Source organism: Streptomyces sp. SID5464 (assembly GCF_009862985.1).
In the GTDB taxonomy this organism is placed as follows: Bacteria; Actinomycetota; Actinomycetes; order Streptomycetales; family Streptomycetaceae; genus Streptomyces; species Streptomyces chartreusis_D.
Genome location: NZ_WWIQ01000009.1, coordinates 1 through 48,438 on the forward strand (window position 1 = coordinate 1; position 48,438 = coordinate 48,438).

The window sequence follows — 48,438 nt, forward strand, 5'->3', positions numbered from 1 at the left end:
GGGCCCTGGGTGACCGAGCCGCGGTGGACCGGGCCGTGGCAGACCGGGCCCCGGGTGACCGGGCCGTGGCCGACCGGACCGTAGCGGAACGAGCCGCGGGCGACCGGGTCGTGGCGGACCGAGTCCTGGGTGACCAGGTCGCGGCGGACCTGGCCGCGGGTGACCGGGCAGTAGCGGAACGAGCCATGGGCGATCGGGCCGTGGTCGCTCTGGACGGTCGTAACCGCCTGATCAGCGACTCCGCGCAGCGGTTGCTGACGCCCGAGCTGCTGGGGGCGCTGGAGCGTACGGCGGTGAGCGCGCGGCAGGCGGATGCCGTGGGTGAGGCCGGTCAGTCCGAGGACACGGGACCGGCCGAGCTGTCCGAGATGCGTGAACTGCCCCAGTCGGCCGAGGCGTCCGCGCTGCACGAGGGCGCTGGATGCGTCGTGCGGATCGATCCCGTACGGCTGGACGGCGCGGTCATCGGGATCGTCGCCGTCCTGGAGCCGCTCGCCGGTCCGGGGCCGTCCGTGCCGGTGCCTGCCCTGCCGCGCCCGTCCTGCTCGCTCACCGGTTCGTCGGTCCCCTGGCGGCACGCCGTCGGCCGTGCCGCCGAACTGGCCCGCTCGCCGGAGCCGTTGCTGCTGACCGGTGAGCGCGGAACGGGCAAGGCCGCTCTGGCTCTGGACCTGCTCGGCAGTGCGGCAGGGACGGCCGTCGAGATCGCCGACGCGGCGCTGGACGCCGGGCTCGAAAGGGCCTTGCCCACCTGGCCGGCCGATCGCCCGCTGCTGCTCCGGCACGCCGAGCGCCTCGCACAGCCCGGCGTGGCCGCGCTCAACTCCCTGCTCGACACGCACCCGGACACCCGGCTGCTGGTCACCTACACGCCCGGCGCGCCGGTGGGCCCCTGCCTCCAGCGTCTGCTGGACAAACTGTCCGCCCGCTCGCTGACCCTGCCCCCGCTGCGGGAACGCACCGAGGACATACGGGAGCTACTGCCGGCCCTGGCACCACGACCGGCCCCCGGACAACCGCCGCTGACCTGGACACTGGACGCCCTGCGCGCGCTCGAACGGTACCCGTGGCCCGGGAACGTCACCGAGCTGGCCCACGTCGTCCGGGCCCTCGCGGAGCACCGCCGGATGTCGGGGCCGGTCCGCCGGGCGGAGCTGCCGGACGCCGTGCGGGAAGGACCGGCCGCGCGGCCGCTCAGCCCGATGGAGCACGCCGAGCGCGCCGCGATCCTGGAGGCACTGCGCCGTCACGGCGGCAACAAGGCGCGCGCGGCGGCCGCGCTGGGAATCGGCCGGGCGACGCTGTACCGCAAGCTGCGGGGCTACCGAGGCTGAGGGCCGCACCGGCACGGCTCCCGCGCGGCCCGGCACTGCCCGGCACCCCTTCACCTCCCCCCTCAGCCTCCCAGTTCCTGCCGCAGCAGGACGCAATTGGCAGCGATCACTCCCCCGGTCACCACCACGGCCGCGGCAGTGGTGAGACGACGGTTCACGCAGCTCCCCATCACCGTGGTCCTGCTCGTCAGCCACACGAGGGGCACGAGGGTGAACGGCAGACCGAGAGACAGGGCGGCCTGGGACCAGAGCAGCGCGGTCGTCGCGTCGATCTGGAAGCCCAGCACCAGCAGGGCCGGTGCCACGGTGCAGAGGCGGCGGACCGTGGCCGGCACCGAGCGGCGGAGGAAACCGGCCATCGCCACCTGCCCCGCGTACGTGCCGACGGAGGACGACGCGAGGCCCGAGACGAGCAGGGCGAAGGCGAAGAGGAGCGCCACATGGCCGCCCAGAGCCTCCCCGAGCCCGGCGTGCACGCCCTCCAGGCCCTCGGGGCCCGTGCCGTCGCGCTCGAAAACACGCGCGGCCACCAGCAGCATCGACGCGTTGACCAGACCGGCCACACCCAGCGCGGCCCAGACGTCGGTGCGAACCCGGCGCAGCATCGGCCGCGCCGCCGCCCGCCCCCCGGGACGCGACAGAGCCTCGTCGACGACGGGCGCGGCTCGACGGTGACGAGACGTCAGGTCGGAGTGCACGTAGACGGCGTGCGGCATGACCGTGGCTCCGATGATCCCGGCGGCGAGCATCGCGCTCTCCCCGTCGGGCGCGGTGAACGTGAGTCCGGGCGCGTACGCCCCGGACTGTACGCCCGTCCACAGGAAGGAAGCCACGATCAGTGCGAGGAGCAGGGCGATCGTGCCCTCGAACGCACGCCGGTGGCGGGTCTCGAGTGCGAGAATCGCGAACGAGAGCACCGCAGTGATGATCCCGCCCGCCAGGAGCGGCAGGCCGAAGAGCAGGTTCAGGGCGATCGCGCCGCCCACGATCTCGGCCAGGTCGGTGGCGATCGCCACCAGCTCCGCCTGCACCCACAGAGGCATGACGACGTACCGAGGACAGTGCTCGCGGCAGAGCTGCGCCAGGTTGCGTCCCGAGGCCAGACCCGCCTTCGCGGACAGGTACTGGACGAGGATCCCCACGAGGTTGGCGGTGAGCAGGACCCACAGCAGGCCGGTTCCGTAGCCCGCGCCGGCGGAGAAGTTCGTCGCGAAGTTCCCCGGGTCGACGTAGGCGACGGCGGCGACGAACCCCGGCCCGATCAGCGCCGCTCCGAGCCTTCCGGGGCGTACGACGACGGGCGGCCGGGCGGAAGTCCCCTCCCTCATGCCGAATGGCGCAGGAGCTCACCGGGCCGGTGGCCCGCCCGTGCCCGCGGCAGTCTCTCCGTGAGTATCGCCTCGTGCAGCCCCCGGAGTTCCGCCGACGGTTCGAGGCCGACCTGGTCCACCATCACCGAGTGCAGGTCCCGGTAGACCTCCAGGGCCCGGGTGCGGTACCCCGAGTTGACGAGGGCGCGGATGTAGTTGGAGTTGAAGCCCTCGTGGAGGGGGTAGCGCGTCACCAGCGTGGACAGCTCTCCCAGCACCTTCCGGTCCCTGCCGAGTGCCAGTTCGGCCTCGATCTTCGCCTCGATCAGCGACAACCGTGCCTGCTCCAGGCCATGAATCTCGGCCTGGATGTACTGGCCGGCCTGCACGTCCATCAATGCCTGTCCGTGCCACAGGGACAGCGCGCTCTCCGCGGACCGCACGGCCCCCTCGTAGTCCTTCCTGTCCATCTCCTTGTGCGCCCGTCGTTCGAAATCCCGGAATTCTGTTACATCGAGATCCACCTGCGAGGCCGCGAGAATGTATCCGCCCGATCGATGCACCAGGTATTCTTTTGCCACCGTCCTGGCTGACACCCCGATCGATTCCGCCAGGAATCTACGAAGGTGCAGGATGTAAGTCTGCAGCGTTGTCATCGCACTCTTGGGCGGATTCTCCGTCCAGAGCTCGTCGATGATCTGGCCGGTAGACGTGACGTGGGGGAGATTGAGAAGCAGCAGCGCCAGAAGCTGTTTCTCCTTGTTGGACGACGGCGACGATTCCCGCTTGCTCGTGCTCACCGCCAGTGGCCCGAGAAGCCGAGCGAACAAGCTGCCCACCTACCTTGGTGAATGGCCACGCCGGCCGACGCCGGGTGACCGCGGTCCATGGCCCCGACCACGCTAGGTTTCGGACGTAAGATCTTTGCGCACGCCCCCACACACGAACGTAAGATCTTTGCGCACGTTCGCGAATATGACCGCTTATCGACGCATTGACGATCACCATGTTCGAAATTTCGCACGGCGCAAGAGAATGCGTGGTGTAGCGTGACCGCATTCCCCCGACGATTCGCTGCCGTGGAGGTGTGATCACGCAATGCGCGTTACGCTGACGACACTCGGAGCACGCGGCGACACTCAGCCGTTCGTGACGTTGGGACATGAATTGAGATCCCGTGGTCACGACGTTCGCATCGCCGCCCCGGCAGTGTATTCCGATGTCGTACACGAGGCCGGACTCGAATTGATACCGCTGCCCGGAGATCCTGGGGAATTCCTGCCCGGAAGGGCGTGGAAGTCCCTCGACGAGGACCGGCTCGCCGCCCGGGTGGGACGCACCACCTCCGCCGTCCGCCTGTCCCGTGCCCTGAGCGTGCTCCCCCAGCACACCCTGGAGGACCGCCGGGAGCTCGTCGAGCTCCTCGGCTCCGCGTGCAAGGGCGCCGACCTCGTCGTCAACTCCGTGCTCACCCGCCCGTACCACCTGCTCGTCGAGGACCCCACGCCCTGGGCCGCCGTATGCCTGATCCCCCAGTCGAGCACCGGTGCGTTCCCCGCCTTCGGCGCTCCCCCGCTTCCGCTCGGTTCCCCGTACAACCGGCTCACCCACCTGGCGCGCCGGCAGTGGGAGTGGCACTGCGCGCGCGGGCCCGTGAACAGGGTCCGGCGAGGCAGCGGGCACCGCCCGCTCGGCCTGCGGTCGCCGCTGCGGGCGATGGGCGAGAAGAACCCGATCCTGTATCCCTTCAGCCCCAGCCTCGTACCGCCGCCCGCCGACTGGCCGGCCAACTGCCACATGACCGGGTTCTGGTACTGGGACCGCACGACCTGGGAGCCCTCGGCCGACCTCCGCGCCTTCGTCGAGGAAGGGTCGCCGCCGGTGGTCTTCACCATGGGAAGCCTCTGGCCGCTGCACCGGAGGTACGGGATTTTCGCGATGGCGTGGGAAGCGGTGCGCAAGGCCGGCCGACGCATGGTCTTCGTCGGCGCCGACGACGGGGAGGAGTTGCCCCCCGGCGTCTTCCAGGTCACAGAGGCGGACCACCGCTGGCTCTTCCCCCGGGCCTCCTGCGTGATCCATCACGGCGGTCTGGGGACCATGTCGCAGGCCCTGCGCGCGGGCGTCCCGCAGATGTCCGTCCCAGCGCTGGTCGACCAGCCCTACTTCGCCGAGCGCCTGACGGAGTTGGGCGTGGCGTCGGCCCCGGTCCCCCTGGCCGGGCTCTCGGCCCCGAAGTTCGCGGCGTCCGTCGACGAGTGCCTGCGCAATCCGGATCTCGTGCGCCGGGCGGCCCAAGTGGCCCGCAGCGTACGGCAGGAGCCTGGTGTGACTCGGGCGGCGGAGGCCCTGGAGAGCTGGGTCGGCGCGGGCTGCCCCGGTATGTGACCGTCCCAGGGCCGGGGACGGCGGCGATCGCGAGGAGCGGCCCCGGGGAACGCAGTTCCCCGGGGCCCCTCGTCATCGCGTTCGGACTACGAACCGCCGTCCACGTGGACGTTCTCGCCGCAGATGTTGCCGTTGGCCGCGGAGGCGAGGTAGGCGATGCAGCGCGCCACCTCCTGCGGGGTGCTGAAGCGCCCCGACGCGATGCGCGACTGGAGGACCTCCAGTCTCTCCTTGGTCAGCACCCTCTCCAGTTGTTCGTTGAGGATGCCGCCCGGCGTCACCACGTTGGTCAGGACGCCCCGCCGCCCGTACTCCACGCCCAGACTCCTGGCGACGCCGAGCAGGGCCGCCTTGGTCGCACCGGCCGCCGTCTCGAACGGCGCGTCACCGGCCCACCCTCGTTCACAGCCCAGCGAGGACACCAGTACGACCCGTCCCCAGCCCGCCGACGCCATGAGGGGGATGACACGCTGAACGGTGAAAAGGGTCGACTCCAGATCGGTACGGACGCGCCGCCGGACGTCGTCCCTCGGCAGCGTGTCGAAAGGCGTCGTGGCCAAGGGCGCCGGCGGGGACATGGCGTTGGCCACCAGGATGTCCACCGAGCCCCAGGCCGACACGACGGCGTCGACGCACTCGTCGATCACGTCGGGCGACTCCAGGTCGTAGGCCACCGCCATGGCCCGCCCGCCCGCGCGTTCGATGTCGTGCACGAGGTTCTTCGCCGCAGCCTCGTTCGAACGGTAGGTGACGGCCACGCGGGCGCCCTCGGCGGCCAGCGTCCGGCAGGTGTGCGAACCGACACCGATGCCCGAACCGCCCGTGACCAGTGCCACCTTGTCCTTGATTCCGAGATCCATGCTTCCACCTTTCGGCTGTCGTTCGGCCTTTCGGCTGTCGCTCAGCGGACCACCGCGCCGCCGCTCACGTGCACGTCCTGTCCGTTCACGACCTGGTTGGCGGCCGAGCCGAGGACGACCACCATGGTGGCGACGTCGGCCGCCTCGACGAGGCGGCCCTGAGGGGACAGCGCGACGAACTCGTCCCGGTAGTCGGGGAACCACGGCTTGGTCACGTTGGTCTCGGTGCGGGTCAGACCGAGCACGACCACGTTGCACAGGATGTCGGCGTCACCCGCCGAGAACGCCAGTGACCGGTTGAACCCGTGCAGCGCGGCCTTGGCGGCGCCGTAGAACTCGAATCCCTTCTTGCCCTGGGAGACCAGGCTGCTGGACACCTGGACGATGCGTCCCCACCCCGTCTCCCGCATCTGCCCGAGCGCGGCCGACGAGAACTCGACAGCGGTCTCGACGTTCAGACGCAGCACCTCGCGCCAGGGCACGGCGTCGAGTTCCCCGATGTCGAGCGCCGGCGCCGCCGGCTGGAACAGGGCGTTGTTCACCAGCACCTGGACCGGCCCGGCCCACCGGTTCACCGACCGTACGACGTCGTGGACACCACCGTTCTCACCCATGCGGTGGGGCACCGCGAGGACGCGTCCGTCCCCCTCGCGTTCGAGATCCTCGGCGGTCTGCCGGTCGGAGTGGTAGGTGAAGGCCACCTTGGCGCCCTCGGCGGCGAACGCCCGTACGAGTTCGCGTCCGACGCCTCCGCTGCCGCCGGTGACCAGGACCGTCCGGTCCCGCAACGCCAGGTCCACGCTCACGCCCCGCCCGCCATGGCCAGCCGCCGGTAGTGATCGCGGGCGTTGCCGTGCAGCACCTGCTGCCGGTCCTCCTCGCCGAGCGTGCCGAGCAGGTGCCGGGCGGCGCTTTCGTACCGGTGCGGGAAATCGCTGCTGTACATCAGGACGCGCGGGGCCTCGCACAGGGCCGCTGCCTCCCGGAGCGCCTCGTCGTCCGGCGGCAGGTGAGCCGGCTCCAGGGTGAACCTGACGCGGTCACGGACGAGATACGAGGGTTCGCGGTCCAGCCACGGCACCTCCCGCCACAGGCTCTTCCAGTCCTTGTCCAGCCGCCACAGCAGCGGGGCCAGCCACGAGAAGCCGCATTCGGCGACCGTCAGGCGCAGCCCGTCGACGCGGGCCAGAACACCACTGGAGACGAGGCTCACGAGCTGGTTCTGCGCGGCGCGGTGCTGGTCGACGACCATGTCCTCCACGAAGCTGCCGTGGTATCCGGTCGGTGAGGCGCTCAGGCCGGTGCGGCCGCCGGAGTGCAGACAGACCACGAGGCCGGCCTCGGCTGCCGCCTCCAGGACAGGCCGGAACGACGGTTCCCCGTAGCGGAACTCGTTGCGCACCGGCAGGAGGATCCGCACGAAGCGAGGGTTTTCCGCGACGCGTTGGATCTCGGTCACGGCCTCCTCGACATCCAGCGTCGGTATCACGGCGCTGCCGAAGAGCCGCGGATCCTCGTCGAGCAGGACATCGGCCGTCCAGGAGTTGACCGCCCGGGCCCCGACCGCTTCGAACTGCGCGCTCCTGCTGAAGTCGAAGAGCACCGTACAGGTGAGGACGGCAGCCGCCACCGGGCCGTGCTCGTCCTGGTCCAGCGCTGCGAGCTCCGCGGCCCGGGCCGGAGTGCGGGCATCGCCCTGCGGAGCCTCGTCGGGGGGCGGGTAGTCGCCGCGCTGCCGGGCGGTCAGCCGCACCCCGCCTTCCTCGGCGTACCGCTGCCAGTACTGCGGCAGATAGGCCGCGAGCTCCGCGAAGTCCGAGGGTGCGACGTGCACGTCCGTGTCGATGAGCCCGTTGGTGGTCACGCCGCCACCTCCGCGGGGATGCGGTACAGCGACTCCGCGTTGGTGCGCAGCACCGCCTCACGGAGTTCCTTGGGCAGGTCCTTCAGGGCGTGGTCCGGGGCGTCGAAGTCCCAGTGCGGGTAGTCGGAGGCGAACAGCAACCGGTCCTCGATGTCCGCCTGCCGGATCGCCCGGGGCAGATCGCGCGCCCGGGGAGGCTCCTCGATGGGCTGGGTCGTCAGCCAGAAGTGTTCCCGGAAGTACTCCGAGGGCAGTTTGCGCAGGCCGGGCAGGTCGCTGTGCCAGGTGCGGTACAGCGCGTCCATGGACCATTGCAGCGGGCCGGCCCAGGCGATCCCGCCCTCCACCAGTACGACGCGGAGTTCGGGGAACCGCTCGAAGGTGCCGCCGAGGACGAGGCTCATGACCACCGACTGCATCTCCCCGCTGAACTCGCAGTGCTCTTCGAGGTAGTAGCTCGGTGGTCCGGTGAGCCGGTAGCTCGGCACGCCTCCGCTGTGCACCCCCAGAGGCAGCCCCGTCTCACAGGCGGCCTCAAGGACGGGCCAGTACTTCGGAGAGCCCATGGGGAGTTCGGTGTTGGCGGGGGCGAGCACCTGCTGGAACCTGGGGTCGGCCGCCCGGCGCCGTATCTCCTCGGCCGCCATGACCGGCGTCTCGAACGGGACGGACACGGAGCCGATGAAACGGCCGTCCTTCTCGAGGAACCGGTCCGTGAGCCAGTCGTTGAGGCCCCGGCACAGGGCATCGGAGAATTCGGCATGCTCGGCGCCGAAGCTGTGGGCGTGCAGAGGAATCAGCACGGCGGCGGCGAGGTCATAGAGATCGAGGAGTTGCTCCTTCATCAGATCGACGTCGTTCCCGGGAAAGGTGTCGGGCCAGGCGTCCCTTCGGTAACCGCCGTTGCGCATACGGGGATAGACACTTCCCGGCACCGGGGGCCTGATCCCGTACTTCTCGAACTTGGTCCGCCACACGGGTGGCAGATACGCACTCACCTCCCCGGGCATGACGAAGGGGTGGACATCGGCGTCCACTGCTTTGGTGAACTGTTTCCTCGACAGGGAAACCACTTCCTTCCCGGGGAATGTGCCGAACGACGTAGGGGACGGAATCACCGTGGCGGCCGGTCCGGCCGGCGGGAGGTGTCGACCACGACGTACCGGTCCTGGACGCGCACCTCGTAGGAATCCGCGACGAACGGTCCCGGGGACCGGCCCGGGGCCGGGGAGCCGGCCGGCTCCGCCGTGACGCTGACGTGGTAGCCGCGGGCCGGGGGATGGTCCGCCCCGAAGTAGGACTGTCCCGTCCGGATGTCGTACTCCCAGCCGTGCCAGGGGCACGCGACGAACCACGTCTCCTCGTCGACGTCGACCCGGCGGCCGTCCTGGGCCGACAGGTTGGGCAGTACCTTGCCCGCGCAGAGGGGAGCGCCCTGGTGCGGACAGTAGTTGCGCAGCGCGTAGTACTCATCGTTGATGCGGAACACGCCGACCGTTCTGTTCCCGATCTGGACGATCTTGGCGCGGCGTTCCTCGAATTCGGTGACCGTGCCCACGACGTACTGCATGCCGGGTGCGTTCCCTTCTCATGTCGCTGACTGCGGTCAGGGTGGCTCCCGGTACTCGCGAAATCCTCGACCATCGCTCAGCCGCGGGCGCGAGCCGATTTCGAGGCCCGCTCGAGCAAACCGGCAGACGATCGAGGAACAGCATCTACAGCTCAGGAGGCCGGCTGTGACACGAGTGGTGGTTACCGGGCTCGGTGTTCGCGCCCCAGGCGGGTCGGGGGTGAAGGAATTCTGGAGTCTGCTCAGTGAAGGACGCACCGCGACTCGGGGGATCACCTTTTTCGATTCTTCCCCCTTTCGTTCGCGCGTCGCCGGTGAGGTGGATTTCGACGGTGCCGCCGAGGGGCTGACCCCGCAGGAACTCAGGCGAATGGACCGGGCCACCCAGTTCGCGGTGGTGTGCGCACGGGAGGCTCTGGCCGACAGCGGTCTGCCCCTCGAGGCGCACGCCCCCGAACGACGCGGTGTCGTGCTGGGCAGCGCGGTCGCCGCCGCGACCAGCCTGGAGAACGAGTACCTGGTGCTGTCCGACTCCGGCCGCGACTGGCTGGTGGACCCGGCGCACCTGTCCCCCTACATGGGCGACTACCTGTCCCCGGGCGTCGCGCCCGCGGAGGTGGCCTGGACGGCCGGGGCGGAAGGGCCCGTGATCATGGTGTCGGACGGCTGCACGTCGGGGCTCGACGCCGTCGGCTACGGGGTCCAGCTCATCCAGGAGGGCAGTGCCGACGTGGTCGTCGCGGGAGCCACGGACACACCGATCACCCCCATCGTCGTGGCGTGCTTCGACGCCATCAAGGCGACGACCCCGCGCAACGACGAGCCCGCCCTGGCCTCGCGCCCCTTCGACGCCACCCGGAACGGCTTCGTCCTGGCGGAGGGCGCCGCGATGTTCGTCCTGGAGAGCCACGCCTCGGCGAGGGCACGGGGCGCCCATGTCTATGCCGAGATCGGCGGCTACGCCACGCGGTGCAACGCCTACCACATGACGGGGCTGAAGAAGGACGGCCGGGAAATGGCGGAGGCGATCAGGGTGGCGCTCGATCAGGCACGTCTGAACCCCACCGACATCGACTACGTCAACGCCCACGGTTCCGGCACCAAGCAGAACGACCGGCACGAGACCGCGGCCTTCAAGACCAGCCTGGGCCGGCACGCGTACGACGTGCCCGTCAGTTCCATCAAGTCGATGATCGGGCACTCGCTCGGCGCGATCGGCTCCCTCGAGATCGCCGCTTCGCTGCTGGCCATCGAGAACGACACCGTCCCGCCGACGGCGAACCTGCACCACCCCGACCCGGAATGCGATCTCGACTACGTGCCGCTCACCGCCCGGGAACAGCCCACGAACGCGGTGCTGACGGTGGGCAGCGGGTTCGGGGGCTTCCAGAGCGCGATGGTCCTGCACCGTCCGGAGGTGACGGCCGTATGAGCACCGCACGCACCGTCGTCACCGGGGTCGGCGTCGTGGCTCCCAACGGAGTGGGCGCCCGGGCCTACTGGGACGGGTTGCTGGCCGGCAAGAACGGCATATCCGAACTGACCCGCTTCGAGGCCTCGAGCTACCGGGCCCGCCTCGCCGGGCAGATCGACGACTTTCTGGCCACGGACCACATTCCCTCCCGGCTGATGCCCCAGACGGACGTCTCCACCCGCTACGCACTCACCGCGGCCGAGGAGGCCCTCAAGGACGCCGGCGTCGGGCCCGAGTGCGGCCTGGCGGACTACGACATGGGAGTCGTCACCTCCACCGCCCAGGGCGGATTCGACTTCACCCACCGTGAGTTCCGCAAGTTATGGAGCCGCGGACCTGAGTTCGTGAGTGTCTATGAGTCGTTCGCCTGGTTCTACGCCGTCAACACGGGCCAGATCTCCATCCGGCACGGGACCCGCGGCCCTTCGGCGGCGCTGGTGGCCGAGCAGGCGGGCGGCCTCGACGCGATCGGGCACGCACGTCGGACGGTGAACGCCGGTACCCCGCTGGTGCTGTGCGGCGGGGTCGACTCGGCGCTGGATCCATGGGGCTGGCTGTCCCAGCTCGCCGACCAGCGGGTGACCACCGCCACAGATCCCGAGCGCGCCTACCTCCCGTTCGACACCGAAGCCGCCGGTCATGTGCCCGGCGAGGGCGGTGCCATGCTGGTCGTCGAGGACGCGGAGTCCGCCGCGCGCCGCGGTGCCCCCCAGGTGTACGGGCAGATCGCGGGCTACGCGGCCACGTTCGACCCGGCGCCGGGAACGGGCCGTCCGCCGGCCCTGGCCAGGGCGGCCCGGCTGGCTCTGGAGCAGGCGGCACTCGACCGTTCCGACGTCGACGTCGTGTTCGCCGACGGTGCCGCGCGTCCCGACGCGGACCGAAGCGAGGCGGAGGCGATCCGTGAACTGTTCGGTCCGCACGGCGTTCCCGTCACCGTACCCAAGGCGCTCCTGGGCCGGATGTGCGCGGGCGGCGGCCCGGCCGACCTGGTCGCGGCCGTCCTGGCCCTGCGCGACGGCGTGGTTCCGGCGACCGCGCACACCTCCCAGGTGCCCGCCGCCTACGAACTCGACCTGGTGACCGGTGAGCCACGCGACATCCGCCCCCGCTCGGCCCTCGTCCTGGCCCGCGGCCGGCACGGCTTCAACACCGCGGTCGTCCTGACCGCCGGCGAGGACCGCTGACAAACCTCACGCAGACCCCTGAAGCGACACATCAATGGAGGAGCATCGTCATGGCTGAACTCACCCTCGACTCGTTGCGCCGGATCCTGGTGACATGCGCCGGCGAGAGCGACACGGACGGCATGGGGGACGAGACGCTGGACCTCAGCTTCCAGGACCTCGGCTACGACTCGCTGGCCCTGATGGAGGCGGCCGCGGTGATCGAGCGCGAGTACGGGGTCGCCCTGTCCGACGAGGTGGTGGCGACGGTTCCCACCCCCCGCGCGCTCCTCGACCTGGTCAACGAGTCCTCACAGAACGCCGCCTGACACCGACCGGTCCGCCAAGGAGGGCACCAGGATGAACGGCACCACACTGCATCGCACCGAGCACTCCCTGACCATCGCGGCTCCCGCCGACGAGCTGTACGCCGTGGTCGCGGACGTCACCCGATGGCCCGCCGTGTTCGAGCCGACCGTGGCCGTGCGCCACCTGGAACGGGTGGGGCGCACCGAGCGCTTCCAGATCTGGGCGGAGGTCAACGGCCGGGTGGTCACCTGGCGCTCCACCCGCGTCCTCGACGGTGACCGCCGAGTGATCATCTTCCATCAGGAGCACAGCGCTCCGCCGTTCGCGCGCATGTCGGGGGCCTGGTTCTTCCGCGCATCCGCCGACGGGAGCACGGAGGTGGTGCTGCGCCACCGGTTCGCCGTGGCCGACCCGGGCGCTCTGGCGGACGCCGAGCGGGCCCTGGAGGCCAACAGCACACGGGAGCTGAACGCCTTGGCGGGGGTGGTCGCATCCGGTCACCCGGTGGACGAGGTGACGTTCTCGTTCACCGACACGATGGTCCTCGAACGCCCGGTGGAGGAGACGTACGCCTTCGTCGAGCACGCCGAGCGATGGGAGCGGACTCTTCCGCACGTCACCCGTGTCGTCCTGGAGGAGCCGGCCCCTGGTGTGCAGCACCTGGAGATGGACACAGCGGTGGACGGCACGTCGCACACCACGCGGTCGGTGCGCATCTGCCGGCAGCCGGGGTGGATCGCCTACAAGCAGCGGGTCACTCCGCCGCTGCTGGCCGGGCACAGCGGGGAGTGGATCTTCGAGTCGCACCCCGAAGGAACCCTGGCGGTGGCGCGCCACACCGTGACCCTCCGCCCGGAGGCGATCCCGCGGCTGCTGGGTCCCGGTGCCTCGGTGGCCGACGCGCGCGCCCATGTGCGGGAGGCGCTGGGCCGCAACAGCCGGGCCACGCTGGGACATGCCGCGGCCGTGACGGCCGAGGCCAGGGCCTGAGGGTCGAAGGGCGACGGCCGCATGGCAACCGACTCGGACACCTTCCGCGCGTTCTTCGGCTCCGTCCCGACAGCCGTGGCGGTGGTGACCGCCGCGGCTCCCGGAGCAGGTCCGCAGGGATTCACCTGCAACTCCTTCACCGCCGTCTCGGCCGATCCGCCGCTGCTTCTGGTGTGCGCGGACCACCGCTCCCGCACGCTGCCCACGGTGCTCTCGGCCGAGGCGTTCGTCGTCCACCTGCTCGCCGAGAGCGGAGCGGACCTGGGGCGCCGCTTCGCGGGCAGCCTCGACGACAAGTTCACCGGCCTGCGCTGGCACCCGTCCTCGGCGGTCGGTGACGCTCCGGTCATCAAGGACGACGCGATCCTCGCCTGGGCGGAGTGTGCCCTGGCCGACGTGGTGCGCATGGGCGACCACAGCCTCCTGGTGGGCCGGATGGAGACCGCCGTGGTGCGACCGCGCCACCCCGTGCTCTACCAGCGGGGTGTGTTCAGCCCTTGGCTCGTCGCCTGCGAGGCGGTGCCTCAGGCGTGACAGGCCGGCAGCTTTCCGTGGAAGGCGACCATGTCGGCGAAGAGGGCGTTCATGTCCATCGGGCTGCCCGGTTCGGCCCCCTGCGCCTCGGCGCGGGCACGGTGCAGGTTGGGAACGAGGCGCTCGGAGTCCAGCCAGTCACCGAACCGGCCGAGGTCGGCCGACCGGGCGATGGCGAGGGGGTGCAGGCCGGCCGCGGCGCCCTCGGCGGCCAGCGACCGCAGGAGCCGGAGGTACTCGGCGGTGTCGTCCAGTACCTCCGGTCCACTGACCGGGCCGTGGCCGGGGACGATCACCCTGGCTTCCAGGCCGCGCAACGCGTCGAGTGCCGCCAGGCATCCGGACACCGACCCCATCGGCACGAACGGCGTCACGCCCGCCATGACGATGTCCCCGGTGAACAGCACCCGGCTGTCCGGGAGCCATACGACCACGTCGCCGCTGGTGTGGGCCGGCCCCAAGTGCAGCAGTTCCACGCGCCGCTCTGCGAGATGGAGTGTCAGGCGGTCCGGGAACACGATCCGCGGCGGGACCAGCTGCACGTCGCCCCAGTCGACGTCCGGCCACAGGCCGGTCAGGTGCAGCCGGGCCGCCAGCATCTCGTCGCGCGCTCGTTCATGGCCGATGACAGCGGCCTCCGGAAAGACGAAGTTACCGAAGGTGTGGTCCCCGTGGGAATGAGTGTTGACGATCGTGGTGGGGGCTGCCCCTGTCACGGAAGCCACCGCCTCACGCAGCCGCCGGGCGCGGGCCTCGGTCGCCGCGGTGTCGACGAGCATCGCCTGCCCGTCGGCGACGACCAGCCCCGCATTGTTCACGCACCAGCCCCCGTCGGGCTGGAGATAGGCGAAGACGCCGTCGGCGACCTGCTCGAGCCGGACCGCACGCAGGTTTCCTTCCTGCCTCATGTCGACCTCCTCAGACGAGTCCTGCAGCTCACGCATCATCAGCTGAGCGGCTATAGAGGCGGTTGAGTCGTGGACGGCTCAGGCGGTCGTGCGGTCGTGGGGCCCGTGCCGGTGGGTGTCCCGGGGCGCTGCGGCGCTCCCTGCTTCCCGGGCCCGTGACACGAGGAACGCGGCCAGCGTGGCCGGGGCCAGGAAGCCCGCCATCAGCCCGGCCATGGGCAGTGCGCTGTCGTCACCGAAGAGCCCCGCCAGGGGGGAGGCCACGGCGCCGAACGTGAACTGCACGCTGCCCAGCAGAGCGGAGGTCGCGCCGGGTGCGTCCCTGCCCCGGCTCTGGGCGACCGTCGTGACCGCCGGGAAGAAGACGCCGAACGCCGCGATCGACACGAAGAGGCAGATCCACGTCAGGGCGAGGCTGCCCATTCCGGCGGCTTCGGCGGCGACGAGGAGCGCGGCGGGAGTGAGGGTGAGCACCATGGACCCGCGCAGCAACTCCTCGGCGCTGCGGCGCCGCACGAGCCGGCCGTAGGAGATGCTGGCCGCCATGTTCCCGATCGCGTTCGCCCCGTACACCAGGCTGGTGAGGCCGGCCGACAGGTGGTAGACGTCCTGGAAGACGAAGCTCGTGCTGCCGATGTACACGAAGATCGCCGCTCCGCCGAAGCCCAGGCTCAGGACCGGCGCCAGTACCGAACGCCGTGCGCAGACACGCCTCATGGACCGGACGGTCCCGCTCACTCCCCCGGACACGCGGGCGGTCGCGGGCAGGGATTCCGGCACCCACAGTGCCAGGCACAGCGTCAGGGCGAGGCCAACGAGAGCCAGCAGCACGAAGAGCCATCGCCAGGACCCGACGGAGAGCACGGCTCCGCCGAGCAGGGGAGCCACGATGGGCGCCACGGCGGTCACCGCGGAGAGCGCCGCGAACGCTCCCCCGATCCGGTCGTCGTCGAAGAGGTCGGCCACCACCGCCCGGGCCACCACGATGCCGGCGGCCCCGGTCAGCCCCTGCCCCAAGCGGGCGGCGTTGAGAATCTCCAGGGTCGGCGCGAGCCCGCACAGGAGCGAGAAGCCGGCGAAGGCGGCGGACCCCCCGATCAGGACCGGCCGCCGCCCGAGGGAATCGCTGAGGGGGCCCCATAACAGCTGTCCGACGATGATGCCGATGAGGAAACCGGTCAGCGAGATCTGGGCCCCGGCCGTGTCGGTGTGCAGTGAGCGCGCCATCTGCGGCAGTCCGGGGACGTACATGTCGGTGGCCAGCGGGCTGACGGCGCTGACCCCTGCCAGGGTGAGCATGACCCGTCGGCGGGCCGGTGGTCCCTGCGTGCGGCGGCCGGTGGGCGACACCCCGGGGGAGTCGCGGCTCGTCTTCCTCATGACGCGGTTCCGTGTCCTTCCTCGTCGGCACCACCGGGGTGGGCGGTTGTCAGGGGGGCGGTCTCGGCCAGCCTCACCATCAGGCCGGCGGCCAGTTCGAGCACGCCGCGCTCGGTCGGGGTCAGGGTCGCCAGTGCCGAGGCGAGCCAGCGGTTGCCCTCCTGAACGTGCCCGTCGAGCGCTTGGACACCGAGGTCCGTGATGGCGATGTCCTGGCTGCGGCGGTCCTTGCGGTTGGTCGTCCGGACGATGCGGCCCCGTTCCTCCAGCTCGTTCAGGACGCGGGTCAGGGACTGCGGCTGGAGCCCTTCGACGGCGGCCAGCGCGGTGGGGGTCAGCGGACCGTCATGGCGCAGGTTGGCCAGCACGGAGGCGGCCATGCGGGTGAGCGCCTGGCCGCGTCCGGGGTGCTGTGCGCGCAGGCGCGTCGCCAGTCGTGACACGCCGAGCCGTAGCGTCTCGGCCGTACGAAGTTCGTCTCCAGCTTCCACATTTACCAAGCTAACACTTGGCATTCTCTCGGCGAACTGGCTGACAGTGCGGTTCAAGCCACGAATATAAGAAGCAGTGACTTGTTATCCACGAGTGAGAAGGCCAGGGTGGAACCTCCAGCCCCGCCCCACCTGGCGTGGTCGCCGTCCCCGGGAGGACCTCTTGCTCTTACACGCCGTCAGTCGCTCCATGCGGCGTCGACTCGGCCTGGTGGCCCTGCTCCAGACCGGGCAGATGCTCGCGATGCTCTGGCTTCCCGCGCTGAACGCGGACGTCATCGACGACGGCGTGCTCAGAGGCGACAGTGGCCATGTCGTCGAACTCGGCATGGTGATGCTGGCCGTGACCTGTGCTCAGGTGCTCTGCGCGGGCGGTGCGGCCTACCTGAGCGCCACCATCGCGCTGGCCTGGGGACGGGAGCTGCGCCAGGCCGTTTTCTCCCGGATCCTGGCGCTGTCGGCCCACGAGGTGAGCCGTATCGGCCGGGCCGGTCTCATCACGCGTGGCACCCAGGACGTGCAGCAGATCCAGCAACTCGCCCTCAACGCCCTGACGGTCATGGTGGTCGCCCCGCTCACCGCGGTGGGCAGCGCCGCACTGGCCCTGCGTCAGGACGCCCCGCTGGGGCTCGTCCTCTCGGTGGTCCTGCCGACGCTCACCGTGGCGCTCTGGCTGGTCCTGCGCCGGACGCTGCCGCTGTCCGCCGCCGTGCAGCAGCGCCTGGACCACATCAACCGGATCATGCGGGAACGCCTCGCGGGCATCCGCACCACCCGGTCGTTCGATCGCGACAGCCATGAGGAGGCCCGCTTCCGGATCGCCGACCGGGCGATGATGCGCACCGGTCTCGCCCTCGGCCGGGCCCAGGCCCTGATCATGCCGACGTTCACCGTCGTCATCGAGCTGTCCTCGATCGCGGTGCTGTGGTTCGGCGGTGTGCGCGTGGCCGCGGACGACATCGAGATGGGCACGGTCATCGCCTTCCTGCACTACCTGTCCCTGATGCTCCAGGCGGTCATGATGGCCATGGGCGTCTTCCTCCAGGCCTCGCGCGCCGGGGCCAGTGTCGGGCGGGTACAGGAGGTGCTCCGGACCGGGGCCACCGTCGACCTGCCACGGCAGAGCGTGGGCAGGCCCGTCCACCCGCCGGGGGTGCTGATCGAATCCGTGGGCTTCCGCTACCCGGGCGCTCAGGACGCCGCGCTGCACTCGGTCTCGCTGACCGTGGCTCCCGGTGAGACGGTCGTGCTGACCGGCGCGGTCGGCAGCGGCAAGACGACCCTGCTGCACCTGGTGGCCAGGCTGGGCGACCCGGACGGCGGCAGGATCGCCGTGGGCGGGCGGGACGTGCGCGCACTGGACCGCGACACGCTGGCCGAGGCGATCGGCCTCCTCACACAACGGCCGTACCTCTTCTCGGGCACCGTGGCCGAACACCTGCGCCGAGGCGCCCCCGAGGCCGACGACCGGGCGCTGTGGCGGGCCCTGGAGCTGGCACAGGCCCGGGACTTCGTCGAGGCGACCGGTCACGGACTGGACGCCCCCGTGAGCGCGGGCGGCGCCAACCTGTCCGGCGGGCAGCGGCAGCGCCTGGCCATCGCCCAACTGCTCCTCAAGCGGCCGTCGGTGTACCTCCTCGACGAGCCCTTCTCCGCCCTGGACGCCGGCACCGCCGCACGGTTGCGCGCCGTCCTCGACGACGAGACACGCACCGCCGCGCGCCTCGTCGTCTCCCAGCACATGGCGACGCTGCGGGCGGCGGACCGCGTGGTCGTGCTGGACCGGGGCCGCGTGGTCGGACAGGGCCCGCACGCCGACCTCCTGGCGGACAACACCGTCTACCGGGACATCGTGCTCGCGCGCGGCGGCCGAGTGGAGGCGTCGTGACTGTCGGGAAGGGCCGTGCCGACGAGCACGAGAAGGAGGGGCCCCAGGAGAAGGCGCCGTCCGCCCGGCCGGCGCTGCGTCTGGTGACCGCCGCGGCGCACGACCGCACGAGGCTGGTCGCCTGTCTCCTGCTCAGCGCCCTCAGCGTCGGGCTGTCCCTGGTCGTCCCCCGGCTGCTGGGCGCGGTCACCGACCTCGTGGTGGCCGGTGTGCGCGGTGCCGGCGGTGTCGACCTCACGGCGGCCGGCAGGCTCCTGGTCCTGGCCGCGGTGCTCGTCCTCGCCTCGGCGGCCGCCGCCTGGGGGCGTGGCCGGCTGGCCCAGAGCGTGGCGCAGGGCACGGCCTACCGGCTGCGGGAGGCGGTCTCGGCCAAACTGTCCCGGCTGCCGATGGCCTACCTCGACGGCAGGCCGCGCGGTGACGTCCTGTCGAGGATGACGAACGACATCGAGAACACGTCGATGACCCTCCAGCAGGCCCTCACCCAGATCACCGCCGCGCTGCTCACCCTGGCCGGACTGCTCGCCGCCATGCTGTGGCTGTCCCCGGCGCTCACGGTGGTGGCGGTGGGCATGCTGGTCTCTTCCGCACTCGTCACGCAAGCACTCGCCCGGCACTCGCGTCCGCAGTACGCGCGGCAGTGGGATGCCGTCGGCGAGGTGAACGCCTTCGTGGAGGAGGCCGTCACCGGGCACACCGAACTCGTCGCCGGGGGACGCACGGACAGGGCCGGGCAGGCGTTCGCCGAGCGGAACCGCCGGCTCTACCGGGCCGGTCTGCGCGCCCAGTTCCTCGCCGGGGTGATGAGCCCCGCGACGACGTTCATCGGCTACCTCGGCTACGTGCTCGTCGCGGTCCTGGGCGGTGTGCGCGCGGCGAGCGGCGAACTGTCCGTCGGCGACGTCCAGGCGTTCGTCACCTACACGCTCCAGCTCGGCGGCCCGGCATCGGCCGTGGCATCCGTCGTGGGTGTGCTCCAGTCGGGCCTGAGCTCGGCCCGGCGCGTCCTGGTTCTCCTCGACGCGCCGGAGACGCACGAGCCCGCCAGGACGACCGCGCGTCCGCACGACGTCTCCGGGCGGATCCGGTTCGACGACGTCACCTTCGGATACACACCCGACCGCGTGCTCTTCGAGGGCCTCTCGTTCGAAGCGGCCCCCGGGGAGACAGTGGCGATCGTCGGCCCCACGGGCGCGGGCAAGAGCACGGTCGTCAACCTGCTCCTCGGCTTCCACGCGCCCTGGTCCGGACGCGTCCTGCTCGACGGCACGGACATCGCCGAGCTGCCCCGCGACATCCTGCACCGACGGGTCCGTGCGGTGCTCCAGGACCCCTGGCTGTTCACCGGGACCATCGCCGAGAACATCGCCTACGGAGTCGACCACGCGAGCGAGGACGACATCCGTCGGGCGGCCCGGGCGGCCCGCGCCGACCACTTCGTCCGGGCCCTTCCCCACGGGTACGCCACCGTGGTGGGCGAGGACGGCGGTGGTCTCAGCACCGGCCAGATGCAGCTCATCGCCCTCGCCAGGGTCTTCCTCTGCGACCCGGAGGTACTGGTGCTGGACGAGGCGACGAGTGCGGTCGACGCCCGCACCGAACTGCTGATCCGCGAAGCCACCGCCCGCCTGCGCCGCGGACGGACCAGCATCGTGATCGCCCACCGGCTGTCCACGGTCAGGGACGCGGACACCATCCTCGTCATGGAGGACGGACGCGTCGTCGAGAGGGGCCGGCACGCCGAACTCGCGGCCCGCAGCGGCCGGTACGCCGCGCTCCACGCCCGACTCGACGGCGGCTGGTCCGACACGACCACGTGAGGCCCGTCGGCGAAGCCCGCCGTCACCCGGTTTATCAGCTCCCGACCACTCCTTGAGCCCCGGCCAGCACGATGAGGCCCGTCGGACCCGGTCGGCGCAGGCGACCGGCGCTGGGGCATCGAGGCTGGGGAGTGAGCATGCGAGACCACCGCGTCATCCTGGTGACCGGTGCGACCTCAGGCATCGGAAAGGCCGTCGCGACACTGGCGGCGGAGCGCGGCATGCGGGTGGTGCTGAACTCCGCGCGCTCCCCGGACGCGGGCACCGAGCTGGCCGCCTCCCTGCCGGGCGCCCACTACGTCCAGGCGGACGTGGGCGATCCCGCGCAGGTGCGCACCCTCGTCGAGCGTGTCGAGCAGGAGTGCGGACGTCTCGACGTGCTGGTCAACAACGCCGGGGTGACGCGCCGCATCGCACACCGGGCGGTCGACGAAGTCTCGTACGACGTCTGGCGCGAGATCCTCGACGTGAATCTCATCGGGACGTGGTCGACGACCCAGGCCTCCGTGGACATGCTGCGGCGCGCACGCGGCGTCGTGGTCAACGTGTCCTCCGTGGCGGGGGGTCGTCCGGTGGGCAGCTCCATCCCGTACGCGGTCAGCAAAGCGGCCGTCAACCACATGACGCGCCTGCTGGCGGCCGCACTCGGTCCGGAGATCCGCGTCAACGCGGTCGCTCCGGGACTGATCGACACCCCGTGGACCGCGGACTTCGGCGACATCAGGGAGCACGCGGAGTCGGTGACACCCCTCCGCCGCATCGGAACCCCCCAGGAGGTGGCGGAGTCCGTGCTCTGGCTGGCCGGCACCTCATACACCACCGGCGAGGTCCTGGGCGTCGACGGCGGCGCCCACCTGGTCTGAACGGAAGGGCTGGACGACGGCATGGAACTGGCAGTGAACATCGGCCTCGACGGCGCCCTCCCCCTCGCCCGAGCGGCGGAGGAACTCGGATACCGGACCGTACTGGCCTCCGACAACTTCCGCAGTGACGCGCTCACCGTGCTGTCCTGCGTCGCCTCGCACACCCGGCGCATCGGCCTCCTGCCCGGAGTGCTGCAACTCCCGGCCAGGAGCCCCGCCGCGACCGCCACCGCGGCCGCGTCGCTGCACGTTCTGTCGCAAGGTCGCTTCAGCCTGGGCCTGGGGGTCTCCAACCCGGACGTGTCGGAAGGGTGGCACGGGGTCGCGTTCGAGCACCCGCTGGGCCGGCTCAGGGAGTACGTCACCATCGTGCGCAGGGCTCTCGCCGGCGAGGAAGTGCGCTTCAGCGGTGAGCACTTCCGTCTTCCGGCAGGCGATCGGCACCGCAACACGCCCCTGCGGCTCGGCATGGCCCCCGGGGACGCCCGCGTTCCCGTCTACCTCGGGGCCTCGAGCCCGGGGACACGCCGGCTGGCCGGGGAGATCGCGGACGGGTGGATCGGCGCCTTCACCACCCCCGAGGACGTGGCCGACGCGGTGACGCAGATCGGCCGGGGCAGCGTGGGCGGTACCAAACGGCCCTTCGATGTCCTGCCCTGTGCGGCCACGTACATCGACGACAGCGTCGAGCGGGCCGCCGCTGCCTTGCGGACGCACTACGCGGGCCTACTCGGCGTCGGAGACCCCGCGACGAACTTCTTCTGCCGGCTCCTGCGCCGGTACGGCTTCGCCGACGCCCCCGAGGAGATCCACGCCAGGATGCGCGCCGGCGACCGGGCCGCGGCCGCCGCGGCCGTCCCCCTGGAATTCATCGACATGACCGCCCTCGTCGGACCGCCCCGCCGGGTGGCCGCTCGGATGCGCCGGTACGCCGACGCCGGTGCGAGCTGTCTGGGAATCATGATCACGGCGGCACAGGTGGAGACGCCGGAGAAGATCCGGCAGTTGAGCGAGGCCAAACGGGCCCACGCCCTGTTCATGGCGGAACGGGCCACGGCCTGCCCGCCGCCGGGCCGCCCGGTTCACCACCCCGCGTAGCGATCCCCGAACCGCCCTCCGGACGGAAGGAAACATCTCATGTCCCTGTGGGGAACTGCCGTCGAGCCACCCGCCGCCGTGGCCGACCTCGCCGCGACGGCGGCGAAGTACGCGGAACAGGCCGAGGAGCAGCGCAGACTGCCGCCGGACGTCGTGACGGGACTGCGCGGCGCCGGCTTCGCCCGGCACTTCGTGCCCACCGCCTTCGGCGGCTCCCAGGGCGGCTACGAAGAGCTCCTCGACCTGGTCGTCCCCGTGGCGGCCGCCTGTCCCTCGACGGGGTGGAGCGCGTCGATCGCCGCCCACACCGGACGCATGGCGGTCCATCTGCCGGAGCGGGGGCGGCGCGAGGTCTGGGGCGAGCATCCCGACGCCCTGATCGCCGGGGCGCTCGTGCCGTGCGGGACCGCCACGCGGGTGTCCGGCGGCTGGCGGGTCACGGGACGCTGGGCCTACGTCAGCGGAGCCGACTACTCCGACTGGGCCCTGATCTGCGCCCCGGGCGCCGTCGGCAGCGAGTCACAGCCCTGGTGCTTCGTCATTCCCCGGGAGCACTACGAAGTGGCGGACACCTGGTTCAGCGTCGGGATGCGGGCCACGGGCAGCAACACCGTGGTGGTACGGGAACTCTTCGTACCGGAGCACCGGTCCTTCACCCGGGCCGCCCTCGAAGCCGGACTCCGGGCCGGTGACGGGCCGGTGAGCTGCCGTGCGCCGCTCAAGGCGGTGAACGGCCTGTCCTTCGCTGGGCCTCTGTTGGGCGCCGCGCGGGGACTGGTGGAGCACTGGGTCGACTGGATCGGCCGCAAGGTCGACACGCACACCGGAGCTCCCGCCCGCGACCGTGTCTCGGTGCGCACCGTGCTCACCCGCAGCAGCGCCGAGGTCGAAGCCGCCGCTCTGCTCCTGCGCTCCATCGCCCGGGCGGCGGACTCGGGTTCCGATCTCCGCTCGGCCGTCCCCCGGCACCTGAGGAACTGGTCGTTCGCCACCGAGTTGCTGCGCGACGCGGCCGAGCGGATCTTCGTGGCGTCGGGCACCGCGGGGCAGGACGAGGGCGACCGGGCCCAGCGGTTCTGGCGGGACATCCATTCCGGCGCCAGCCATTTCGCCCTTCAACTGGAACAGGCGAGCGGCCCGTTCGCGCAGGCCGTCTTCGCCCCGTCGAGTCAGCACCCACCGACCGAAGCGAAGTGAGGACGACACCATGGACCACACCCCGCGGGATCAGGCCTCGTACGACAGCGACGGCGGCCACGTCCTGTTCATCCTGCTCGACACCCCCGGCCCGAAGGAACAGCGCGACCTCGCCGCGGCCGTGCAGGAACACATCGACACGTGGGTGCGCCACTGCCCCGGGTACGTCTCGACGCGACTGCACCTGGCGGCGGACGGCCGGACGGTCGTGAACCACGCGGAATGGACCGACGAGGACCACTACCAGCGCAACTTCCTCCAGGATCCGCGCAAGCGGGAGCTCGACGCCTCCATCGCCCGGCACGCGACCTCGGCGCCGAGGCCGATCCCCTGCCAGGTGTTCCGGCATGACTGACGACACGGCGGGCGCGCCGCGCGTCCGCCCGGCCGAACTGGTCGGGGTCTGGCAGCTGGTGGCGTTCCGTGAAGTCGACGACGAGGGCGGCGGCACGGTCGAAGGTCCGCTGGGAGCCGATCCCGGAGGCCTTCTCATCTACGAACCGAACGGCGCCATGTCCGTGTCGATGATGCGACGCGCCGGACAGCACGCCGAGGCCGCCGGACCGGCTGACGGGCGGCCGCGCACCACCGAGTACATGGGATACGCGGGCACCTGGCGGCTGGAGGGGACACGGCTAGTGCACCACGTGGAGGTCAGCACCCACACCTACCAGCTCGGGCAGGACCTCGAGCGCGAGGTACGCCTGCGGGGGGACCGGCTGGAGCTCATCGGCCGGGCACCGGTCGGGGGTCGCGTCCGGCAGCGTGTGCTGACCTGGCGACGCCGTACGTCGGACGGGGCCGACGGGGCGCCGGCCTCCGCCGGATACGCCAGGGGCCCGGGATGACGTCCGCGGAAGGGCTCAGCGGGAAGGTTGCAGTGGTCACGGGTGCCGGCCGGGGGATCGGCCGCGCCGTCTGCGAGGAGTTCCTCCTCGCCGGCGCGTGCGTGGTCGCGGGAAGCCGCACGGCCGGGGCGGACCTTGCCGACCTGCCCGTTGCGGATGCGGACCGGCTGTACGCCGTGGACGTCGACCTCGCCACCCCCGACGGCCCCGGTCGCCTGGTCGGCACGGCCGAACACCGCTTCGGCCGAGCGGACATCCTGGTGAACAACGTGGGCGGATTCCCCGGCGGGGAGCCTCGCTTCGGCGGCTTCCGGTCGGTCTCCGACGACGACTGGATGCACACGGTCGAGTTCAACCTGCTGACCACGGTGCGCGCGGTCCGGGCCGTCCTGCCCCTGATGCTGGAACACTCCGGCGGCTCGATCGTCAACGTCTCATCGGTCAACGCGCGGCTTCCCGCGCCCAACGTCGTCGACTACGCGGCCGCCAAGGCCGCCCTGAACAGCCTGTCGAAATCCCTGTCCGCCGAGTTCGCGGCAGAGGGCATCCGCGTCAATACGGTCTCACCGGGTCCCGTGCGCACGCCCCTGTGGACGGCTCCGGGCGGGCTGGCGGAGCAGGCGGCCGAGGCCATGGAGCTCACGGACGGCGAAGCGGCCATGAAGGCCATGGCCGACGGCATCGGCGGGATCCCGCTCGGCAGGTTCGCGGAGCCCGGCGAGGTCGCCCGCCTGGTGCGGTTCCTGGCGGGACCGGCCGCCGCCTACATCACGGGGAGCGAGGTCGTCATCGACGGCGGCCTGCTGAGAACCGTCTGACCGCCGTCGGCGGTTCCGAGTGCGTTCCCACCCGATTGAACACTCCACAACAGACGGAGGATCCATGAGTGCACAGCAGCGCGAGGTGGTCCTGGTGACCGGTGCCACCAGCGGCATCGGCATGGCCATCGCCCGGCAGTTCGGCCGGCGCGGCGCGAGCCTGTACATCTGCTCGCGTGACGAGGAGCGGCTGAACGCCACACTGAAGACCCTCCGCGACGAGGGAGCCGAGGTCGACGGCGAGACGTGTGATGTGGCCGAGCCCGAGGACGTGCGCCGGTTCGTCGCGTCGGCGGTACAGCGCTACGGGCCGGTGGACGTACTGGTGAACAACGCGGGGCGCAGCGGCGGCGGGGCCACGGCCGAACTCTCCGACGAGCTCTGGTACGACGTGATCAACACCAATCTGAACAGCGTGTTCCTCATGACCAAGGAAGTGCTGACCAAGGGGGGCATGCTGAAGAAGGAGTCCGGACGGATCATCAACATCGCTTCCACGGGCGGCAAGCAGGGCGTCGTCCACGCAGCCCCGTACTCCGCCTCGAAGCACGGAGTCGTCGGGCTCAGCAAGGCGCTCGGCCTGGAGCTGGCCCGCACCGGCATCACGGTCAACGCGGTCTGCCCCGGCTTCGTGGAGACGCCCATGGCGGAACGCGTGCGGGAGCACTACGCGGCGATCTGGGGGGTCTCGGAGGAGGAGGCCTTCGAGCGCATCACCAACAGGGTGCCGATCGGCCGGTACGTCACCCCTGAGGAAGTGGCCGCCATGGTCGAGTACCTCACCGGTCCGAGCGCCTCGGCGGTCACGGCCCAGGCCCTGAACGTGTGCGGCGGGCTGGGCAACTACTGAGCCCGACCGCCGGTGAGGCAGCACTGGGAAGGGACCACCATGGCCTTCAGCGGACCGCTCGAACCGATCGACCTGGACGACGACGTCCTGGCGGAGTACCTGCGCGAAGCGGATGTACCCGCCCTGTTGCTGACGCTGGTACAGCTCACCGGCGATCTCTCCCTGCTGCCCTCGGGCACGGCGGGGCGCGGCTGGCTGCACCAGGAGCAGGGCGGGCTGTCACCGGACCGGCAGGACGCCGTGCGGGCCAGGGCCCTGCGGGTGCTGCGCGATCTGCGGGACCGCCGCTTCCGGGCACCTCCTTCGGCACCGGACCCGGATCTGCTGCACACCGCCAGCTCATGGGTCATGGGCCGTGACACCACGGACCTCATGCCGCTGCTCAGGGAGCAGGTGCAGCCACCCGGCTCGGACACCGGCGCACCGGACTGGAAGCTCGACGAGACGGCCGCGCGGGACTTCCGGGTGGTCATTGTGGGAGCCGGACCCAGCGGACTGCTCGCGGCCCACCGGCTGTCCCAGGCGGGGGTTCCGTTCGTGGTGTACGAGAAGAACGCCGAGGTCGGCGGGACGTGGCTGGAGAACACCTACCCCGGGTGCCGGGTCGACGTCCCGAGCCATCTCTACACCTTCGCGTGCGCCACCCGGACCGACTGGCCCGAACACTTCTGTACCCAGGAGGAACTGCTGGGCTATTTCCGGACGTTCGCCACGGAGTTCGGGCTCTACGAGCACATCCGGTTCCGCAGCGAGGTGACGAGCGCCCAGTGGGACGAACAGCGGCGGGAGTGGTCCCTGGAGGTGACGACGGACCAGGGCCCGGTGCGGGACCGGGCCCGGGCCGTCATCAGCGCGGTGGGGCAGCTCAACCGGCCGCGGCTGCCGGACATCCCCGGGCGCGACACCTTCACCGGGCCGGCCTTCCACTCCGCGCGCTGGGACGCGTCGGTGGATCTCGCCGGCCGACGGGTCGCCGTGATCGGCACTGGGGCCAGTGCCTTCCAGTTCGTCCCGGAGATCGCCGAGGCGGCGCGCCACCTGCTGGTCTTCCAGCGCACCCCACCGTGGATGCGCCCCAGCCCGGACTACGGCAAGCCCCTGTCCGAGGGCGCCCTGTGGCTGTTCCGGCACGTTCCCCACTACGCCATGTGGTACCGCTTCGTGCTGGCGGCTCCCGGACTCCAGGGGGCGCCCTGGGTCGTCGACCCTCGGTACCCGGTGTCGGAGCGGGCCGTGTCGGCGGAGAACGAGCGGGTCCGAGCGGTGCTGGTCGCCGCCATGGAGGCCCAGTTGTCGGACGCCCCCGAGCTGCTGCCCCGGGTCATCCCCGGCTATCCCGTGGGCTCCAAGCGGGTGGTCAGGGACAACGGCCGGTGGTTCGCCACGCTGAAACGCGACGATGTCACCCTGGTCACCGAGCCCGTCACCGAGATCGACGCGGGCGGGTTGCGCACGGCTGACGGCGCCCGGTACGCGGCGGACGTCATCGTCTACGGCACCGGTTTCCAGGCCGACCGCTTCCTGGAGCCGATGTCCGTGACGGGCCGGGGCGGAGCCGATCTGCACAAGTCCTGGAACGGCGACGCCCGGGCCTATCTCGGCACGACCGTTCCCGGCTTCCCCAACTTCTTCTGCCTCTACGGCCCCAACACCAACCTCGTGGGGCAGGGCAACAGCATCCTGTTCTTCTCCGAGTGCGCCGTGACCTACGTGATGGACGCGCTGCGGCGCCTCACCGGCCCGGGGCGCCCGTGCATGGAGGTCCGGCAGGACGTGCACGACCGCTACAACGCCTGGATCGACGAGGCCACCCGCGAACGGGCCTGGGGCTGGACCTCCGTACGCACCTGGTACGTCAACGAGCACGGCCGTTCGCCGCAGAACTGGCCGTTCTCCGCGCTCGAGTACTGGCAGCGCACCCGTGCCGTCGATCCGGGCGACTACCTCATGGAATGAGCGTCTCACCACCCCGTCCCAGGAGCGTCTTGATGTCTGCCCCCACTACTCGCCGGAACTCGGTCGAGACCGGGCCGCCACCGCCGTTCGATCCCGAGCTGGCGGCCGAACTGCCCTCGCTGACCGCGTCGGTGCCGTCCTCGATCACCAGCGACATGATCCCCGAGCTGCGCAGGCGCAGTCCCCGGGGACCCACGGACGAGGAGCTGTGCCGTCACGGAGCGTTCACCGTCGAGGAGCGATCGGCCCCCGGACCGCCCGGGGCTCCCCCGGTCCCGCTGCTCGTCTGCCGTCCCACCCGGGCCGCTGCCGCCACCGCGGCGGTCTACTACATCCACGGCGGCGGGATGTTCTTCGGTGACAACCGCTCCGGACTGGCGGACATCATGGACTGGGCCGGGGAGTTGGCGCTCTCGGTCGTCTCGGTGGAGTACCGGCTGGCGCCGGAGACACCCCACCCCGGTCCGGTCGAGGACTGCTACGCCGGTCTGCTCTGGACGGTGGCGCGCGCGGACGACCTGGGCATCGATCCGGACCGGCTCGTACTGGCCGGGCGCAGCGCCGGCGGCGGTCTGGCCGCCGCGGTCGCCCTGCTGGCCCGTGACCGCGGTGGCCCTCGGCCGGCCGGACAGCTGCTGGTCAGCCCCATGCTCGACGACCGCAACGACAGTGTCTCCGGGTGGCAGATGTCGGGCCGTGGGGTCTGGGACCGGGCCAGCAACGAAACCGGCTGGGCGGCCCTGCTCGGCCCGGCCCGCGGCGGTCCGGACGTGCCGTACTCCGCCGCGCCGGCCCGGGCCACCGTCCTGTCGGACCTGCCAGCGGCGTACCTCGACGTCGGTTCGGCGGAGACCTTCCGTGACGAGAGCATCGCCTACGCGGACCGTCTCTGGCGGGCGGGTGGGCAGGCTGAGCTGCATGTGTGGCCGGGGGCCTTCCACAACTTCGACGCCCTCGTCCCCCGGGCCCGAATCTCGCGGGAGGCCCGGAGGGCACGCCTGGGCTGGCTGCGGCGGCTCCTCGGCGCACAAGGCCGCGCATAAGGGCCGGTGCGGGCATGAACGAGCCCCGGTGGATCGTCGATCCACCGGGGCGTCCGCGGTTCCCGCCGGCCGGCTCGTGGCCGGGTTCTCCTGCGCTCAGCCGGCGGCGGCCCTGTCCGGTGCCCGTACGTGGTCGTGCCCGACCACCCGGGACCTTGTCCTGAGACGTCCGTTCTCGTAGGCGAGGACGTCACTCACCACACAGCTCGGCGCGATCTCCGGAATCCGCTCGCCCTCGGTGGTGACGACCAGCGCGTACATGGTGGTCTCGATGGTTCCGTCCCCTTTGTCCACCACCCCCAGCATGTTGAACCAATGACGTCGCTGTACCCGGCGGCCCTCGAAGCGCCTGTGGAACTCCTCGAGTTCCCTGACGATCCCCGCGGGAGTACGGGCCGCCGGCCGGCCAGGAGTATGAGTGAATTCTCCGTCAGGCGTGAACGTCGATGCATACCCCTCGAAGTCTCCGTCGTCCAGCATCCTCATTTGCTCCGCGTAGAACTGCTGGACAGTCACGTACAGGTCGGTGAAGCTCTGTCCGGATTCCATGCTCTGCAGGATGTGCGGTGTTCCTAGAGGGCCACTCAAGGAACGCATGCGGCACCCACGACCGCGCGCGGAGGGTCACGAGGGAGGGGCGACGAACCGGAAGCCCACACCACGGACGGTCTCGACCCAGTCGCGGTGGCCCAGCTTTCTGCGCAGGGCGGCGATATGGGAGTCAAGGGTCCGGGACCTGCCCACCCATTGTTCGGCCCACACCGTTTCGCCGATGTACTGACGGGTGAAGACCCGGCCGGGTGAGGAAGCCAGCAGAACCAGGAGTTCGAATTCCTTGCGCGTCAGACTCACCGGGGCGCCCCCCACCGACACGACGTGTTGCCGCAGGTCCACCAGCAGCGGTCCGTGCCGCAGGACCTCGTTCTGCATGGTCGGTATCTGGTCGTCCCTGGCGGCGCCCGCCGTTCCGGGTCGGGCGACCTGTTGTGAGGTGCGGCGCAGCACCGCCGTCATTCTCGCCAGCAGTTCGTGGAGCCGGTAGGGCTTCACGACGTAGTCGTCCGCGCCCAGTCTCAGGCACAGCACCTGGTCGAACGAGTCGGAGCGACCGGTCACGGCGATGATCGGGACGTGGGTGCGGTCGTGGAGCCGGCGGCACAGTTCGAGGCCGTCGATGTCCGGCAGGTTCAGATCGAGGAGAATGATGTCCGCGGTGTCGGCATCACGCAGCGCTTCCAGGCCCAGCGCGAGATGCCGGACACTCCAGCCGTGTTCCTCCAGCCCTTCCGTCAGCGCTTCGGCAACGGCTAAGTCGTCTTCCACCAGAAGAGCCTTCACTCACAAACCCCGTTCGGTGACTCGTGTACATCGGTCAGGCCCCCCTCTGTTACCGCCATCCATAGTGCCCTCCGCCCGCTCCTCGGTACACAACGGGCTCCACCCGTAAGCGGAGCCTTTTCCGGATTGGCGGCCTTTTGCCATGGCAAGACGCCGACAACTGTCCGAAACACGTCGTGTCCCGAGGAACTCCCCACTCCCTGACCGTGGCGGTGTTCGTAACGGTGTGTGTGCCGGCCTGGTTGCTCGTTTACATTCGGATGAGCGAGACATCGGACGACTCGTCGCTGGAGGAGGCCACCGAGTCGTCCGCCGAGGGTGCCGAGTGGCGTCGGTGACCGGATACGGGGAAGGGGGACCGTACGGGTACTGCCGACTGGGGACGTGGAAGTCGGCCTGGCTGCGCGGCCGGGCACCGCGGCGAGCCGCCGGCGGCAGCTCGGGCGTGCTGACGTTCTCACCGCCATCCTCGGTGTCGGCGATCGGTTCGGTGGCTGAGGGAAGCCGCTAAGGAAACGGAGGCTTCAGTGCGCGCCAGAGTACTCACGGCCCTGCTCGCCTTCGCGGTACTCGCCCTCGCCGGCTTCACCGTGCCGCTCCTGACCCTCACCGCATCCGAACGCACTCAGCAACTGACAGTGGCGCGCTCCGGCACCCTGGACCGTTTCGCCACGCTGACCGACCAGGCCGAGCGCACCGGCGACACCAGGGCGCTCGTCGCCGAGGCCACGCGCTACACCCAGCTCTACGGGGAGGCCGTCGTGATCGTCGACGCCCATCGGGCGCCGGTGGCGCAGACCGGCGGCATGCGGGCGTCCGACCCCGTGGTGGGCCGGCTGGTGGACGCGGCACTGCGCAATCAGCCCGTGTCCCCCACGAGCACGCTGCGCCCGTGGAATCGGGACGACCGGCTGTTCGCCCGGCCTGCGGGCAGCGGGACACGGGTGACCGGCGCCGTCGTCCTGCGTGCCTCGGTGGACGCCGCCGCTCATGACATCTCCGTCCGCTGGGGCCTCATCCTCCTGGGCACGGGCCTGGTCGCCGTGGCCTGCGTCGTGCTCGCGCTGGCCGCGACCCGCTGGGTGGTGCGTCCATTGCACCGCCTCGACCGCGCGGTCGGTGAACTCGCCGCGGGCCTCCCGCCACGGCAGACCCAGGTCGGCGGGCCGCCCGAACTGCGCAAGCTGGTCACCGGCTTCAACCGCATGGCCGACACCGTCACGGCCGCCCTGGATCAGCAGCGGCGTCTGGTGGCCGACACGTCGCACCAGCTGCGCAATCCTCTGACGGCTCTGCGACTGCGGGTCGATTCGCTCGGGTCACGGCTGCCCCCCTCCGCCTCCCGCACCTACTCGGGGGTGACCAGCGAACTGGAGCGCATGGAGCGGCTCCTCGACGATCTGCTCGCTCTCGCCACCGCGGAGCAGCGGGCCGGGGAGCTGACCGTCAACGGCAGGCGGAGAGACGAGCGCTGTGACGCGGCCGCGGTCGCCTCGGACCGGGTCCAGCTGTGGCGGCCGGTGGCCGACCAGGGCGGCGTGTCGCTCCGGGCGCACGACTCGCCGATCGCCATGGCGGCCTGCACGGAGACGGAGCTGGCCCAGGTGGTCGATGTCCTGGTGGACAACGCGCTCAAGTACGCCGGCCCGGGGTCCGAGGTCGTGGTCGACGCCGCCTGCGAAGGCCCCTGGGCGGTGCTGGAGGTCCAGGACAACGGCCCGGGTCTGACGAAGGAGGAGCTCGCCCACCTCGGTGACCGCTTCTGGCGGAGCGGCCGGCACCGCACGGTGCGCGGCAGCGGTCTGGGGCTGGCCATCGTCGAGCGGATCGCCGCTGGACGGGGCGGACGGCTCGACTTCCGTGCGGTCTCCCCCCACGGGTTGAGCGTGCGGGTCTTCCTGCCGCGGGCCCCGGCAGGGACCCGCTTGGGGGACGGCCCGGGCAATGCCCCGTGCACGTCGTGCGGTCCCCCGCCCGAGGACACGAGGCTCACGGCCGGGGTGCCGTGCGCTCGCCACCGGCCGTCGGTGATGTTTCCGGGCCCGGACCAGGTGGGGGGTCGGGTGGGTTGACCGTGATCCGTCGCAGGCCCCTGCTGCGATTCGGCCTGGCCGCCGTGTCCACCGGTGGGCTGCTGAGCGGTCTCACCGCGGACGAGCCGCACCTGGGCACGGACCGGGCGGGCGTCCTGCGCATCGCGTCCGGCGAACCGAGCGGGTTCTACGCGGCGTTCAGCCGTCTCCTCGCCGCCGAGTGCGCCGAGGCCGTTCCGCCCATGATCTGTCGCCCCGTGTTCACCGAGGCCAGCGTGGCCAATGTGGGACTGCTGGGCACCGGACGTGCCGAACTGGCGATAGCTCTGGCCCACACGGCAGCGGCCGCGATGGCGGGCAACGCGCCCTTCCACGGGCGCACGCCGCTGCGCGCGCTGGGCCGGGTCTACGAGAACTACCTGCAACTGGCCGTACGCGCGGACTCGGGCATCCGCAGTCTTCCGGAACTGGCCGGGAGGACCGTCTCGCTCGGAGCCCCGGAATCAGGCGGGGCGGCACTCGGCGGGCAGTTGCTGCGCGCGGCCGGCCTGACGCCGGGGAAGGACGTACGGGTCGTCCATCTGTTGATGCCAGAGGCGGCGCGTGCCCTGCGCAGCGGCACGATCGACGGCCTGCTCGTGGCGGGAGGCGTGCCCCTGCCGCTGCTGTCGGGGCTGGACACCCGGCCCGGCTTCCGGCTGCTCCCGCTGGCGGACCTGCTCCCCGGGCTGCGCGCCCTGGGCGGACCGGACGACGACTGGCTGGAGGAAGTGACCGTGCCGTCGGACGCCTACCAGGGAACGGCCGGTGTCGCCACGATCGGTGTGGCCAATCTCCTTCTGTGCCGTCCCGATCTCCCCGACGCAGTGGCCGCGGCGGTCACCAGGCTCCTGGTTCTCCGCGCCGACCGCCTGGTCCCCGAGGAGTCGGTTGGCACACAGTTCCTCGACGCGCCGAGCCTCATCGCCACCGGCGCCGTTCCGCTGCATCCCGGTGCGGTCGCCGCCTACCGGGAAGTGCACGGCTGAGTTCCGGGCTGCGGACGCTACCCGGCGCGCTGGGCACGAATCATGTCCCGGTACCAGTAGTAGCTGGACTTCGGGATCCGCCGCAGATCGTCGTAGTCGACGTAGACCAGTCCGAACCTCTTCGCATAGCCGTAGGCCCACTCGAAGTTGTCCAGCAGGGACCAGCAGAAGTAACCGCGGACGTCCACTCCCTCCGCCATGGCGGCCTGGAGCGCCCCGAGATGGGCGTCGACGAACTCGATGCGTTCGGGGTCGGGAACGGAGCCCGTCGCGTCGACGACGTCGCGGTACGCCGCGCCGTTCTCGGTGATGTAGACCGGAGGCAGTGCGTAGTCCTCGTCGAGCCGGCGCAACAGCCTGGTCATCGCGGCCGGTTCGACCGGCCACCCCATCGCGGTGCGCGGCAGCTCCGCCGGCGCCACGCGCTCCACGTCGATGTCGGCCGCCGTCCGGAAGGCGGGGTCCGGGTCCGCCGTGGGCGCGTACTTGGCGTAGGCCGGTGCGTAGACGTTCACCCCGAGGAAGTCCAGGGGCTGCCGGATCAGCGCGAGGTCGTCCGCATCGCGGAATCCGAAGTCGCTGATCTGCGACCACACCTCCGGTTCCCCCTTGGGCCAGGTTCCGCCCAGGAGCGGATCGGTGAACACCCGGTTCTGGAGAAGGTCGAGCCGCTCGGCGGCGGACAGATCGGCCGGGTCCTCCGAAGCCGGCGTGACGTCGCTGAGGTTGAGGGTGATGCCGAACTTCTCCTCGCCACGTTGCTGTGCCCGCATCGCCCGCACGGCGAGTCCGTGCCCGACCATCAGGTGATGTGCGGCCGCCAGTGCTCCATGTCCTTCCCGGGCGCCGGGAGCGTGTTCGCCGGTGGCGTGCCCCAGGAAGGCGACGCAGTAGGGCTCGTTGAGGGTCGTCCACCAGGTGACGCGGTCGCCGAGCGCGTCGTGCACGAGCGCGGCGTACTCGGCGAAGCGCTCGGCGGTGTCCCGGACGCGCCACCCGCCACGCTCCTCCAGGGCCTGGGGCAGGTCCCAGTGATAGAGCGTCGGCCATGGTTCCACTCCCTCGTCGAGGAGTTCGTCGACCAGCCGCTGGTAGAAGTCGATTCCCCGGCGCTCCACCGGTCCGCGGCCCTCCGGCTGGATCCGGGGCCATGCCACCGAGAAGCGGTACGCCCCCACTCCGAGATCACGGGTCAGCGCGATGTCCTCGCGGAACCGGTGGTAGTGGTCGCAGGCGACGTCACCGTTGTCCCCCCGGGCGATGGTCCCCGGCGTGTGGGAGAAGACGTCCCAGATGGATCGGCCGCGGCCGTCCTCGTCGACGGCTCCTTCGATCTGGTAGGACGCCGTCGACACTCCCCACCGGAAATCGGCCGGGAACCTACGCAAGTCCTTCTCGGCAGACAATGTTTGCAGCCCTTTCCCTCGAAACAGCGGGCAGAACACTCACGTGCCGATCGTCGTGGCGTCGATGACGAGGCGGTACCGCGCGTCGCCGTCCCGGACACGGCGGTACGCCCACTCGATCTCCGCCGCGTCGACCACTTCCACCTCCGTGGAGATGTCGTTCTCCGCGCAGAACCGGAGCATCTCCTTGGTCTCGGCCGACCCTCCGATCATCGAACCGGCGATGGCCCTGTTCCCCGCGATGAGCGAGAACGGGTCACAGCTGAGCGGGACCCCCGGGGCTCCGATGTTGACCAGGACCCCTCCGGGCCGGAGCGCGGCGAGGTAAGGGTCCATGTCCAGCGGCGCCGAGACGGTGTTCAGCATCAGGTCGAACCGGTTCCGGGAACCGCCGAGACCGGATGGGCCCTCGGTCGCCAGGTGGTCGACCGCTCCCAGCCGCCGGGCGTCGGCACGTTTCTCGCCGCCACGGCTGAGGGCGGTGACCTCGGCCCCCATCGCGGCCGCCATTCTCACCGCCAGGTGCCCCAGCCCGCCGATGCCGACGACGGCGACCTTCCGGCCGGCGACCGGACCCCAGCGGCGCAGTGGCGAGTACACCGTGATCCCGGCGCACAGGAGCGGGGCGGCACCACTGAGCTCGATGCCGTCCGGGATGCGGTGCACGAACGGCTCCCGGACGACGATGCTCCGGCTGTACCCGCCGTAGGTCAACGATCCGTCGTAGGCACGGGAGTTGTATGTTTCGACGACCCCGTCGACGCAGAACTGCTGCTGGTGGCCGACGCAGTGCTCACAAGTCCCGCAGGAGTCGACCATCACGCCGACGCCGACGCGATCTCCCACCCGGTACGCCGACACGTCCTCACCCACGGCGCCGACCACGCCGGAGATCTCGTGTCCCGGGACCATCGGGAAGACTCCGTTGTCCCAGTCCCCCTGGACCCGGTGGAGGTCGCTGTGGCAGATCCCGGTGAAGGCGATATCGATCTGCACGTCGTCGCCACGCGGTTCGCGCCGGTCGAGCGTCGTGGGGACGAAGGGGCCGCCCGCGACGTCGACGGCCAGAGCGGGCGTCTTCATGACCGGGACCCCGCCGGTCCTGCGGGACAGCTGGTCACGACTCACCTCGCAGCCATGCGACCTGTTCCGCGGACAGGTCGATCTCGACGGCCCTGAAGCTCGCGCGCGACTCCGCGAGCGTCTTGGGCCCGTACATGGCGAACGTGGGGAAGGGCTGGTGCAGTACATAAGCCACGGCGATCGCCGAGGGCGAGACTCCGTGGTCACGGGCCAGCTTCTCGGCTCGCCGCTTCCGCTCGAAGTTCTCGCACCCGTAGAAGCACCGCACCAGCAGTTCGTCGGTCAGGTCCGAGGGATCGGCCCGGACGAAGAAGTTGCGGGAGCGGGCCGACCAGGCGAGCAGGGGCATCTGCCGTTCGGTCAGCCAGCGCATCGACTCCGCGTCGCACGCGTCCAGGCAGCCGGGCCACGGCAAGTCGTGGGGCTCGGCGAGACCGAAGTAGTTGCTGAGCACCGAGAAGCCGCGTTTGCCGTTGGCGCGTGCCCAGGCGTTGGCCTCCTCCACCCGTTGGATCGACCAGTTCGAGCCGCCGAAGACGCGCACCAGGCCGGCGTCCGCGTGCTCGTTGAGGACGTCGACGAACTCGCCGGCCGGTATGTCCTCGTTGTCGCGGTGCAGCAGGTAGACATCGAGGTGACCGGTGCCCTGTCTGTCCAGGGACTCCAGGAGCTGACGGCTCAGCGCCTCCGGGTTGCAGTCCGGCGTGTGGGCACCCTTGCCGATCACCACCACGTCGTCACGGATGCCACGGTCGGCGATCCACTTGCCCAGTCGGCGCTCGGCCTGGCCGTCGAGATAGAAGTGGGCGGTGTCGAACACGTTGCCGCCGAGCGTGACGTAGTGGTCGAACAGCGCGGACGCGGTGGAGAGATCGGGCTGGTGGTCGCATCCCATGACGATCCGCGAGAGCGGCTTGTCCAGCCCCTCGATCCGCCCCGGGCCGCGGTGGTCCGCCCCACCGACCGGCGCGGGGACACTCAGCGGGTACGCGGACACCGTGGTGATCGTCGCGTCGTCCCGCTCGAACGGGTAGCGGACCCCGATCGCCGCGCGCCACCGGTCGAGAGCCGCGGTGTTCCCCAGGGAGTCTTCATTGCTGAGCTGCTCCGGCTCCGGGCCGCGCACGCTCTCGGCGAAGGCGTCCATCTGAAGCGCGTACGCGCCCGACGCAGGGAACGTGCGCTGTTCCGGCAGGTGTCCGACACGGCGGATGATCACCTGAGGACTCGTGGAGAGCGCCCAGGGGTCGAGCATCTCGATCGTGCCCTTCGACCCGACGATCTGCACGGTGTTGTTGTCGACCATGCGCACACCGGTCCGCAAGGACGCCGTCACCCCGTTGCCGAACCGCATCCGCGCGATCGCCCACTCGTCGACGCCGGCTTCGCCTACGCTCCCGTCGGCGGTGAGGCTCACCGGCTCAAGGAAGTCGACTCCCGCCGCGGCACCCGCGATCGCACGCGCGATGGACATCGGATAACACCCGACATCCAGGATCCCGCCACCGGCGAGCTGCGGATCGAACAGACGCCCGGTGAGGCCTCCCGCGTCGGGGATGACCAGGTCGGCGGTGACGATCGTGGGCGCCTTCGGGTCGGTGGGTACGAAGAAGGCGAATCCCGCGTCGATGTGACGCACCTCGCCGATCTCACCGGTGCGCACGAGTTCACGGGCCGCGGCCATTTGCGGGTGGAAACGGAACATCATGGCCTCGACCACGCGGACTCCGGTGTGCTGCGCGGCGTCCACGACCGCCATCGCCTGCGCGTGGTTGACCGTCAGCGGCTTCTCGCACAGCACGTGCTTGCCGGCTGCGACGGCCCGCATGGCGAGCCGGGCGTGCGTGGTGTGGACCGTGGCGATGTAGACCGCGTCCACCTGGGCAGAGCTGAGCACGTCGTCTTCGGTGCCCCAGATCGGGTCGCCCGCGAAGAGGTCGCCGACCTCGTCGCAGAGCAGGCGGGCCTGCTCCGGATCTCGGTCGCCGATCGCGCGCAGCTCGCACCGCCGGCTGTCCGGCAACTGTTTCAGGAACCGGCGCGCCATGTTTCCGGAGCCGAGGATCGCCAGGCGCAGTGCGGCCGAGTCCTTCTCGTTCTTGATCGTGGGCATGTCCGTCCTCGATTCGTTGGGGCCGACGGTGGCCGGGAGACGATGCGCCGGGATCTACGACACGGCCAGTTCCGCCCAGGCCGCTCCGCCGTCGTACCTGGTCACCAGCACCGCGAGAGTCGAGGCGCCCCGGTGCGGAACATGCCCTGCGAAGGAGCCGTCCGGTTGCGGATCGAGCGCCACGACCTCCGGTGGTGAACCGGGGAAGACGACTTCGACCTGCGTGGCTTCGGTGTCGTCCCACCGAACGAGGACGTGGTCCCGTTCCGGTACGGCCGTTCCGCACCGTTCGGCGCTCGGCGCGTCTTTGCCGGGCTCGGGAAACGACGTCGCCAGCGCGGCCGAGGGGACCTCGCCCCGCAGGCACGCGTCGAACACCGTGAGGAAGCGCCGGGCCACGGCGTCCCAGGTGAACCGGCGCGCCACCGCCACAGCTCTCGCCCGGAGGGCCGACACCCGTTCCGGGTCGGTTTCCATCAGCTTCACCAGATGGCGCAGGCCCTCGTACACCTCCTGCGTCAGCAGCGGATCGTCGACACGGAACGAGCGCCGCACCGCGAGACCGGCGGCTCCAGGCGACTCGAGGTCGAACGCGTGCTGGAAGTGCGCCATGCCCCGCTGTGCCGTGGCGACCGGGATCGTTCCCGCCGACATGGCCTCGCCCATCGCCATCACGAACGTGTCCAGCTCGAACTTGGAAGGGAACACCGACAGATCGCTCGCCAGCGCCCAGTCCATCAGCTCGGTCGTCGTCCTCGCCTCGGTGCGGACCCGCACGAGGTCGGGGTACCGGGATGCCAGGCCGGTGAGGTCGGCGTCGTCGAGCGGCCCGGCGGTGAGGCAGTGCAGCAGCACGTTGCAGCGCACACCGTCGTCGAGAAGCCGCGCGACGGCCCGGAAGACCTCCTTCTGGCCCTTGTGCTGCAACGCGTAGCGCCCGGCGTGGTAGATGGTCGGCAGGCCTGGGTCCAGCCCCAGCCCGCCCAGGGTCCGGCGGCGCCGGTCGCCGGTTCGCTCGACGGTCAGCCACTCGTCGCCGATGGCGCAACCGCAGACGACCAGGCGGTCCTTGTACCGGCGCAGTTCACGCGCGACGGCGAGTTCCGCGAAGAGCTGCTCGAAGGGGGTGCCGCCCTGCGTGAGCAGGTGCTGCATCTGTCCCTCGGAGAGGAAGTCCAGTGCCGCGACCGCGCGGAGCACGACCGCGAGCGTACTGACGTGGTCCGCCGCCGACTCCGTGGACTGGTCGGCGTAGAGCGCGGTCCGCGGCAGGTACGCACGCATGGCCCGGTGCAGGTACGAGTCCAGCGGAGGATCGACGAGTCCGTCGGTCACCGAGGCGTCGGCTCCCAGGTGTTCGAGAACTCCCCGCACTTCCGGCCCGTACACCTTCATGTTCACCGGGTGGTTCGTCTGCACCGTCGACACCACGGTGAGCCCGCGGCCGGCGAGTGCGGCCGGCAGCAGGTAGTGATAGCGGGGTTCATGGAGGTGCACCACGGTCCCCGGGGATTCCCGGTCGGCCAGATAACGGGCGGCCGCTATCTGGAAGGCCAGGGGCTTCAGGAATCCGATGTCTTTTCCCTCGTGTTCCGCCGGAGGGTAAAGAGCATCCGAATACAGATCGAGCAGGCCGCCGCTCAGGAACACGATCGGGATACCGTCCACCGTTATCCGGGAGGCGCGAACCGAGAGGCGGAGACGGACGGTTTCGGGGTGACTGTTCCAGACGCACGGGTCCAGCCGGACCGGCACCTCCTCGTCCAGCTCCCAGGGCAGATCCTCCACCGGATGCCTCGCGGCCAGAGTTCCGAGAAGACCATGAGCAGGGGTGACCGCACTCACATCATGGCCGGCGTCCCGGAACTTCCGGACCAGGTTCCACAGATAAACCGACGTGCCCGCTCGTACGAGGCTGTCGTCGAAGCCCGTGAACTCGTAGTGGCACTCAACAATCCGCAAGGGATCAGTCCTCTTCTCGAGAGCGTGTGACACAGAGTCGGGCGCTCCACTCGAACGTCACTCGAGGATCAATCGAGAAGGAATGGAGGCAGGGCAAATTCCCGGAAGCTCTTGACCGTTCACTGACGTGCGGTCTTGAATCAGTAGCCCCATCCCTGGGGGAGAGCACATTGGCAACCTTTTTTCTGGCCGTCCATACGCGCCCCGCACCAGGCAAGGAACCCGAGTACCACCGCTGGTACGACGAATTCCATCTCGATGAGGTGCTACAGGTCCCGGACTTCGTCACTGCCGAGCGATACGCCCTCGTCGAGAGCGACGATCCGCACGTTCTCGGCCCGGGAAGCCACCTCGCAGTGTTCACCGTCACCACGAACGACATCGCCGCCACCATGACGGCCTTCCGGCACGCGCAGAAATCGATGGCACAGCCCGACTGCCTCGATGCCGACAGCGTCGCCCTGTCCTGGTGGCGTCCCGTCGGGAGCACCAAGGGCCGGCACAGCCATGTCTCGATGCGAGGAAAGGCTTGACGAACATGACAGTCCAGTCCGATTCGACGTCAGAGGCTTTACGCCCCCGCCGCACCGTGGCGGAGCCAGCCCGCCACAGGGGGTACGCACAGCACACCTGGCAGGTCAGCACCAGCAAGGAAGTCAGCTACGAAGTCGTACTGAGCCCCGGCCTGCTCGACCCGTCGAACTCGACGCTGGCCACCGCGGGCGGCCCGGCGGGAGCACGGTCCGGGCGCCGCCTCGTCGTGGTCGACGCCACCGTACACAGGCTGTACGGGGCGCGGATCAGCGCGTACTTCGCCCATCAGGCAGTCGAGCACGAGATATGCGTGGTCGACGCGCACGAGTCCGTGAAGAGCATGGATACGGTCTTCGAGATCGTCGCCTCGATGGACGCCTTCGGGATCTCCCGCCGCCGCGAACCCGTCATCGCCATCGGCGGCGGTGTCCTCACCGACCTGGTCGGCCTGGCCGCGAGCCTGTATCGCCGGTCCACTCCCTACATGCGCGTGCCCACCACCCTCATCGGCATGGTGGACGCGGCCATCGGCGCGAAGACCGGGGTCAACTTCCGCCGGCACAAGAACCGTCTGGGGACGTACCACCCCTCCGCCGTCACCTTGATCGACCGGGAGTTCCTGCGGACGCTCACACCCCGGCACCTGCGGAACGGGATCGCCGAGATCCTCAAGATGGCTCTGGTCAAGGACGCGGCGCTGTTCGAGCACTTGGAGGCGCACGGCCCGCGCCTCGTCGACGAGCGGATGCAGTCGGCGGGTTCGTCCGACGGCGCGGGGGTGGCGGAAGAGGTGGTGGCACGGGCCATCGGCGGCATGCTCGAAGAACTCCAGCCCAACCTCTGGGAGCACGAGTTGCAAAGGCTCGTGGACTTCGGGCACTCGTTCTCGCCGGCGATCGAGATGACGGCACTGCCCGAGTTGCTGCACGGCGAGGCCGTCTGCATCGACATGGCGTTCAGCGCCGTGCTCGCCCACCGGCGGCGGTTGCTCGACCGGGGTGACCTGACGCGGATCCTGCGCGTCATGGACCGACTGGAGCTGCCGGCCTGGCACCCGGTGTGCACACCGGAACTCATGGCCGGGGGGCTCGCCGACACCGTCAAGCACCGGGACGGCAAGCAGCTGCTGCCGTTGCCCGACGGGATCGGCCGGGTCCGCTTCGTCAACGACGTCAGCCGTACGGAGGTGGACGCGGCCCTGGACATGCTGGTGGATCTCCGCGGGGGCGCGGACGTGCCGGCCATGACGTCCGGAAAGCGAGGAGCGTGACATGGACGGCGTACGCGCGGTTCTCCTGGCCGGTGGCGAGGGCCGCCGCATGGGCCCTCTCGGCCGCGGCCGGCTGAAACCTCTGGTCCCCTTCGGCGGCACCAGCCGGCTGATCGACTTCAGCCTGGCCAACGCCCGCCGCTCCGGCTTCCGGGAGGTGCTGCTGCTGTCACAGTACGAGGAGCGACGCCTCATGGATGATCTTCAGGCGGTCTGGAACGGGAGCCCGGGCGACTTCCGTGTGCATTTCGGCCCGTACGACGAGGCGTACCGGCAGGCCCGGGCGAGTGTCCCTGGCGGAGGCGTTCCCGCGGCGCTGCCCGACCGCACCTGGCCCAGCGAGCGCGGCACGGCCGACGCACTGATCAAGAAGGCCGAGCACATCTTCGGTGACGACACGTCCGAGGTGCTCGTGCTGCACGCCGATCACGTCTACCGGTTCGACTACGGCGACATGATCCGCCGGCACCGTGCCGACAGGGCCGCGCTGACCGTGTCGTACCAGCGCATCGAGCGTCGCTACGTGCACCTGTTCGGCATGGTGGAGTTCGACACCGCCGGCAACCTCACCGGATTCGTCGAAAAACCGGCGCAGCCGACGAGCGACCTGGTGTTCGCCGCCTTCTGCGTCTTCGACGCTCGCGCCCTGCGCCGTCACCTGGAACGCCTGGACGGAACGGACTGGCAGCACGACATCAGCCGCGACGTCATCCCCGCCATGCTCGCCGCCGGTGAGCGGATCCGCGGGTACGAGGTCACCGGCTACTGGGAGGACATCGGAACCGTCGAGCGTTACCACCGGGCCCACCGCGGCCTGTTGGGCGGGAGTCCGACTCTGAGCCTGGCCGAGCTGCCGCTCACCGTTCGCCCCGGGGTGCCCCGGCGATACATCGAGCGGGAGGGTGCCGTTCGTTCCAGCATCGTTCCCGGCGACTGGGTCAACGCCGGCCGGGTGGCGGAGAGCGTCGTGTATCCCGGGGTCACCGTCGGTGCCGGTGCGCGCGTGCGGGACTGTGTGCTGCTGCCCGGGACGGTGGTCCCCGAGGGTGCCGAGCTGGAATCGGCCATCCTCCTGGAGGACGGGACCGTACAGCGCTGCGACCCGGCTCCGGTGCTCGGGGGTGTCGCCTCATGACCGCACCGTCCCTGGCGACAGGGGCTCCGCGCGGCTTCGTCGTCGCCGATCTCGGCGGTACGACGCTGCGGATCGGCCGGATCACCGAAGGGGCGGCCTCAGCCGCGGCCGTCCGCCGCGTGCCGACCGAAGGCCTGGGTCGTTACCGGGAGTTGCCCGCCCAGGCGCTGCAGGACAGGGTGGTGGACCAGCTCACCCGGGAGTTGGAGGCCTACCTCGGCTCGCCCGGGGGCGAGGGGGCGAGCGCAGTCGGCGTCTCTTTCGCCGGGCCGATGACGAAGGACGGCACCGTGCTGGCGGGGCCCACTCTGTGGGGAGGGGCCGCGGCTCCCCTGCCCCTGGCGGACATCCTGAACCGGCGGCTGGGCGTGCCGGTCGTCGTGGCCAATGACATCACCGCCGCCGCCTGGCGCTACGCGGCCGCCGAGCCCGATCCCTTCTGCCTGATCACCGTCAGTTCGGGCATCGGGCACAAGGTCTTCCGCAACGGCGAGGTGCTGGTCTCGGACTCCGGGCACGGCGGTGAGATCGGCCACTGGCGCGTCGACCCGGGCGAGGACGCCGTGCCCTGTGAATGCGGCGGCCGGGGCCACCTCGGCGGGATGGCGTCCGGCCGCGGAGTGCTGCTGGCCGCCCGTCGGGCCGCGGCGGGCGACCCGGACGGCTTCGGCCGTTCCGCACTCGCCGAACCCGCGGGCGGCGACCCGGCCGGCATCACCAACGAGGACCTGGCCCGTGCCGTCCGCGCCGACGACGCGTTCGCGACCCAGGTGCTGCGCAGCTGTCTGGTCCCGCTGGCTCTTGCCGTCAACTGCATCTTCACGGCGATCGGCGTACGGCGTTATCTGTTCATCGGCGGCTTCGCCGTCGCGGTCGGGCACCGGTTCGTCACCCTGCTCGGCGAGGAACTGACGAAACTGGGCTGCTTCGGCCTCGGCGACGCGGAGATCCGCGACATGCTCTCGCTGGGCGCCGCGGACGACGACCACTGCCTCATCGGCATGGCGAGGCTGCTGACCCGGACGCTGCCCGCCACCGCGTGCACCGGAGGCGGGACATGAGGACCCTCGTCGTCGGCAGCGGCTTCGTGGGCAGTGCCCTGGCCGGTCGCCTGGCCAGAGCGGGTGACGAGGCGGTCCTCGCCTCCCGGACGCCTCCGGCGTCACCCGCCGACGGCGTCGTGCACGCCTGGGTCCCTCTCGACATCACCGAGGACGGGGCCTTCGGACGCGCGCTGGAGCGCGTGCGTGCGGACACTGTCGTTCTGGTGCACGGTCCCTCGGACGTGACCTGGTGCGAGGAGCACCCCGAAGAGGCGACGCACGGGCACGCCGAGGCGGCCAGGCAGGTGGTGCGGGCGGCGGGGAACCGGCGCGTCGTCTTCATCTCCACCGACAACGTCTTCGACGCGGACGCCGGGGCGCCCGACGAGTCCGTCCCGCCGCGACCCGCCAACGCCTACGGGCGGGCGAAGCTCGCCGCCGAACAGATCCTGGCCGAGCTGCCGGCCGTGACGCTGCTGCGCGTCAGCCTGATCTACGGCTGGGAGCCCGCCACGAGCACGAAATGGCTCAACTTCTTCGCCTCGTGTGTGCACCGCCTCCGGGCCGGCGAGCGGGTGACCGCCCCCTTCGACCAGTGGACGACGCCGGTGCTCCTCGACGACGTGGTCGAGGTGACCACCGCGCTCGCCAGGGCGGAGTCACCCCCGCGGCTTCTCCACCTCGGCGGACCGGACCGGTTGTCGCGGGCCGAGTGGGCGGCCCTCATCGCCGAGGAGCTGGGCGCCTCGCCGGCCCTGGTGACGGCGGAGCCGCGGGAGAACGGCCGCTACGCCGGCCGCCCCGCCTCCACCTGTCTGTCGAGTGGTCTGCTCGCGACGCACCCGGCAACGGCCGACCTGGCTCCCCGGCCGGTCCGCGAAGGCAGCCGTCTGCTGATCGACCGGCACACTTCCCCGACTCCGAGGAGCACCGTGTGACGACGAACACCGGCGCGCCCGACGGCGCACCACCCCTCGGACCACCGGCCCGGGCCGCCGCGCGGCGGGGCGTGCCGAGCGCCCGCCGGGTGGATCACCTGGCCTTCACGGTGCCGGACCTCGACCGTGCGATCGACTTCACGGTGCGGGTGCTGGGGGGCGAACTCGTCTACCGCCTGCCCTCGTTGGCGCACGACGACGACTGGATGCGCGAGCACCTCGACGTTCATCCCCGGGCCGACACGGAGATAGCCCTGGTGCGCCTCGGGCCGACCACGAACCTGGAGCTGTTCGTCTACCGGTCGCCCGACCACCGTGACGTTCCACCCCGGCCGAACGACCTGGGCAGCGTGCACTTCGCCCTCCGTGTGACGGACGTGGACTCCGCCGTCGCGGCCTTGCGGGAGCGTGGGCCGTGGCACCCCTACGGACCCGTGCGGACCGTGCCTGAGGGGCTGCCCGGAGCGGGGATGCGGTGGGTCAGGGTGACCACGCCCTGGGGCATGCCGCTCGAACTGCGATCGGTGCCGGGCTCACTGCCGTACGAACGGCAGACATCGGCGCGCCGCTTCCTCCCGGGCAGCACGTGGCACAACGGTGCCGACGGCTCCGGCGCGGCCGCCGCGCTGCCCGGAGCTCGCGGTGTCGACCACCTGGCCTGGACCGTGGCCGACCTGGACGAGGCCGAACGCTTCTTCACGGAGGTCCTGGGCGCCGAACGGCTCTACCGCACGACGGCCGACCTCACCGACCCGGAGTCGGCCGCCGCCCTGGGTGTGCCGCAGGGCGGCACCCTGCACCAGGTGGCCCTGCGCATGGGCCCCACCGACAACGTCGAACTCAACTGCTTTCACGACTCGTCCGGCGCGCGCCGGCGCTGGCCCCGCAACAGCGACGTGGGCGGCAATCACCTGGCGCTGTACGTGGACCATGTCGACGAGGCAGCCGCGTACTTGGCCGCACAGCCGGGCTGCACCGTGCTCGGCGCCCCCGAGACCATCCCGCAGGGCCCTCTGGCCGGCGACCGCTGGGTGTACGTCCGGACCGGAATCGGGCTGTACATCGAGGTGGTGCACATGCCGGACGGCAGCCTGCCCTACGAGCGCGGCACGACCGCCAGACGCCGGGCGGCGGACGGTGAGCGGTGGTGGAGCCGTTGAACGGCCCGCACGAGGCCCTGACACCCATCCGGCCGACGAACGGAAGGACGCCAGTGTGGCGACGCTGACACCCACTGATCCGGAACTCCTGGCCACGGCCGTCGTCACCACGCTGGCCGTCGACTTCGATCCCCAGGCCCGTGAGGCCAGCATCTTCTACTGGGACCGCGGACTTGCCTACCGCCGAGCCGTGGTGCAGGCGGCGGAACGAACCGGGGACGAGACCGTCGAGCGCCTGGTCGGCGCCTTGCGGGTCCGCCCAGCCGACCCGGCTCTGCACGACGCCCTGCGCATGCGTCTGGTCCGACTCGCCGCAGAGGGCGGCGGGGCGGGCCTCGACACGCTCTTCGAACGGGCTTGGGAGGCGGAGTCCAACTCACGCCTGGGATACCACCTGGGCCGGTGCTACACCGGCACCGGCCAGGCCACGGTGGGGGCGGAGCGGCTCGGCACACTGCCGCCGGGTGCCGGTCTGCCGCCCGGCGGCACCCCCCGGGTACTCGTCGTCGTGCCGTTCCGCGACCGGGGCCCGGGGTCGCGCCTGCGTAACCTGCTGGCCTGTCTGCTGGCCTTGCGGGACCAGTCCGTACCGCGTGACTTCTACCAGGTCGCCGTGGTGGAGACGGACGACGTCCCGCGCTGGCGCGAGACCGTTTCGCCTCGGACGGACCACTACCTCTTCGCGTACAAGCCGGGCGACTTCAACAAGTCCTGGGCGGTGAACGTGGGAGTGGTCAACGCTCCGGGGCGCGCGGAGATCGTCTGCATTCTGGACGCGGACGCCCTGGTCGACCGCGACTTCATCGCGCGCAACGTGGCCCGCTTCCATCACCCCGGCACCATGGGGCACCTCAGTTACCGCGACATGTGGTGCCTCGACGAGTCCGCCACCTCATGGGCGATCGAGGAGCGGCTCTGGCGGGGTGCCGCCGAGGTGGCCACCGATCAGCTGCGGGCGTTCGTACTGCGGCGACCGCCCGGGTGCTGTGTCTGGGTGCGCACGAGCGCCTTCCACCGGATCGGCGGAATGGACGAACGCTTCGAGGGCTGGGGAGGCGAGGACAACGACTTCGCCTACCGCATGGACATCAACTCCGCCCTGGACCACTACCACGACCCCCTGCTGCACATGTACCACCCGTCCTCCGCGGTGCTGCGCGAGGACGGTGAACTCGTCAACGCCCACATCCCCGCGCTGAGCTGGGGGCCGTCCTCAGCACCCATCGGCGACATCCACCGCTTTGCGCGGACCACCGCGACCGGTGACCGGCACGAACGAAGGGCAGGCAGCCATGTCTCGTGACATCCCCGTTCTGGACCTGACCGAGTGGAGGACAGCGGACACTGCGCGACGCTCCGAGATCGGGGCGGCGCTGGATACCGCCCTGCGCCGAACCGGCCTCTTCCTCCTGCGCGGACACGACGTCCCGCCCGACCTCACCGAGCGCATGCGCACGCAGGGACGTGCGTTCTTCGCGCTGCCCGGCGAGGTGAAGCAGCAGTACGCCGTCAGCCGTCCCTACGACAACGGGTGGCGCGGCCTGGGTGCTCTGGACGTCGGCGCCGTCGACGGACAGGCCGGCACGCCCGATCTCCACGAGGCGTATCACGTCGGCCCCTCCCACCGCACCGGCGACCCGACGTTCGACGCGACGTACTACCCGCGCAACAAGTGGCCCGCGGAACAGGCGGAGTTGCGGGACACAGCGCTGGAGTACACCGGCCACATGACTCGGGTGGCCCACGAGGTGCTCGGCGTCCTGGCGTCGGTGCTCGGCCTGCCGGAGGACTTCTTCACCTCCAGGTCACAGCGGGCGACGTGGACCCAGAACATCAACTGGTACCCCTCTCTCCGGACCGTCGGCGGCGTGGTGGAAGGCCAGATGCGGGTCGGTCCGCACACCGACTTCGGCACGTTGAGCCTGCTCGACCGCCAGCAGGGGGTCGGCGGCCTGGAGGTCTGGAACGAGGAGGACGGCTGGTTCAAGCCACCTTTCGAGCCGGGCGCCCTCGTCGTCAACCTGGGCGACCTGATGAACCTGTGGACGGACGGCCGCTGGCGTTCACTCCGGCACCGTGTACTCGCGCCCAGCGACGCGGCCCCGGACGAGGAACTCGTGTCCCTGGTCTACTTCTTCGAGACGGATCCCGACACGGAGGTCGTCCCCCTGGCGGCTCCGGCGGGAGGCGGCGAGGGGATGGGCCCGGTCGTCGCCGGGGAGTCGATCCTGGAGAAGGTCGGCGCCAGTCTGACGCTCGGCTGACACGCCACGTACCGGGGCTCACTGCCCGCAATCCGACGGAACGCCACGCGAGAGGCCACGAGAGCCATATGGGCGACGACAACTCCACACTGGCCTTACAGGAGCCTGACAGGGCACGGAGCCGGATGCCGAGTGGTCTTGTCGCGCTGGCGCTCGGCGGGTTCGGCATCGG

At 70.8% G+C, this 48,438-nt stretch carries 44 protein-coding genes; 28 read left to right on the plus strand and 16 right to left on the minus strand.

Annotation, left to right across the window (positions count from 1 at the left end; translation table 11 throughout):
- Window positions 1-1,334, plus strand: a 1,334-nt coding sequence (locus GTY47_RS08420; protein WP_010034316.1) for a helix-turn-helix domain-containing protein, incomplete at its 5' end; no start/stop codon positions are given.
- A 62-nt stretch (window positions 1,335-1,396) separates the two neighbouring features.
- On the opposite strand, the gene GTY47_RS08425 is transcribed toward GTY47_RS08420, so the two are convergent.
- Window positions 1,397-2,662, minus strand: coding sequence for an Nramp family divalent metal transporter (locus tag GTY47_RS08425; RefSeq protein WP_010034319.1), 1,266 nt, complete (start codon window positions 2,660-2,662; stop codon window positions 1,397-1,399).
- Window positions 2,659-3,444: an AfsR/SARP family transcriptional regulator gene (locus GTY47_RS08430; protein ID WP_158688382.1), complete on the minus strand. Its 786-nt coding sequence runs from the start codon at window positions 3,442-3,444 to the stop codon at window positions 2,659-2,661. The genes GTY47_RS08425 and GTY47_RS08430 overlap by 4 nt, the downstream gene beginning before the upstream one ends.
- Before the next feature lie 298 nt (window positions 3,445-3,742).
- On the opposite strand from GTY47_RS08430, the gene GTY47_RS08435 reads away from it, so the two are divergent.
- Complete coding sequence (locus tag GTY47_RS08435) at window positions 3,743-5,032, plus strand: glycosyltransferase (RefSeq protein WP_029180775.1); 1,290 nt, start codon at window positions 3,743-3,745, stop codon at window positions 5,030-5,032.
- Between the two features lie 86 nt (window positions 5,033-5,118).
- Here the strand turns inward: GTY47_RS08435 and GTY47_RS08440 are convergent, their stop codons facing one another.
- The 5 genes from GTY47_RS08440 to GTY47_RS08460 form a co-directional block, all read right to left on the minus strand.
- Entirely contained in the window at window positions 5,119-5,892 is a 774-nt protein-coding gene (locus tag GTY47_RS08440) for an SDR family oxidoreductase (RefSeq protein ID WP_010034330.1), read from the minus strand.
- Window positions 5,893-5,933: 41 nt separating this feature from the next.
- Complete coding sequence (locus tag GTY47_RS08445; protein WP_010034333.1) at window positions 5,934-6,698, minus strand: SDR family oxidoreductase; 765 nt, start codon at window positions 6,696-6,698, stop codon at window positions 5,934-5,936.
- The gene (locus GTY47_RS08450; RefSeq protein ID WP_010034335.1) at window positions 6,695-7,756 is read right to left on the minus strand and encodes an amidohydrolase family protein; all 1,062 of its coding nucleotides are present in this window, start codon (window positions 7,754-7,756) and stop codon (window positions 6,695-6,697) included. The genes GTY47_RS08445 and GTY47_RS08450 overlap by 4 nt, the downstream gene beginning before the upstream one ends.
- Window positions 7,753-8,793: an amidohydrolase family protein gene (locus GTY47_RS08455; protein ID WP_010034338.1), complete on the minus strand. Its 1,041-nt coding sequence runs from the start codon at window positions 8,791-8,793 to the stop codon at window positions 7,753-7,755. Before GTY47_RS08455 ends, GTY47_RS08450 begins: the two co-directional genes overlap by 4 nt.
- A gap of 77 nt (window positions 8,794-8,870) precedes the next feature.
- Complete coding sequence (locus GTY47_RS08460) at window positions 8,871-9,326, minus strand: Rieske 2Fe-2S domain-containing protein (RefSeq protein WP_010034342.1); 456 nt, start codon at window positions 9,324-9,326, stop codon at window positions 8,871-8,873.
- Between the two features lie 130 nt (window positions 9,327-9,456).
- Here GTY47_RS08460 and GTY47_RS08465 point away from each other — a divergent pair, with 130 nt between their 5' ends.
- The 5 genes from GTY47_RS08465 to GTY47_RS08485 are packed head-to-tail and all read left to right on the plus strand — an operon-like array spanning window position 9,457 to window position 13,799.
- Window positions 9,457-10,758 (plus strand): beta-ketoacyl-[acyl-carrier-protein] synthase family protein, encoded by a 1,302-nt coding sequence (locus tag GTY47_RS08465; RefSeq protein WP_324604437.1) that lies wholly within the window; start codon window positions 9,457-9,459, stop codon window positions 10,756-10,758.
- Entirely contained in the window at window positions 10,755-11,987 is a 1,233-nt protein-coding gene (locus GTY47_RS08470; protein ID WP_010034349.1) for a ketosynthase chain-length factor, read from the plus strand. Before GTY47_RS08465 ends, GTY47_RS08470 begins: the two co-directional genes overlap by 4 nt.
- A 50-nt stretch (window positions 11,988-12,037) precedes the next feature.
- Window positions 12,038-12,295: an acyl carrier protein gene (locus GTY47_RS08475; protein ID WP_010034351.1), complete on the plus strand. Its 258-nt coding sequence runs from the start codon at window positions 12,038-12,040 to the stop codon at window positions 12,293-12,295.
- A gap of 31 nt (window positions 12,296-12,326) precedes the next feature.
- A complete protein-coding gene (locus tag GTY47_RS08480) occupies window positions 12,327-13,265 on the plus strand; it encodes an aromatase/cyclase (protein WP_010034353.1) in 939 nt (312 codons plus the stop codon).
- Between the two features lie 21 nt (window positions 13,266-13,286).
- Complete coding sequence (locus GTY47_RS08485; RefSeq protein ID WP_010034356.1) at window positions 13,287-13,799, plus strand: flavin reductase family protein; 513 nt, start codon at window positions 13,287-13,289, stop codon at window positions 13,797-13,799.
- On the opposite strand, the gene GTY47_RS08490 is transcribed toward GTY47_RS08485, so the two are convergent.
- From GTY47_RS08490 to GTY47_RS08500, 3 genes are all read right to left on the minus strand, one after another.
- A complete protein-coding gene (locus tag GTY47_RS08490; RefSeq protein WP_029180779.1) occupies window positions 13,790-14,707 on the minus strand; it encodes an MBL fold metallo-hydrolase in 918 nt (305 codons plus the stop codon). The genes GTY47_RS08485 and GTY47_RS08490 overlap by 10 nt on opposite strands.
- A gap of 78 nt (window positions 14,708-14,785) precedes the next feature.
- Window positions 14,786-16,087 carry a multidrug effflux MFS transporter gene (locus GTY47_RS08495; protein ID WP_010034363.1) on the minus strand — a complete coding sequence of 434 codons (1,302 nt, stop codon included), beginning with the start codon at window positions 16,085-16,087 and terminating at the stop codon, window positions 14,786-14,788.
- Entirely contained in the window at window positions 16,084-16,578 is a 495-nt protein-coding gene (locus GTY47_RS08500; RefSeq protein WP_231911102.1) for a MarR family transcriptional regulator, read from the minus strand. The genes GTY47_RS08495 and GTY47_RS08500 overlap by 4 nt, the downstream gene beginning before the upstream one ends.
- Before the next feature lie 190 nt (window positions 16,579-16,768).
- On the opposite strand from GTY47_RS08500, the gene GTY47_RS08505 reads away from it, so the two are divergent.
- The 11 genes from GTY47_RS08505 to GTY47_RS08555 all read left to right on the plus strand — a co-directional run bounded on the left by GTY47_RS08505 (window position 16,769) and on the right by GTY47_RS08555 (window position 28,959).
- A complete protein-coding gene (locus GTY47_RS08505) occupies window positions 16,769-18,466 on the plus strand; it encodes an ABC transporter ATP-binding protein (RefSeq protein ID WP_029180780.1) in 1,698 nt (565 codons plus the stop codon).
- Window positions 18,463-20,286, plus strand: a complete 1,824-nt coding sequence (locus GTY47_RS08510) for an ABC transporter ATP-binding protein (protein ID WP_010034378.1) — start codon at window positions 18,463-18,465, stop codon at window positions 20,284-20,286. Before GTY47_RS08505 ends, GTY47_RS08510 begins: the two co-directional genes overlap by 4 nt.
- A 137-nt stretch (window positions 20,287-20,423) precedes the next feature.
- A complete protein-coding gene (locus GTY47_RS08515) occupies window positions 20,424-21,149 on the plus strand; it encodes an SDR family oxidoreductase (protein WP_010034380.1) in 726 nt (241 codons plus the stop codon).
- A 21-nt stretch (window positions 21,150-21,170) separates the two neighbouring features.
- On the plus strand, window positions 21,171-22,247 hold the full coding sequence (locus GTY47_RS08520; RefSeq protein WP_010034381.1) for an LLM class flavin-dependent oxidoreductase: 1,077 nt from the start codon (window positions 21,171-21,173) through the stop codon (window positions 22,245-22,247).
- Window positions 22,248-22,286: 39 nt separating this feature from the next.
- A complete protein-coding gene (locus tag GTY47_RS08525; RefSeq protein WP_010034382.1) occupies window positions 22,287-23,444 on the plus strand; it encodes an acyl-CoA dehydrogenase family protein in 1,158 nt (385 codons plus the stop codon).
- 10 nt (window positions 23,445-23,454) lie between these two features.
- A complete protein-coding gene (locus GTY47_RS08530; RefSeq protein WP_010034383.1) occupies window positions 23,455-23,799 on the plus strand; it encodes an antibiotic biosynthesis monooxygenase in 345 nt (114 codons plus the stop codon).
- Entirely contained in the window at window positions 23,792-24,292 is a 501-nt protein-coding gene (locus GTY47_RS08535) for a lipocalin-like domain-containing protein (protein WP_010034384.1), read from the plus strand. Before GTY47_RS08530 ends, GTY47_RS08535 begins: the two co-directional genes overlap by 8 nt.
- Window positions 24,289-25,110: an oxidoreductase gene (locus tag GTY47_RS08540; RefSeq protein WP_029180781.1), complete on the plus strand. Its 822-nt coding sequence runs from the start codon at window positions 24,289-24,291 to the stop codon at window positions 25,108-25,110. The genes GTY47_RS08535 and GTY47_RS08540 overlap by 4 nt, the downstream gene beginning before the upstream one ends.
- A gap of 64 nt (window positions 25,111-25,174) precedes the next feature.
- Entirely contained in the window at window positions 25,175-25,960 is a 786-nt protein-coding gene (locus tag GTY47_RS08545; protein WP_010034390.1) for a 3-oxoacyl-ACP reductase, read from the plus strand.
- A gap of 39 nt (window positions 25,961-25,999) precedes the next feature.
- Window positions 26,000-27,916, plus strand: a complete 1,917-nt coding sequence (locus GTY47_RS08550; protein ID WP_010034394.1) for an NAD(P)/FAD-dependent oxidoreductase — start codon at window positions 26,000-26,002, stop codon at window positions 27,914-27,916.
- Window positions 27,917-27,948: 32 nt separating this feature from the next.
- On the plus strand, window positions 27,949-28,959 hold the full coding sequence (locus tag GTY47_RS08555; RefSeq protein WP_010034396.1) for an alpha/beta hydrolase: 1,011 nt from the start codon (window positions 27,949-27,951) through the stop codon (window positions 28,957-28,959).
- Between the two features lie 96 nt (window positions 28,960-29,055).
- Here GTY47_RS08555 and GTY47_RS08560 read toward each other — a convergent pair whose 3' ends face one another.
- Together GTY47_RS08560 and GTY47_RS08565 are read right to left on the minus strand one after the other, a co-directional pair.
- Window positions 29,056-29,508 carry a nuclear transport factor 2 family protein gene (locus GTY47_RS08560; RefSeq protein ID WP_010034398.1) on the minus strand — a complete coding sequence of 151 codons (453 nt, stop codon included), beginning with the start codon at window positions 29,506-29,508 and terminating at the stop codon, window positions 29,056-29,058.
- Between the two features lie 75 nt (window positions 29,509-29,583).
- A complete protein-coding gene (locus GTY47_RS08565; protein WP_010034399.1) occupies window positions 29,584-30,282 on the minus strand; it encodes a response regulator transcription factor in 699 nt (232 codons plus the stop codon).
- 542 nt (window positions 30,283-30,824) lie between these two features.
- Here GTY47_RS08565 and GTY47_RS08570 point away from each other — a divergent pair.
- Both GTY47_RS08570 and GTY47_RS08575 read left to right on the plus strand, forming a co-directional pair.
- Window positions 30,825-32,369, plus strand: a complete 1,545-nt coding sequence (locus tag GTY47_RS08570) for a HAMP domain-containing sensor histidine kinase (protein WP_010034400.1) — start codon at window positions 30,825-30,827, stop codon at window positions 32,367-32,369.
- Window positions 32,370-32,371: 2 nt separating this feature from the next.
- Window positions 32,372-33,358 (plus strand): TAXI family TRAP transporter solute-binding subunit, encoded by a 987-nt coding sequence (locus tag GTY47_RS08575; protein ID WP_102514756.1) that lies wholly within the window; start codon window positions 32,372-32,374, stop codon window positions 33,356-33,358.
- A gap of 17 nt (window positions 33,359-33,375) precedes the next feature.
- Here GTY47_RS08575 and GTY47_RS08580 read toward each other — a convergent pair whose 3' ends face one another.
- From GTY47_RS08580 to GTY47_RS41820, 4 genes are read right to left on the minus strand one after another with little or no spacing between them, the layout of a single operon-like run.
- Window positions 33,376-34,746, minus strand: a complete 1,371-nt coding sequence (locus tag GTY47_RS08580) for a GH1 family beta-glucosidase (RefSeq protein ID WP_029180785.1) — start codon at window positions 34,744-34,746, stop codon at window positions 33,376-33,378.
- Between the two features lie 57 nt (window positions 34,747-34,803).
- Window positions 34,804-35,847, minus strand: a complete 1,044-nt coding sequence (locus GTY47_RS08585; RefSeq protein WP_010034407.1) for an NAD(P)-dependent alcohol dehydrogenase — start codon at window positions 35,845-35,847, stop codon at window positions 34,804-34,806.
- A 34-nt stretch (window positions 35,848-35,881) separates the two neighbouring features.
- Entirely contained in the window at window positions 35,882-37,960 is a 2,079-nt protein-coding gene (locus tag GTY47_RS08590) for an aldo/keto reductase (RefSeq protein ID WP_010034409.1), read from the minus strand.
- Between the two features lie 54 nt (window positions 37,961-38,014).
- A complete protein-coding gene (locus tag GTY47_RS41820; protein ID WP_158688383.1) occupies window positions 38,015-39,955 on the minus strand; it encodes a glycosyltransferase in 1,941 nt (646 codons plus the stop codon).
- A 137-nt stretch (window positions 39,956-40,092) separates the two neighbouring features.
- On the opposite strand from GTY47_RS41820, the gene GTY47_RS08600 reads away from it, so the two are divergent.
- The 8 genes from GTY47_RS08600 to GTY47_RS08635 are packed head-to-tail and all read left to right on the plus strand — an operon-like array spanning window position 40,093 to window position 48,266.
- Window positions 40,093-40,455 carry a hypothetical protein gene (locus GTY47_RS08600; RefSeq protein WP_010034413.1) on the plus strand — a complete coding sequence of 121 codons (363 nt, stop codon included), beginning with the start codon at window positions 40,093-40,095 and terminating at the stop codon, window positions 40,453-40,455.
- Window positions 40,456-40,511: 56 nt separating this feature from the next.
- Window positions 40,512-41,726, plus strand: coding sequence for a sedoheptulose 7-phosphate cyclase (locus GTY47_RS08605; RefSeq protein ID WP_010034415.1), 1,215 nt, complete (start codon window positions 40,512-40,514; stop codon window positions 41,724-41,726).
- A gap of 1 nt (window position 41,727) precedes the next feature.
- Window positions 41,728-42,861, plus strand: a complete 1,134-nt coding sequence (locus GTY47_RS08610) for a sugar phosphate nucleotidyltransferase (RefSeq protein ID WP_010034417.1) — start codon at window positions 41,728-41,730, stop codon at window positions 42,859-42,861.
- Complete coding sequence (locus GTY47_RS08615; RefSeq protein WP_010034419.1) at window positions 42,858-43,922, plus strand: ROK family protein; 1,065 nt, start codon at window positions 42,858-42,860, stop codon at window positions 43,920-43,922. The genes GTY47_RS08610 and GTY47_RS08615 overlap by 4 nt, the downstream gene beginning before the upstream one ends.
- Window positions 43,919-44,842, plus strand: coding sequence for a sugar nucleotide-binding protein (locus GTY47_RS08620; RefSeq protein ID WP_010034420.1), 924 nt, complete (start codon window positions 43,919-43,921; stop codon window positions 44,840-44,842). The genes GTY47_RS08615 and GTY47_RS08620 overlap by 4 nt, the downstream gene beginning before the upstream one ends.
- On the plus strand, window positions 44,839-46,002 hold the full coding sequence (locus tag GTY47_RS08625) for a VOC family protein (RefSeq protein ID WP_010034422.1): 1,164 nt from the start codon (window positions 44,839-44,841) through the stop codon (window positions 46,000-46,002). The genes GTY47_RS08620 and GTY47_RS08625 overlap by 4 nt, the downstream gene beginning before the upstream one ends.
- Window positions 46,003-46,057: 55 nt before the next feature.
- A complete protein-coding gene (locus GTY47_RS08630) occupies window positions 46,058-47,305 on the plus strand; it encodes a galactosyltransferase-related protein (RefSeq protein ID WP_010034425.1) in 1,248 nt (415 codons plus the stop codon).
- Complete coding sequence (locus tag GTY47_RS08635; RefSeq protein ID WP_010034427.1) at window positions 47,295-48,266, plus strand: 2-oxoglutarate and iron-dependent oxygenase domain-containing protein; 972 nt, start codon at window positions 47,295-47,297, stop codon at window positions 48,264-48,266. The genes GTY47_RS08630 and GTY47_RS08635 overlap by 11 nt, the downstream gene beginning before the upstream one ends.
- Window positions 48,267-48,438 lie beyond the last annotated feature (172 nt).

What these genes read in the sequence shown, in the direction of transcription:
- GTY47_RS08560 (WP_010034398.1), bottom strand. Translation starts at nt 29,508, where the DNA reads ATGGAATCCGGACAGAGCTTCACCGACCTGTACGTGACTGTCCAGCAG.
- GTY47_RS08585 (WP_010034407.1), bottom strand. Translation starts at nt 35,847, where the DNA reads ATGAAGACGCCCGCTCTGGCCGTCGACGTCGCGGGCGGCCCCTTCGTC.
- GTY47_RS08525 (WP_010034382.1), top strand. Translation starts at nt 22,287, where the DNA reads ATGTCCCTGTGGGGAACTGCCGTCGAGCCACCCGCCGCCGTGGCCGAC.
- GTY47_RS08495 (WP_010034363.1), bottom strand. Translation starts at nt 16,087, where the DNA reads ATGAGGAAGACGAGCCGCGACTCCCCCGGGGTGTCGCCCACCGGCCGC.
- GTY47_RS08480 (WP_010034353.1), top strand. Translation starts at nt 12,327, where the DNA reads ATGAACGGCACCACACTGCATCGCACCGAGCACTCCCTGACCATCGCG.
- GTY47_RS08490 (WP_029180779.1), bottom strand. Translation starts at nt 14,707, where the DNA reads ATGAGGCAGGAAGGAAACCTGCGTGCGGTCCGGCTCGAGCAGGTCGCC.
- GTY47_RS08540 (WP_029180781.1), top strand. Translation starts at nt 24,289, where the DNA reads ATGACGTCCGCGGAAGGGCTCAGCGGGAAGGTTGCAGTGGTCACGGGT.
- GTY47_RS08615 (WP_010034419.1), top strand. Translation starts at nt 42,858, where the DNA reads ATGACCGCACCGTCCCTGGCGACAGGGGCTCCGCGCGGCTTCGTCGTC.
- GTY47_RS08620 (WP_010034420.1), top strand. Translation starts at nt 43,919, where the DNA reads ATGAGGACCCTCGTCGTCGGCAGCGGCTTCGTGGGCAGTGCCCTGGCC.
- GTY47_RS08530 (WP_010034383.1), top strand. Translation starts at nt 23,455, where the DNA reads ATGGACCACACCCCGCGGGATCAGGCCTCGTACGACAGCGACGGCGGC.
- GTY47_RS08440 (WP_010034330.1), bottom strand. Translation starts at nt 5,892, where the DNA reads ATGGATCTCGGAATCAAGGACAAGGTGGCACTGGTCACGGGCGGTTCG.
- GTY47_RS08520 (WP_010034381.1), top strand. Translation starts at nt 21,171, where the DNA reads ATGGAACTGGCAGTGAACATCGGCCTCGACGGCGCCCTCCCCCTCGCC.
- GTY47_RS08505 (WP_029180780.1), top strand. Translation starts at nt 16,769, where the DNA reads ATGCGGCGTCGACTCGGCCTGGTGGCCCTGCTCCAGACCGGGCAGATG.
- GTY47_RS08470 (WP_010034349.1), top strand. Translation starts at nt 10,755, where the DNA reads ATGAGCACCGCACGCACCGTCGTCACCGGGGTCGGCGTCGTGGCTCCC.
- GTY47_RS08590 (WP_010034409.1), bottom strand. Translation starts at nt 37,960, where the DNA reads ATGCCCACGATCAAGAACGAGAAGGACTCGGCCGCACTGCGCCTGGCG.
- GTY47_RS08535 (WP_010034384.1), top strand. Translation starts at nt 23,792, where the DNA reads ATGACTGACGACACGGCGGGCGCGCCGCGCGTCCGCCCGGCCGAACTG.
- GTY47_RS08545 (WP_010034390.1), top strand. Translation starts at nt 25,175, where the DNA reads ATGAGTGCACAGCAGCGCGAGGTGGTCCTGGTGACCGGTGCCACCAGC.
- GTY47_RS08515 (WP_010034380.1), top strand. Translation starts at nt 20,424, where the DNA reads ATGCGAGACCACCGCGTCATCCTGGTGACCGGTGCGACCTCAGGCATC.
- GTY47_RS08475 (WP_010034351.1), top strand. Translation starts at nt 12,038, where the DNA reads ATGGCTGAACTCACCCTCGACTCGTTGCGCCGGATCCTGGTGACATGC.
- GTY47_RS08460 (WP_010034342.1), bottom strand. Translation starts at nt 9,326, where the DNA reads ATGCAGTACGTCGTGGGCACGGTCACCGAATTCGAGGAACGCCGCGCC.
- GTY47_RS08550 (WP_010034394.1), top strand. Translation starts at nt 26,000, where the DNA reads ATGGCCTTCAGCGGACCGCTCGAACCGATCGACCTGGACGACGACGTC.
- GTY47_RS08610 (WP_010034417.1), top strand. Translation starts at nt 41,728, where the DNA reads ATGGACGGCGTACGCGCGGTTCTCCTGGCCGGTGGCGAGGGCCGCCGC.
- GTY47_RS08635 (WP_010034427.1), top strand. Translation starts at nt 47,295, where the DNA reads ATGTCTCGTGACATCCCCGTTCTGGACCTGACCGAGTGGAGGACAGCG.
- GTY47_RS08485 (WP_010034356.1), top strand. Translation starts at nt 13,287, where the DNA reads ATGGCAACCGACTCGGACACCTTCCGCGCGTTCTTCGGCTCCGTCCCG.
- GTY47_RS08435 (WP_029180775.1), top strand. Translation starts at nt 3,743, where the DNA reads ATGCGCGTTACGCTGACGACACTCGGAGCACGCGGCGACACTCAGCCG.
- GTY47_RS08555 (WP_010034396.1), top strand. Translation starts at nt 27,949, where the DNA reads ATGTCTGCCCCCACTACTCGCCGGAACTCGGTCGAGACCGGGCCGCCA.
- GTY47_RS08425 (WP_010034319.1), bottom strand. Translation starts at nt 2,662, where the DNA reads ATGAGGGAGGGGACTTCCGCCCGGCCGCCCGTCGTCGTACGCCCCGGA.